The 51,268-nt window shown below is 64.9% G+C and carries 52 protein-coding genes, 2 tRNA genes and 2 pseudogenes (1 of these 56 only partly in view); 28 read left to right on the forward strand and 28 right to left on the reverse strand.

What is annotated here, in order from left to right; translation table 11 throughout:
* A protein-coding gene (locus K323_RS0114920; protein ID WP_022886079.1) for a response regulator transcription factor crosses the window boundary here: on the forward strand, positions 1-623 show its 3' portion. It extends 58 nt beyond the left edge of the window; only the last 623 of its 681 coding nucleotides appear in the window; its start codon lies beyond the left edge, outside the window; the stop codon is at positions 621-623.
* Positions 624-666: 43 nt separating this feature from the next.
* On the opposite strand, the gene K323_RS0114925 is transcribed toward K323_RS0114920, so the two are convergent.
* Entirely contained in the window at positions 667-1,158 is a 492-nt protein-coding gene (locus K323_RS0114925) for a hypothetical protein (RefSeq protein ID WP_022886080.1), read from the reverse strand.
* Positions 1,159-1,356: 198 nt separating this feature from the next.
* On the opposite strand from K323_RS0114925, the gene K323_RS0114930 reads away from it, so the two are divergent.
* From K323_RS0114930 to rlmB, 4 genes are all read left to right on the forward strand, one after another.
* Positions 1,357-1,839, forward strand: coding sequence for a CarD family transcriptional regulator (locus tag K323_RS0114930; RefSeq protein ID WP_022886081.1), 483 nt, complete (start codon positions 1,357-1,359; stop codon positions 1,837-1,839).
* A gap of 105 nt (positions 1,840-1,944) precedes the next feature.
* The gene (ispD, locus tag K323_RS26390) at positions 1,945-3,183 is read left to right on the forward strand and encodes a 2-C-methyl-D-erythritol 4-phosphate cytidylyltransferase (protein WP_022886082.1); all 1,239 of its coding nucleotides are present in this window, start codon (positions 1,945-1,947) and stop codon (positions 3,181-3,183) included.
* Entirely contained in the window at positions 3,180-4,613 is a 1,434-nt protein-coding gene (cysS, locus tag K323_RS0114940; RefSeq protein ID WP_022886083.1) for a cysteine--tRNA ligase, read from the forward strand. The genes ispD and cysS overlap by 4 nt, the downstream gene beginning before the upstream one ends.
* Positions 4,613-5,698, forward strand: a complete 1,086-nt coding sequence (gene rlmB, locus K323_RS0114945; protein ID WP_022886084.1) for a 23S rRNA (guanosine(2251)-2'-O)-methyltransferase RlmB — start codon at positions 4,613-4,615, stop codon at positions 5,696-5,698. The genes cysS and rlmB overlap by 1 nt, the downstream gene beginning before the upstream one ends.
* A 28-nt stretch (positions 5,699-5,726) precedes the next feature.
* On the opposite strand, the gene K323_RS0114950 is transcribed toward rlmB, so the two are convergent.
* Together K323_RS0114950 and K323_RS0114955 are read right to left on the reverse strand one after the other, a co-directional pair.
* Positions 5,727-7,052 carry a DUF4032 domain-containing protein gene (locus K323_RS0114950; protein ID WP_022886085.1) on the reverse strand — a complete coding sequence of 442 codons (1,326 nt, stop codon included), beginning with the start codon at positions 7,050-7,052 and terminating at the stop codon, positions 5,727-5,729.
* Between the two features lie 144 nt (positions 7,053-7,196).
* The gene (locus K323_RS0114955) at positions 7,197-8,294 is read right to left on the reverse strand and encodes an ABC transporter ATP-binding protein (protein WP_022886086.1); all 1,098 of its coding nucleotides are present in this window, start codon (positions 8,292-8,294) and stop codon (positions 7,197-7,199) included.
* A gap of 263 nt (positions 8,295-8,557) precedes the next feature.
* Between K323_RS0114955 and K323_RS0114960 the strand changes: the two genes are divergently transcribed.
* On the forward strand, positions 8,558-9,469 hold the full coding sequence (locus K323_RS0114960; protein ID WP_022886087.1) for a DsbA family protein: 912 nt from the start codon (positions 8,558-8,560) through the stop codon (positions 9,467-9,469).
* Between the two features lie 32 nt (positions 9,470-9,501).
* Here the strand turns inward: K323_RS0114960 and K323_RS0114965 are convergent.
* From K323_RS0114965 to msrB, 4 genes are all read right to left on the reverse strand, one after another.
* Positions 9,502-9,577, reverse strand: a tRNA-Thr gene (locus tag K323_RS0114965).
* A 198-nt stretch (positions 9,578-9,775) separates the two neighbouring features.
* On the reverse strand, positions 9,776-10,666 hold the full coding sequence (locus K323_RS0114970) for a DNA/RNA non-specific endonuclease (protein ID WP_022886088.1): 891 nt from the start codon (positions 10,664-10,666) through the stop codon (positions 9,776-9,778).
* Positions 10,667-10,717: 51 nt separating this feature from the next.
* Positions 10,718-11,266: a nitroreductase family protein gene (locus K323_RS0114975; protein ID WP_022886089.1), complete on the reverse strand. Its 549-nt coding sequence runs from the start codon at positions 11,264-11,266 to the stop codon at positions 10,718-10,720.
* Between the two features lie 4 nt (positions 11,267-11,270).
* Positions 11,271-11,672 carry a peptide-methionine (R)-S-oxide reductase MsrB gene (gene msrB, locus K323_RS0114980; RefSeq protein ID WP_022886090.1) on the reverse strand — a complete coding sequence of 134 codons (402 nt, stop codon included), beginning with the start codon at positions 11,670-11,672 and terminating at the stop codon, positions 11,271-11,273.
* A 159-nt stretch (positions 11,673-11,831) separates the two neighbouring features.
* On the opposite strand from msrB, the gene K323_RS26395 reads away from it, so the two are divergent.
* The 4 genes from K323_RS26395 (at position 11,832) to groL (ending at position 15,749) form a co-directional block, all read left to right on the forward strand.
* Positions 11,832-12,191, forward strand: a complete 360-nt coding sequence (locus K323_RS26395; protein WP_022886091.1) for a DUF3263 domain-containing protein — start codon at positions 11,832-11,834, stop codon at positions 12,189-12,191.
* Between the two features lie 2 nt (positions 12,192-12,193).
* On the forward strand, positions 12,194-12,757 hold the full coding sequence (locus K323_RS0114990) for a LytR C-terminal domain-containing protein (RefSeq protein WP_022886092.1): 564 nt from the start codon (positions 12,194-12,196) through the stop codon (positions 12,755-12,757).
* 118 nt (positions 12,758-12,875) lie between these two features.
* Entirely contained in the window at positions 12,876-13,955 is a 1,080-nt protein-coding gene (locus tag K323_RS0114995; RefSeq protein ID WP_157509453.1) for a DUF3048 domain-containing protein, read from the forward strand.
* 165 nt (positions 13,956-14,120) lie between these two features.
* Positions 14,121-15,749: a chaperonin GroEL gene (gene groL / locus K323_RS0115000; protein WP_022886094.1), complete on the forward strand. Its 1,629-nt coding sequence runs from the start codon at positions 14,121-14,123 to the stop codon at positions 15,747-15,749.
* Between the two features lie 252 nt (positions 15,750-16,001).
* On the opposite strand, the gene K323_RS0115005 is transcribed toward groL, so the two are convergent.
* On the reverse strand, positions 16,002-16,292 hold the full coding sequence (locus K323_RS0115005; protein ID WP_022886095.1) for a WXG100 family type VII secretion target: 291 nt from the start codon (positions 16,290-16,292) through the stop codon (positions 16,002-16,004).
* Between the two features lie 379 nt (positions 16,293-16,671).
* Between K323_RS0115005 and K323_RS0115010 the strand changes: the two genes are divergently transcribed.
* The 4 genes from K323_RS0115010 (at position 16,672) to K323_RS0115025 (ending at position 21,079) form a co-directional block, all read left to right on the forward strand.
* Positions 16,672-17,718, forward strand: coding sequence for a class I SAM-dependent methyltransferase (locus tag K323_RS0115010; RefSeq protein ID WP_022886096.1), 1,047 nt, complete (start codon positions 16,672-16,674; stop codon positions 17,716-17,718).
* A 2-nt stretch (positions 17,719-17,720) separates the two neighbouring features.
* The gene (locus tag K323_RS28975; RefSeq protein WP_051147377.1) at positions 17,721-18,371 is read left to right on the forward strand and encodes a TetR/AcrR family transcriptional regulator; all 651 of its coding nucleotides are present in this window, start codon (positions 17,721-17,723) and stop codon (positions 18,369-18,371) included.
* 34 nt (positions 18,372-18,405) lie between these two features.
* Complete coding sequence (locus K323_RS0115020) at positions 18,406-20,472, forward strand: alpha/beta fold hydrolase (RefSeq protein WP_245570998.1); 2,067 nt, start codon at positions 18,406-18,408, stop codon at positions 20,470-20,472.
* Positions 20,473-20,551: 79 nt separating this feature from the next.
* Positions 20,552-21,079 (forward strand): DUF488 domain-containing protein, encoded by a 528-nt coding sequence (locus K323_RS0115025; RefSeq protein ID WP_033373296.1) that lies wholly within the window; start codon positions 20,552-20,554, stop codon positions 21,077-21,079.
* A 9-nt stretch (positions 21,080-21,088) separates the two neighbouring features.
* On the opposite strand, the gene K323_RS0115030 is transcribed toward K323_RS0115025, so the two are convergent.
* The 4 genes from K323_RS0115030 to K323_RS26405 form a co-directional block, all read right to left on the reverse strand.
* Positions 21,089-22,894: a sensor histidine kinase gene (locus tag K323_RS0115030; RefSeq protein WP_022886099.1), complete on the reverse strand. Its 1,806-nt coding sequence runs from the start codon at positions 22,892-22,894 to the stop codon at positions 21,089-21,091.
* Between the two features lie 56 nt (positions 22,895-22,950).
* Entirely contained in the window at positions 22,951-23,730 is a 780-nt protein-coding gene (locus K323_RS0115035; protein WP_022886100.1) for a sulfite exporter TauE/SafE family protein, read from the reverse strand.
* A gap of 89 nt (positions 23,731-23,819) precedes the next feature.
* Positions 23,820-24,512 (reverse strand): response regulator transcription factor, encoded by a 693-nt coding sequence (locus tag K323_RS0115040; protein WP_022886101.1) that lies wholly within the window; start codon positions 24,510-24,512, stop codon positions 23,820-23,822.
* A 56-nt stretch (positions 24,513-24,568) separates the two neighbouring features.
* Entirely contained in the window at positions 24,569-25,318 is a 750-nt protein-coding gene (locus K323_RS26405; RefSeq protein WP_022886102.1) for a helix-turn-helix transcriptional regulator, read from the reverse strand.
* Between the two features lie 146 nt (positions 25,319-25,464).
* On the opposite strand from K323_RS26405, the gene folE reads away from it, so the two are divergent.
* The 4 genes from folE (at position 25,465) to K323_RS0115065 (ending at position 29,288) form a co-directional block, all read left to right on the forward strand.
* Positions 25,465-26,130, forward strand: a complete 666-nt coding sequence (gene folE, locus K323_RS0115050) for a GTP cyclohydrolase I FolE (RefSeq protein ID WP_022886103.1) — start codon at positions 25,465-25,467, stop codon at positions 26,128-26,130.
* A gap of 49 nt (positions 26,131-26,179) precedes the next feature.
* Entirely contained in the window at positions 26,180-27,526 is a 1,347-nt protein-coding gene (locus K323_RS0115055; RefSeq protein ID WP_022886104.1) for an NAD(P)/FAD-dependent oxidoreductase, read from the forward strand.
* Positions 27,527-27,552: 26 nt separating this feature from the next.
* A complete protein-coding gene (gene folP / locus K323_RS0115060) occupies positions 27,553-28,476 on the forward strand; it encodes a dihydropteroate synthase (protein WP_022886105.1) in 924 nt (307 codons plus the stop codon).
* Between the two features lie 74 nt (positions 28,477-28,550).
* A complete protein-coding gene (locus K323_RS0115065) occupies positions 28,551-29,288 on the forward strand; it encodes a pyrimidine reductase family protein (protein WP_022886106.1) in 738 nt (245 codons plus the stop codon).
* 12 nt (positions 29,289-29,300) lie between these two features.
* Here K323_RS0115065 and K323_RS0115070 read toward each other — a convergent pair whose 3' ends face one another.
* The 3 genes from K323_RS0115070 to K323_RS0115080 form a co-directional block, all read right to left on the reverse strand.
* Positions 29,301-30,944: a DNA repair helicase XPB gene (locus K323_RS0115070; RefSeq protein WP_022886107.1), complete on the reverse strand. Its 1,644-nt coding sequence runs from the start codon at positions 30,942-30,944 to the stop codon at positions 29,301-29,303.
* Positions 30,945-31,016: 72 nt separating this feature from the next.
* On the reverse strand, positions 31,017-32,837 hold the full coding sequence (locus K323_RS0115075; protein ID WP_245570999.1) for a helicase-associated domain-containing protein: 1,821 nt from the start codon (positions 32,835-32,837) through the stop codon (positions 31,017-31,019).
* A 35-nt stretch (positions 32,838-32,872) separates the two neighbouring features.
* Positions 32,873-33,148, reverse strand: a complete 276-nt coding sequence (locus K323_RS0115080) for a hypothetical protein (RefSeq protein ID WP_022886108.1) — start codon at positions 33,146-33,148, stop codon at positions 32,873-32,875.
* Positions 33,149-33,242: 94 nt separating this feature from the next.
* Here K323_RS0115080 and K323_RS0115085 point away from each other — a divergent pair, with 94 nt between their 5' ends.
* Together K323_RS0115085 and K323_RS30520 are read left to right on the forward strand one after the other, a co-directional pair.
* Positions 33,243-33,623, forward strand: coding sequence for a cold-shock protein (locus K323_RS0115085; RefSeq protein ID WP_026851701.1), 381 nt, complete (start codon positions 33,243-33,245; stop codon positions 33,621-33,623).
* A pseudogene (locus K323_RS30520) lies at positions 33,616-34,143 on the forward strand (DUF3027 domain-containing protein); the annotation flags it as partial. The gene K323_RS0115085 and the pseudogene K323_RS30520, both read left to right, overlap by 8 nt.
* Before the next feature lie 204 nt (positions 34,144-34,347).
* On the opposite strand, the gene K323_RS30525 reads toward K323_RS30520, so the two are convergent.
* Together K323_RS30525 and serC are read right to left on the reverse strand one after the other, a co-directional pair.
* The gene (locus K323_RS30525) at positions 34,348-34,581 is read right to left on the reverse strand and encodes a DUF2530 domain-containing protein (RefSeq protein WP_245571000.1); all 234 of its coding nucleotides are present in this window, start codon (positions 34,579-34,581) and stop codon (positions 34,348-34,350) included.
* A 9-nt stretch (positions 34,582-34,590) separates the two neighbouring features.
* Positions 34,591-35,706, reverse strand: coding sequence for a phosphoserine transaminase (gene serC / locus K323_RS0115095; protein WP_022886111.1), 1,116 nt, complete (start codon positions 35,704-35,706; stop codon positions 34,591-34,593).
* An 88-nt stretch (positions 35,707-35,794) separates the two neighbouring features.
* Between serC and K323_RS0115100 the strand changes: the two genes are divergently transcribed.
* The 7 genes from K323_RS0115100 to K323_RS30535 all read left to right on the forward strand — a co-directional run bounded on the left by K323_RS0115100 (position 35,795) and on the right by K323_RS30535 (position 40,592).
* Entirely contained in the window at positions 35,795-36,505 is a 711-nt protein-coding gene (locus K323_RS0115100) for an iron-dependent transcriptional repressor DtxR (RefSeq protein ID WP_022886112.1), read from the forward strand.
* Between the two features lie 252 nt (positions 36,506-36,757).
* A complete protein-coding gene (locus K323_RS26415) occupies positions 36,758-37,609 on the forward strand; it encodes a C40 family peptidase (RefSeq protein WP_245571001.1) in 852 nt (283 codons plus the stop codon).
* Positions 37,610-37,977: 368 nt separating this feature from the next.
* Positions 37,978-38,475: an HNH endonuclease gene (locus tag K323_RS0115110; protein WP_022886114.1), complete on the forward strand. Its 498-nt coding sequence runs from the start codon at positions 37,978-37,980 to the stop codon at positions 38,473-38,475.
* Between the two features lie 135 nt (positions 38,476-38,610).
* Positions 38,611-39,708, forward strand: coding sequence for a CHAP domain-containing protein (locus K323_RS28980; RefSeq protein ID WP_157509454.1), 1,098 nt, complete (start codon positions 38,611-38,613; stop codon positions 39,706-39,708).
* Positions 39,709-39,812: 104 nt separating this feature from the next.
* Positions 39,813-39,884 (forward strand) — tRNA-Arg (locus K323_RS0115120).
* Between the two features lie 90 nt (positions 39,885-39,974).
* Positions 39,975-40,130, forward strand: a complete 156-nt coding sequence (locus tag K323_RS30530; RefSeq protein ID WP_245571002.1) for a hypothetical protein — start codon at positions 39,975-39,977, stop codon at positions 40,128-40,130.
* A gap of 156 nt (positions 40,131-40,286) precedes the next feature.
* Positions 40,287-40,592: a hypothetical protein gene (locus tag K323_RS30535; protein WP_026851702.1), complete on the forward strand. Its 306-nt coding sequence runs from the start codon at positions 40,287-40,289 to the stop codon at positions 40,590-40,592.
* Here the strand turns inward: K323_RS30535 and K323_RS30540 are convergent.
* The 9 genes and pseudogenes from K323_RS30540 to K323_RS0115180 all read right to left on the reverse strand — a co-directional run.
* Positions 40,503-41,561 (reverse strand): annotated as a pseudogene (locus K323_RS30540) (recombinase family protein); the annotation flags it as partial. The gene K323_RS30535 and the pseudogene K323_RS30540 overlap by 90 nt on opposite strands.
* Before the next feature lie 219 nt (positions 41,562-41,780).
* A complete protein-coding gene (locus K323_RS0115145; protein WP_022886116.1) occupies positions 41,781-42,014 on the reverse strand; it encodes a hypothetical protein in 234 nt (77 codons plus the stop codon).
* Entirely contained in the window at positions 42,014-42,679 is a 666-nt protein-coding gene (locus K323_RS26425; RefSeq protein WP_022886117.1) for a hypothetical protein, read from the reverse strand. The genes K323_RS0115145 and K323_RS26425 overlap by 1 nt, the downstream gene beginning before the upstream one ends.
* Before the next feature lie 110 nt (positions 42,680-42,789).
* Entirely contained in the window at positions 42,790-43,302 is a 513-nt protein-coding gene (locus K323_RS26430) for a single-stranded DNA-binding protein (protein ID WP_022886118.1), read from the reverse strand.
* An 80-nt stretch (positions 43,303-43,382) separates the two neighbouring features.
* A complete protein-coding gene (locus K323_RS0115160) occupies positions 43,383-45,149 on the reverse strand; it encodes a type IV secretory system conjugative DNA transfer family protein (RefSeq protein ID WP_022886119.1) in 1,767 nt (588 codons plus the stop codon).
* Positions 45,150-45,219: 70 nt separating this feature from the next.
* Complete coding sequence (locus K323_RS28985; RefSeq protein ID WP_022886120.1) at positions 45,220-45,759, reverse strand: hypothetical protein; 540 nt, start codon at positions 45,757-45,759, stop codon at positions 45,220-45,222.
* A 70-nt stretch (positions 45,760-45,829) separates the two neighbouring features.
* A complete protein-coding gene (locus tag K323_RS0115170; RefSeq protein ID WP_211219865.1) occupies positions 45,830-46,312 on the reverse strand; it encodes a hypothetical protein in 483 nt (160 codons plus the stop codon).
* 15 nt (positions 46,313-46,327) lie between these two features.
* Positions 46,328-47,851 carry an ATP-binding protein gene (locus K323_RS0115175; RefSeq protein ID WP_022886122.1) on the reverse strand — a complete coding sequence of 508 codons (1,524 nt, stop codon included), beginning with the start codon at positions 47,849-47,851 and terminating at the stop codon, positions 46,328-46,330.
* A 304-nt stretch (positions 47,852-48,155) separates the two neighbouring features.
* Positions 48,156-49,544 carry an MFS transporter gene (locus tag K323_RS0115180; RefSeq protein WP_026851704.1) on the reverse strand — a complete coding sequence of 463 codons (1,389 nt, stop codon included), beginning with the start codon at positions 49,542-49,544 and terminating at the stop codon, positions 48,156-48,158.
* Between the two features lie 88 nt (positions 49,545-49,632).
* Between K323_RS0115180 and K323_RS0115185 the strand changes: the two genes are divergently transcribed.
* The gene (locus tag K323_RS0115185) at positions 49,633-50,250 is read left to right on the forward strand and encodes a TetR/AcrR family transcriptional regulator (RefSeq protein WP_033373318.1); all 618 of its coding nucleotides are present in this window, start codon (positions 49,633-49,635) and stop codon (positions 50,248-50,250) included.
* Positions 50,251-50,312: 62 nt separating this feature from the next.
* Here the strand turns inward: K323_RS0115185 and K323_RS0115190 are convergent, their stop codons facing one another.
* Both K323_RS0115190 and K323_RS30060 read right to left on the reverse strand, forming a co-directional pair.
* Positions 50,313-50,813, reverse strand: coding sequence for an ArsR/SmtB family transcription factor (locus K323_RS0115190; protein ID WP_342663008.1), 501 nt, complete (start codon positions 50,811-50,813; stop codon positions 50,313-50,315).
* Positions 50,732-51,268, reverse strand: a 537-nt coding sequence (locus tag K323_RS30060; RefSeq protein WP_022886126.1) for an alpha/beta fold hydrolase, incomplete at its 5' end; no start/stop codon positions are given. The genes K323_RS0115190 and K323_RS30060, both read right to left, overlap by 82 nt.

The following is a 51,268-nucleotide window of genomic DNA, read 5'->3' on the forward strand; positions in this document are numbered from 1 at the left end:
TGCTCGAACGGGAAGGCTACGAGGTGACAATCGCGGCCGATGGCCCGACGGCCCTCGCTGAATTCGACCGCCTCGGCGCCGATCTCATCCTGCTCGACCTGATGCTGCCTGGCATCCCTGGAACCGAGGTCTGTCGCGAGATCCGTACCCGATCGTCGGTGCCGATCATCATGCTGACGGCGAAGGACTCCGAAGTGGACATCGTCGTCGGGCTCGAGCTCGGTGCTGACGACTACGTCACCAAGCCGTACTCGTCCAGGGAACTGCTCGCGCGCATCCGTGCCGTCATGCGCAGGCAGATCGAACAGGACAACGAAGACGACGGTGTGCTCACGGCCGGCACCGTGCGGATGGACATCGAGCGACACACGGTGGCAGTGAACGGTACTGAGGTGCCAATGCCGCTCAAGGAATTCGAACTCCTCGAGTTGCTGATGCGCAATGCCGGGCGTGTTCTCACGCGCGGTCAGCTGATCGACAGGGTGTGGGGAACCGATTACTTCGGCGACACCAAGACCCTCGACGTGCACATCAAACGCATCAGGTCGCGCATCGAGGAGACCTCGTCAGAGCCGACGATGCTGGTGACCGTGCGAGGTCTCGGCTACCGCTTCGAGGCCTGACGCTGCGCGCTCCGAATAGCGCGCACTGCACGCGCCTGGTGCCTTAGCCGGCGGGTGTCGGCGGTGCCGTCGGCACCAGGGTCGAGTACTCGGCCAGGGTGCCGTCGAGCACCGGAACGAGCAGTTCGAGGCCGGTCTCGTTGCCGTACTGGAAATAGACCGGGAACAGCGACCCGGCAACGGCGGCCTCGGCTTCGACGATGACCGACGGTGCGTCGTCCGTTCCGAGCGTGATACTCGAGTTCGCCTTCACATTGAACGACTGGTCGATTTTCTCGCCTTCTGCCGTGTACTGCACGTTCAGATTGTGAGCGGAATCGCCGGTGTTGACGAAGGTCACGATGAGGTTTGCGTCACCGTCGTCGTTGGAGACCAAAACGGCGTTCCGAACGTCGACGTCGCCGACACTGCCGTTCACCCCGTCGCTGGCGTCGTAGTGAAGACTGGTGGCCTGGGGTGCCAGCAGATTGCACCCACTCGTTCCGAGCACAATGCCAGCCGCAACTACGACGATGGCCGCGATACGCGTCCTCACAAGACCTCCACAACGGTTCAGCGTCCTGCCTGTCGGCATGGGCCGTCCGGCGGAACCGGTCGGCGTGACCAGTCGGCTTGAGACGCTGCGAAATTCGCTTCGAGTTTAGCCTATCGTCGCCACCGCACGCGGGAGGCACGGCGCACTCTACCACTGGTCGCTGTGGTATCCTAGACGCTGCTGAAGGGATATTTCTACATGCTGTTCGAGGTTGGCGAAACGGTTGTCTATCCCCACCACGGAGCGGCGACGATCACCGAGGTGAAGAAGCGGATCATCAAGGGCGAAGAGAAGCTGTATCTCAAGCTGAATGTCACCCAGGGCGATCTCACCATCGAGGTTCCAGCCGAGAACGTCGACCTGGTCGGCGTACGCGACGTCATCGGCCAGGAAGGTCTCGACAAGGTTTTCGAGGTGCTGCGCGCACCGTTCACCGAAGAACCCACGAACTGGTCCCGCCGCTACAAGGCCAACCTCGAGAAGCTGGCGTCAGGCGATGTCATCAAAGTGTCTGAGGTCGTGCGTGACCTGTGGCGCCGCGACCAGGACCGCGGACTGTCGGCGGGCGAGAAGCGGATGCTGGCCAAGGCCAGGCAGATCCTGATCTCCGAACTCGCACTAGCGGAGAAGACCGATGAAGAGAAGGCGTCCAGCGTTCTCGACGAGGTTCTTGCCTCATAATCCCTCCCTTTCGTTGGAAGGCGGCGCCGAGAGGCGTCGCCTTTCGCATTCCGTTCCAGTGTTTTGCCCCGTTCCCAATCGCCTTCGGGCAGATAGCCTCCTGACATGACTGATTCACCCGCGCCGCTGGTCGCAGTCGTTGTTGTCGCCGCAGGCAGTGGAACTCGCCTGGGCAACGACGAACCGAAGGCATTTGTGCCGATCAGTGCGCGTCCGATGCTCGAGTGGGCGCTTCGCGGCGTCTTCGGCATGCGGGAGCCGGCGCAGGTCATCGTTGTCGCGCCGGAATCGAAGCTGGCCGATGCGCGTTCCATCTGCGAATCCGTTGTGGGCGTCGCGTCATCCGTCTCGGCCGCTCCCATGCAGGTTGTTGCGGGGGGAAGCAGCCGCTCAGAGTCGGTCAGGCGCGGGCTGGAAGCGCTCCTCCCCGGCATCCGTATCGTGCTGGTGCACGATGCAGCCAGGGCGCTGACTCCGGCCGCTCTCTTCGATTCGGTCGTTGACGCTGTGCGTGCAACCGGGCAGGGGATCATCCCAGGCCTGCCGGTCGTCGACACGATCAAGAGCGTCGATGCAGACGGCGGCATCCTGGGCACGGTTGATCGCTCCCAGCTCGCCGCGGTGCAGACACCACAGGGCTTTCCGCGTGACATGCTGGTCGGCGCCACGGCCCAGGCGCGCGACGACGCGACGGATGATGCGGCAATCGTCGCATCCGCCGGTCATCGGGTGAGCGTGGTCGCCGGTGACCAGCTCGCTTTCAAGATCACGACACCGTGGGACCTTCGAAGGGCCCAGCTGCTGCTGGGTGAACAGCCGGTGGCTCCCCAGGCGGCCGGGATCACTCCCCGCGTCGGCATGGGCGTCGACGTGCACGCCTTCGACGACTCCTCGCCGCTCTGGCTTGCCGGCCTGCACTGGCCCGGCGAGCGAGGGCTCTCAGGGCACAGTGACGGAGACGCGGTCAGCCACGCGATCTGCGACGCGCTGCTGGCGGCGGCGGGTCTCGGCGACATCGGCGGGGTGTTCGGAACGAGTGATGGCCGGTTCGCGGATGCACACGGCGAGGTCTTCCTGTCAGAGGCGCTGCGCCTGGTGACCGACGCCGGATTCCGGATCGGGAATGTGTCTGTACAACTGGTGGGCAACCGGCCGAAGCTGGCCCCACGGCGGGCCGAGGCCGAGGCGTTGCTCAGCAGCATCCTGAACGCCCCGGTCTCGCTGTCGGCGACGACGACGGATGCGCTCGGCTTTACCGGGCGCGGCGAGGGTGTTGCGGCACTGGCGACCGCACTGCTCGTTCCCGTAACCGGCGGCGGCGCCCGCCTAAACTGGGAGGCGTGACCGTGCGACTCTACGACTCCAAGGCCCAGACGCTTCGGGACTTCAGCCCCATCGAACCAGGGAAGGTCGGCATCTACGTGTGCGGCCCGACCGTGCAGTCTTCGCCGCACATCGGCCACCTGCGGAGCGCTTTGGTCTACGATCAGCTGCGCCGCTGGCTCGCTTACCGCGGAAACGTCGTCACCTTCATTCGCAATGTCACCGACATCGACGACAAGATCCTGGCCAACGCCTCGGAATCAGAGTCTGCCGAAGGCACCACCGAGGAATGGTGGGCGCTGGCCTACCGTTACGAACTCGAGTTCACTGCGGGCTACCAGCGACTCGGCATCCTCGCGCCGACCTATGAGCCTCGGGCGACGGCGAGCATCCAGCAGATGCAGGACATCATCGCCCGCTTGATCGCGAACGGCCACGCCTACCCTGCGGCAGACGGTTCTGGTGACGTGTACTTCGACACCGCGAGCTGGCCGGCCTACGGCGAGCTCACCAGGCAGAGCCCGGGCAACATGGAGGCAGCGGCAGATGCCGACCCTCGCGGAAAGCGTGACCCCCGCGACTTCGCCCTCTGGAAGGGGCACAAGGACCGAGAGCCGGCATCCGCTGCCTGGCCGTCGCCGTGGGGCGATGGCCGGCCGGGCTGGCATATCGAGTGCTCCGCCATGGCGACGCGATACCTGGGGTCGCAGTTCGACATCCACGGTGGAGGTCTCGACCTGCGCTTCCCGCACCATGAGAACGAGCTGGCCCAGTCGAACGGTGCCGGCGATCCGTTCGCCAATTACTGGGTGCACAACGGGCTGGTCAACGTCAACGGGCAGAAGATGTCGAAGTCGCTCGGCAACTCGATCTATGCAGCGGAACTGCTCGATGCGGCCAGGGCGATCGTGGTGCGTTATTACCTCGGTGCTGCGCACTACCGGTCGACACTCGATTTCCATGAGGGGTCGCTGACCGAAGCCGAAGCGGCTCTGGAGCGGATCGAGAGTTTTCTCGACCGCGCAGACCGGCGCCTGGCCGGAACCCGGTTCGCCGGCTCCGGTGTCGAAGTTGTTCCGGAGGAGTTCGCAGAGGCGATGGATGACGACCTCGCCGTTCCGCAGGCGCTGGGTGTTCTGCACGACACTGTGCGCGCCGGCAACGCGGCGCTCGACTCTGAAGACCTGCACGCTGCGGCATCCGCTCGGGGGCAGGTTCTCGCGATGAGCGAGGTGCTCGGCATCAACCCGTTGTCGCCGGAGTGGGCGGTGGCAACGGATGAGCCGGCCATGGTGGCACTCTCCGCACTCGTAGAGCGTCTGCTCGACGATCGCGAAACAGCCAGGCAGAATCGCGACTATGCGGCTGCTGACCGGATCCGGGACGAATTCGTCGCCGCCGGAATCACTATCGAAGACACCCCAACGGGTGCCCATTGGAGTTTTGACTGATGAAGAACACAGGCGGAAAGCCCCGCGCAGGGGCAGTGCGCAAGGGAAGAAAGGGTCCGCAGGTCGGTTCAGGCGGGCAGGGCAGGCAGGCGCTGGAAGGCAAGAAGCCGACCCCGAAGGCCGAGGACCGTCCGTACCATCCCGCCGGTAAGCGCAAGGCGGCACAGGAGCGTTACGCTGCTGCAGGCGGTGGCGGCAAGCGCGCTGCCGGCGCGTCACGGGACGACGGCCAGGGCGCGCCGCGCGGCGGTTCCCGTGCGGGCTCGCGTGGCACCGGCAATACCGGTGGCGGAGGGTCGTCCACGCGCAAGGCGAAGCAGATCGACGAACATGAAGTCGTCACCGGCCGCAATTCGGTCCTTGAGGCGCTTCGGGCCAAGATCCCGGCTTCGACGCTCTACATTGCCACCCGCATCGAGATGGACGAGCGGGTCAAAGAAGTGCTCACCCTGGCCAACAACCGCAACATCCCGATTCTCGAAGTGATGCGGCCTGAGCTCGATCGGCTGGCCGGCCGCGACGCCGTGCACCAGGGGCTGGCGCTCAAGGTGCCTGCATACGAGTATGCGCACCCGATCGAGCTTCTCGACCTGACCTTCAGTCGGGGGCACAAGCCGCTGTTCGTGGCGCTCGACGGCATCACCGATCCTCGCAACCTCGGTGCGATCATCCGTTCGACGGCGGCGTTCGGCGGGCACGGTGTCATCGTGCCGCAGCGTCGTTCTGTCGGTGTCACGGCGTCGGCGTGGAAGACTTCGGCCGGTGCTGCGGCCCGCACACCAGTGGCGATGGCGTCGAACCTGACTCAGACGCTCAAGGCGCTGAAGGAACGCGGTGTGTTCGTGTTGGGTCTCGATGGCGGCGGAGACGTGTCGCTGCCGGGTCTTGAGCTCGCAGACCGGCCGATCGTCATTGTGGTCGGCAGTGAGGGCAAGGGGCTCTCGAGGCTGGTCACGGAAACCTGCGACGCGATCGTCTCGATTCCAATCAGTTCTGCCACCGAGTCGCTGAACGCCGGCATCGCCGCGAGCGTGACCCTCTACGAGGTGTCGCGCCTGCGCACAGAGCACGCCGCCGCCAAGTAAGTCACGGCTCGGCGGGCGAGGGCCGGCGTCAGACCTTGAGACGCCAGTCCTCGTCGTCTGACGTTGGATCGGCAGCAGGGTCGGGTTCGCCGCTGGTGCCTGACACCACCGGGATCGGCATGGTGAGTGAACCGGTCGGCGGATCGATGACGGTGGCTTCATCGCGGCGGTGACGCAGGACATCCTGAACGTACGACGTGACGGCCTCGGCAAGGGGAACGTCGTGCCCCTGGTTCTGCGCCATGAACCACCGGTGGTCGAGCAACTGGTGGAACACCTCGGCCGGCTCCAGCTTGCCCTTCAGGTCACGCGGTATCGCGCGCACGACCGGCTCGAACACGCGCACCAGCCACTCGTGCGCCAACATCTCCTCATCGGCGTCTTCCCCGCCGTATGACGCCCGGTAGGAGTCGAGGTCGTTGAGCAGCCGCCTGGCCTGGTTCTCCTCTGCGTCGAGTCCGGTGAGGCGCAGGAGCCGCCGCTGGTGGTGCCCGGCGTCGACGACCTTCGGCTGGATGCGCACGGTCGTGCCGGTCTCATCCGTCTTGATCGTGAGTTCTTCGATGTCGAAACCGAGATCGTTCAGCCGCTCGACGCGTTCGGTGATGCGCCAGCGCTCGTTGCTCGAGAACGACTCCGAGCCGGTGAGTTCCTTCCAGAGCAGCCGGTAGGCGGCGACGATGCCGTTGCTGACGTTGATCGGGTCGAGTTCGTCCGCAACGCGTCCGCCGGCCTCAAGGTCCATGAGTTCGCCGGCGATGTTGACCCTGGCGATCTCGAGGTCGTTCTCGCGCTGGCCGTTGGAGAGCCCGCCCGTGTAGAGCTGGCCGGTCTCTGCGTCGACGAGGTAGGCGGCGAAAGCGCCTGCGTCACGCCGAAACAGGGTGTTGGAGAGTGAGACGTCGCCCCAGAACAGTCCCACCATGTGCACGCGCACGAGAAGCGCGGCCAGGGCGTCGACCAGGCGGGTGGCGGTGTCTGGACGCAGCGTCTGCGAGTACAGCGCGCGGTAGGGGAGTGAGAACTTGAGGTGCCGGGTGACCAGCACCGAGTTCAGGGGTTCGCCGTCGACATCCGACCGGTTGGTGATGACGGCCAGTGGCTCGACGCAGGGGATTTCAAGACCCTGCAGGGTGCGGAGCATCTCGTATTCGCGCTTGGCCATTTCGCTCGTGGTCTCCTTGATGGCGACCACGCGACCGCTCAGATGCGCAAAACGCACCAGGTGCCGGGAGATGCCCTTGGGGAGCGCGGCGATGTTCTCGTTGGGCCAGGCGTCGAGCGGCAGGTGCCAGGGCAGGTCGAGCAGGGCGGGGTCGGCCGTGGCCGATGTGATGTTGAGGGATCCGCTCATCCTTCGAGCCTAGTGCGGCCCGCGCCGGGCGGAACACGGTGAACGGGTGCCGCGGCATCCGCCCAGAGAACGACGAACGGCCGGAGGAGCAGAAGCTCCATCCGGCCGTTCGGTAGTTCGATCGTTGCGTGCCTGTGCGCTGCCTTAGTCGGTGACGGCGCCGCCGAGGCGCTCGCCGGACTCCGAGTTGAACACGTGCAGGTGGTTCGGGGTCGCCGTCAGGTAGACGGTTTCACCGGCGTTCGGGTGCGAACGACCGTCGACGCGAGCGACGATGTCGGTGCGCTTGCCCTCGATCTCTGAGTGACCGTACAGGTAGCCGTCTGCACCCAGTTCCTCGACGAGGTCGACGCTGACGGAAAGGCCATCGCCCTGCGTGCTCGACATGACGATGTCTTCCGGACGGATACCGATGGTGACCTGGCTGCCCGAAGCGGCGGCGAGGGTGTCGCGCTGCACGGGGATGGTCGACGTGCCGAACCTGATGCCGCCGTCGACGGTGTCTGCGGCGAGCAGGTTCATGGCGGGGCTGCCGATGAATCCGGCGACGAAGACGTTGTTCGGCTTGGCGTAGAGATCGCGCGGAGATCCGACCTGCTGCAGCACGCCGTCCTTCAGCACGGCGATGCGGTCGCCCATGGTGAGGGCCTCCGTCTGGTCGTGTGTGACGTAGACGGTGGTGACGCCGAGGCGGCGCTGGAGCGAGGCGATCTGGGTGCGGGTCTGCACGCGGAGCTTGGCGTCGAGGTTGGACAGCGGCTCGTCCATGAGGAACACCTGGGGCTGACGCACGATGGCGCGGCCCATGGCGACGCGCTGACGCTGGCCACCGGAGAGAGCCTTCGGCTTGCGGCTGAGGTACGGCTCCAGGTCGAGCAGCTTGGCAGCTTCGAGCACGCGGGCGGCACGCTCGTCTTTGTTGATGCCGGCGATCTTCAGGGCGAAGCCCATGTTCTCGGCAACGGTCATGTGCGGGTACAGAGCGTAGTTCTGGAAGACCATGGCGATGTCGCGGTCTTTCGGCGGGACATCCGTTACGTTGCGCTCACCGATGAAGATATTGCCGTCATTGACCTCTTCGAGGCCGGCGAGCATGCGGAGGGAAGTGGACTTTCCGCAACCGGATGGTCCGACGAGAACGAGAAACTCGCCATCGGAAACATCGAGTTCGAGCTGGTCGACAGCGGGCCTGGTGGAACCCGGGTAGAGACGGGTTGCCTTGTCAAAAGTGACCGTAGCCATGTTCTATTGTTCTCCTTCACCGGCAGGTACGTGCCGGACGATCCGAGTGATGGGATGTGTGATGGCGTGGCGTGAGCTACGCGCATCCGCTTTAGTATGCCACGTGCTGGGGTCTCTCACGACTCGGCACCTGTGTGCAGTGGCGGCTCGCACACCGGTCGCGTCCAGCCACCGGTTGGGTATTTCCCAGACTCGCGCCCTACTATCTTCACTGCATACGCAATTATCTGGCGTGCACAAAGACAAAGCTGAAAGCGACTTTCATGACCAGTGTAGGACCGGGCAATAGCCGTCCTTCCAAGAACGAGCGACGCGAACTCGCCCGGCAGAAGGCGAAAGCGCTCCGCGAGGAACAGAAGAAGAAAGATCGACGCAATCGGGTGTTCCTGCAGGGGGGCATCGCGGTGGCCGCGATCGCGATCGTGGCGCTGATCGTCCTCGTCATCGTCAACTCGGTGCGCCCGGCAGGGCCAGGGCCGGCGAACATGGCCAGCGACGGCATCCTCATCGGTGAAGGCATGCAGGCGGCGAAGACCGCCGGTTTGAAGCCGGAGGCCACACCGATTGCATCGGAGCCCGACGAATCGGGAACCGTCGCGGACATCCGTGTCTATGTCGATTACCTGTGCCCGTTCTGTGGCCAGTTCGAACAGACGAATAGTGAGCAGATCGCGCAGTGGGTCGAGTCGGGTGCCGCGACAGTTGAGATTCACCCGATCTCGATTCTGACCAGTAAGTCTGCCGGCACCCAGTACTCACTGCGGGCTGCGAATGCCGCGGCGTGTGTGGCGAACTACTCGCCAGACGATTTCTACGCCTTCAATGCCGCGATGTTCGAGGACATGCCTGAAGAAGGCTCGTCTGGGCGCACCACAGACGAGATCAAGACGATCGTGAAGAGCTCGGGCGTCACCGGCCTCTCCAGTGTGAACGAATGCATTGACGACACGAAGTTCAAGTCGTGGGTGCTGGCGTCGACGGACCGTGCACTCGCGGGCCCACTGCCCAACACCGAGCTTCCGGCTGTCGATGGCACGCCAACCGTGCTTGTCAACGGCAACCAGTACGTCGGTGCGCTTGACGACCCGAAGGAATTCGCTTCGTTCGTGCTGCAGTCCGCCGGTGAATCGTACTCCACGGCCACGCCGACGCCGAGTCCGGCGCCGGCTGGCTAGACGAGCCAGTGTTGCTAAACGAGTCGGTGTTGTGGGGCCGGCCACGGGACTTGAACCCGTAACCCCCGCTTTACAAGAGCGGTGCGCTACCAATTGCGCCAGGCCGGCATGAGGCGGTGAACGCCTCGACCACCCATTCTAAATCACTCCAGCGCGAAGTGCGGCCACCGGCATCCGTTTGCCGCTACGCGATGCCTGCGCGCCTGGCCGGAACCACCGCGACATTGATCACGACCTCCCTGGCGTCCTTGCCCGTGCAGCATCAGTGCTCACGTCGGCACGTGCCAGTGGTCGTGCGGACGACCTTCAGCGCACGATGTCCGAGTAGGTCCTCAGTGGGATCCAGGCGGCTTCCGCCCTCGCATCTGGTCGCGTCTCGGTATTGGCGACCAGTCGATCGGCGGCGACCAGCTGTTGCAGGTCGAGGCCTGTAGCGACAGCGATCTCGGAGATCGGAACTTGGAACGTGCGGTAGGGCCCGAGCGGGGGTGGGTCGCCGGCCCCGGCGGCGAGAGCGGTCTCGCGTTCCAGCTCGATGTCGTCGAGTTGCGGGGTCTGGTCAAGGAGGTAGCCGGTCGCGGCGAGCTCGGGCGTGCCGGCTGGCCGATTGGCGTTGACGTCACTGCCGCTCGTCGCGGTCGTGGTCCAGACCGCGACCTTCCAGAACATGCGCGGTATGGCGATGCCGCGGTAGACCACATCCGCTGGCGCGAGCACAGGTCCGGTGAAGACGCTGAGTCTCGTGTCATAGGTCTCTGCATGGCCGAGCAGGTAGTCCTCGAGTCCGAGCCAGAGTTCTTTCGACTGGTTGAAGTCGGCAGCCTGGGGAGCGGCGTTTGTGTACACGAAGGTGTCTTCGTTGGCCGCCGCGGCCGGCTCACCCCAGACCGGGTCGCGGCGACGCACGAGGTGGCCCCGGTCAAGGTCGTTGCGCGCGTACAGGTCGGGTCCGGCCTGCTCTTCCGACGGCACGCGTGTGTCCAGGTGCCAGCCGTCGGAGCGAGCGACGTCTACGAGTAGTTTCCCGTCGATGTTGACACCTGTCGCTGCCGCCAGTCGCCTGGTCGGGTCGAGAAGCACGGTGAAGTGCACATAGTCGAGACGGATGACGCCGCGTCCGTCGAGAGGGAAGGAGAGGGGTACGTCGCTGGTAAGGAAGGACGACTCGTAGCCGAGCGAAGCGGATGGGGAAGCCATGCAGGCAAGCTAAGCACCCCGAGGTGAACGGCCCAAGAAACAACGCCGTGGTCAGAGGGCGCTGAGGAATTCCGCCGGGTCGAGCGGGGCCTTCTGCGACGACTTCGACTCGGATGGAACGCCACCGACGTACAACCAGCCCAGGAGCTCCTCGTGGGGGGCGAGCTGGTGCATCCGTCGCACCGGTTCGGAACGGGTGAACGGCCCGGTGCGCCACATCACGCCCCAGCCCGCATCGAAGAGCAACAGGCTCAGCGCGTGTGCCACACCCGCCGCTGCGGCATCCTGCTCCCAGTCGTAGACCTTGTGACTCTCCTTGCGGCTGGCGACAATCGCAATCAGCAGCTCTGCCCGAAGCGCCTTCGCCGCCAGGCGCGCCGCGTCATCGCCCAGGCGCCCGGATGCCTCGGCAAGCGCATCGCCGAGACGACGGCGAGCATCACCCCGAAGTTCGATCAGGCGCCAGGGGCGCAACGAGCCATGATCGGCCACGCGGCCGGCAACCGAGACCAGGCGCAGGAGCTCTGCCCGGTCGGGCGTCTCCGCCGTTACTCGAGAGTACGAACGGCGTGCGTCGATCGCGTCGGAGACGGCGGACACCGTCTTACTCTGCCGGCTTGAACTCGAGCGAGATGGAGTTCATGCAGTAGCGGTCGCCGGTGGGCGTGCCGAACCCATCCGGAAAGACGTGACCGAGGTGCGAGCCGCAGTTGGCGCACCGCACCTCTGTGCGCACAACGCCGAGGGAGCGGTCTTCGAGAAGCTCGACCGCGTCGTCGCGCACCGACTCGTAGAAGCTCGGCCAACCGCAGTCTGACTCGAACTTGGTACCGCTCTTGAACAGCTCTGCGCCGCACGCGCCACAGGTATACACACCGGCGCGACTCTCGTCGAGGAGCTCACCGGTCCACGCGCGTTCCGTTCCCGCCTGCCGCAGCACCGCGTACTTCTCCGGGCCGAGCTCCTCACGCCACGCATCCTCAGATTTCGAGACCGTGTAATCCATGGTGCATTCCTTCCTGGAGGCGAACCGTCCGCGGTCCTCACTCCCTTCAACAGTAAACTCGTTCGGCGACCGGGGCATTCCATGCCATTCGCGGAGTGGGGTGCGGGTTCTCCCAGCCGACCGCAAATAGGATGGCCCGGTACACCGAGGAGGTGAACTGTGGAGAATGCCAGCCGCCGAACGGATGCGCCGGAGCCAGACGAGAGTGGGCTGACCGAGCGCGACCTCGCAGTTCTCGCCTTCGAACACCAATGGTGGAAACACGCCGGGGCGAAGGAAGAAGCGATCCGCGCCCAGTTCGGCCTCTCAGCCGCCCGCTACTATCAATTGCTGGGTGCCCTCATCGATTCGCCTCATGCCCTCGTGCACGATCCGATGCTGGTGAAACGCCTGCAACGGATGCGCGATGCCCGAACCAGGGTCAGGGCGCGTCGTTCGCTTCACGGTGACGTCACTCGCACCCCCGCAAACGACACCTCCGTCCCGATTGATCCGCCGAACGAGGACCGTAACCACTAACGATGCCGAGCACGTATCCGAAAGACCGCTTCGACGACCTTCCGCGCCACCTCGATCGGGTGGGCGCCCATCGCGCTCCGGGAAAACGCGGGCGCGGCTGGGTTTCATTCTGGTGGGCGCTCGCCGCAACGATCGTTCTGATCGCCCTCGGCGTCGGCGGACTATTCCTCCTGAACGATCGCCTCAACTTCGACCTGCCTGGAACCGGTTCCCCGTCCGCAGCCCCGACGCCGACCGAGTCCGCAGCGCCGCCAGCCGTAGAACCGACTGTCGACCCAAGCCTGAGCGTGACCGTGCTGAACGGAACACCCGGTGCGGGAGTTGCCGCCGGCGTCGACGAGTTGCTCACCGCAGCAGGCTGGACTGTCGGAGCAACCTCCAATGCCAGCACCGAAGATGTCGCGGAGACCATCGTCTACTACGCCGACCCCGCGTTGGAGGGTGCCGCGCGCGGCGTTGCCGACTCCATCCCGGGTGCAGATATCCTCCTCGCCCCAGACTTCGCCGAGTCTGGAGCGGCCCTCACGGTCGTCGTCGGCAACGACTACGTTCAGCCGGCAGCCTGACCTCACCCGGCCGGCGTCAGTCACGCCAAGCCAGACAATTCGGAGCCGCTCGGTCCAATTCGGACAAAACACCCGACTAACGCCTCCCGCAGCGCCGGGCGGCGTTAGTGTGTGGGGCGTGACTTCGCACACCAGTCGACGGATGCCGCGCGCGGCACGCTCCGCAGCATCCGTCATCGTCGGCGCTGTCGTCGCCGGCTCGGCGCTCGCCGCAGGACTGGCCGGCTGCAGCAGCCCCCCTTCTCCGACTCCGACACCGACACCGACGGAGGCGGCCTGGGTCTCTGACTACGTGGCGCCGGAGCCGCAGGTGCTCTCGCCGCTGCGGGGCACCAGTGTCGCACCGGGCAGCGTGGTCGGCCCGGCGCTCTCAGCGAAGGTCGACAACCACGACGGTGCCAGGCCGCAGATCGGCCTGGGCCGCGCCGACATCGTCTTCGAGGAGCTTGTCGAAGGCGGCATCACCCGCTACGTGGCGATCTGGCAGAGTGACGTGCCTGAACTGCTTGGCCCGGTGCGTTCGATCCGGCCGATGGATCCCGACATCATCACCCCGTTCGGTGGCATCGTCGCCTATTCCGGCGGTCAGGAGCAGTTTGTCGAGATGATGATGGCGACACCGGTGGTCAATGCGGTATTCGACTACGACGACACGGACATCTTCTATCGCGTGGACGGTTATGAGTCCCCTCATGACGTCGTCGTGAAGGCGATAGAGCTCGTGGCCCGAAATGCCGACCTGGCGCCGCCCGCACAGCAGTTCGCCTACGCGGCGACCCCGGCCGCGGCATCCGCCGTCGTGGACGGCACTGGCGTGTCAGCCATCAACACCCGATTCTCCGACGAACGCTGGCCGAGCTGGTCGTGGGATGCCGCAGGCCAGCTCTACCTGCGATCGCAGGAGGGCTCGCCGGACCAGGACAGCGACGGCGTGCAATTGGCTGCGACGAACGTCGTGGTGATGCGCGTCGGCATCGACTGGAGCTACGGCGAGGTGCCGAAGACCGTCATGCTCGGCTCCGGGGAGGCCTGGGTCTCCAGTGGCGGCAAGACCATCCACGGCACCTGGGCGAAGGATGCCGCCACCTCACCGATCAGGTTGGTGGATGACAGCGGGGTCGTCATACGCCTCGCAGAGGGCAACACCTGGGTCGAGCTGGTTCCGTCAGACCAAGGCTCTGTCGAGCTGGTGCCGTAGCGCACGTCACGCCTTCGCTGGTCCCTTGTCGTGGCCCCGCATTGCGACCACCTGACGTTCACTTGCACTCTCGACCCCAGAGTGCCAGAATCGACCTAGCACTCTCCTGATTTGAGTGCTAACCCATCACAGTTTTGGAACGTCCGGGAGGGACGAGAAACACACATGGCAAAGATCATTGCTTTTAACGAAGAGGCCCGTCGCGGCCTTGAGCGCGGCCTGAACATCCTCGCCGACACCGTCAAGGTCACCCTTGGCCCGCGTGGGCGCAACGTCGTACTTGAGAAGAAGTGGGGCGCCCCCACGATCACCAACGACGGCGTGTCCATCGCCAAGGAGATCGAACTCGACGACCCGTACGAGAAGATCGGTGCGGAGCTCGTCAAGGAGGTCGCCAAGAAGACAGATGACGTCGCTGGCGACGGAACCACCACCGCCACCGTTCTCGCCCAGGCGCTCGTTCGCGAAGGCCTGCGCAACGTCGCGGCCGGCGCAGACCCGATCAGCCTGAAGCGTGGAATCGAGAAGGCCACCTCTGCGGTCATCGCGGAGCTCGTCGCCAACGCGAAGGAGATCGAGACCAAGGAAGAGATTGCGGCCACGGCATCCATCTCTGCCGGTGACAGCGAAATCGGCGCGATCATCGCCGAGGCTATCGACAAGGTCGGCAAGGAAGGCGTCGTCACCGTCGAGGAGTCGAACACGTTCGGCACCGAACTTGAGCTCACCGAGGGAATGCGCTTCGACAAGGGATTCCTGTCGGCATACTTCGTGACCGACCCCGAGCGCCAGGAAGCGGTCTTCGAAGACCCGTACGTCCTGATCGTCAACTCCAAGGTCTCGAACATCAAGGACCTGCTGCCGATCGTCGACAAGGTCATCCAGACCGGCAAGCAGCTCTTGATCATCGCCGAGGACGTTGACGGTGAGGCCCTGGCCACACTGGTCGTCAACAAGATCCGCGGCATCTTCAAGTCGGTTGCCGTCAAGGCTCCTGGCTTCGGCGACCGTCGCAAGGCGCAGCTGCAGGACATCGCCATCCTCACCGGTGGCCAGGTCATCTCTGAGGAGGTCGGTCTCAAGCTCGAGAACGTCACCCTTGACCTGCTCGGAAGCGCACGCAAGGTTGTCATCACCAAGGACGAGACCACGATCGTCGAGGGTGCAGGCGACACCGAGGCCATCGCCGGTCGCGTCGCGCAGATCCGCGCCGAGATCGAGAACACCGACAGCGACTACGACCGTGAGAAGCTCCAGGAGCGTCTCGCCAAGCTCGCCGGTGGCGTTGCTGTCATCAAGGCCGGCGCCGCAACGGAGGTTGAGCTCAAGGAGCGCAAGCACCGCATCGAAGACGCCGTCCGCAACGCGAAGGCTGCCGTCGAAGAGGGCATCGTCGCCGGTGGTGGCGTTGCGCTCATCCAGGCCGGTAAGACTGCTTTCGAAGGCGCGGCCATCACCAGCCTCGTCGGCGACGAGGCAACGGGTGCGAACATCGTGCGCGTCGCTATCGACTCGCCGCTGAAGCAGATCGCGCTGAACGCCGGACTCGAGCCGGGCGTTGTCGCCGACAAGGTGCGCAACCTGCCCGTCGGACACGGCCTGAACGCCGCGACCGGTGAGTACGTCGACATGATCGCTGCCGGCATCAACGACCCGGTGAAGGTCACCCGCTCCGCGCTGCTGAACGCATCGTCGATCGCCGGGCTGTTCCTCACCACCGAGGCTGTTGTCGCCGACAAGCCGGAGAAGAACCTGGCTCCGGCCGGCGACCCGACCGGTGGCATGGACTTCTAAGACTTCAGGTCTGAATCCAACCCGTTTCACACGCTGGGCGTCTCCCCTCGGGGAGGCGCCCAGCGTCGTTAACTCGCCGACTCGGCCGACTCGCGCGGCCAAGTTCTTCGGCCGCGCGCCATTTACGCGCGCATGCGCCACGCGCGCATAGAGCGTCCGCGCGTAAATGGCGCGCGACGGCCGCGACCACGGGCCGGGGCCAGGGCGAGGCAGGGGCGAAAGCCAGGGCCGGAGCCAGGCGCCGATCGTCCGTCAGCGGGAGAACAGCCTCGCGTTGGCCTGCTCGATGTCTGAGTACTGTTGGCCGGCCATGGTCAGGCCCTGGTTCAGCGCTTCGAGGTTCTGCGAGACCTGCACCTCGGTCGCGCGCCAGTCTGAGACGGCAGACTGGAACGCCGCGGCGGCCTGACCTGACCACGAAGATTGCAGGTTCGTCAATTGGTTCGTCAGCGCAGACACCTCCGAACGGATGCGCTCCATCGACGCACGCACTGTGGCCGTTGTGCTGAGTACCGCTTCGCTGTCGACCTGATACCTGGTCATGCCACCATCTCCTCTATTCTTCTGGACATTCTGTTGTTCTGGCCATTCCCGGTGGAGTGCCTGACTTCGACAGTAGGGAGGCCTGCCAGAGGAATGGCCCCCAGAGGGACGAACGGTGGAGAAGTCGCAGGTATCGCCCCTGTGGAGGGAGCAGGCGGCGGTGCGAACGCCGGTGACCCAAAGAACCGTTCAATCGTGCCATCTCCCTGCGGCGAAGGCTGGTTCGGTGACCAGCTGCGAAGTGCAGGTCCGCGGCCCCTTCCGCGCGTCGGTTTCTGGAGGTCGGGGCAGAATCAAACTTGCCCTTGACACCATTGCTTCCTTAGATGTACAACTAACTTAGTCATTCGACTAAGACAGTTGACTAGCGAGGTGTGACATGGACGAGCAACGATTGATGAACTTCGTCGGCAAGGCCGTCGGAGACATCGGCACACTACTGAACGGAGCGCTGGTGGTGATCGGCGACCGGCTTGGTTTGTATCGAGCGATGGCTGACGGGCAATCGATAACACCGGCGCAACTTGCCGAAAAGACGGGCACGACGACGCGGTACCTTCACGAGTGGCTGAATGCGCAGGTCGGCGGCGGCTATGTGACGTACGAGGGCAACGGCCACTACTCGTTGCCCGCCGAATACGCGGTGGCGCTCACCGACGAGTCCAGCCCGGCGTGCGTGATCGGCGGCTACGAGCTCGCGCTCGCCGCTGTCCATTCGACGGACCGGCTTACCGAGGCCTTTCGCACCGGTGCCGGAATCGGATGGGGCGAGCATCACGAGGACCTCTACCCCGGATGCGAACGATTCTTCGGCCCGTCCTACCGGAATTTCATCGGTTCTGAGTGGATCCCGTCACTGAACGGTGTTGACGCCGCTCTCAACGCCGGTGCCAGCGTCGCGGACATCGGGTGCGGTCTCGGCGTCTCTACCGTCGCGATGGCGAAGTCCTACCCAGCGGCGACGTTTGTCGGGTTCGACCAGCACGACGCTTCCGTGGAGCTGGCACGGGTGAGGGCATCAGAGGCCGGACTGGCCGATCGCGTGAGCTTCGAAGTCGGCACGGCGCGGGACTTCCCCGGTGGATATGATCTCATCACTGTGTGCGACGCGCTGCATGACATGGGCGACCCGGCCGGCGCCGCGGCTCACGCCCGTCAGGCCCTGCGACCTGGGGGCACTCTGATGGTCGTCGAACCTCTCGCTGGCGACAGCATTGAGCAGAACCAGAACCCGGTCAGTACCGCCTACTATGCGTTCTCCAACTTCCTGTGCACGCCGAGTTCGCTGTCGCAGGAGGGGGCGATGGCGCTCGGAGCCCAGGCGGGGGAGGCCCGTCTCACCGCGATCCTCCACGGTGCGGGTTTCAGCTCGGTGCGCCGCGCCGCAGAAACGTCGCTCAACATGGTCCTCGAAGCGAAGGTGTGAATGTGGCGAGCACAGCAGGAACCACCCGGCGGAATCCCGCGAGGGCCACCAGTGCGGCGCGGCAGCAGGCGACGACTGCGCTCCTGGACGCCGCCGAGTCACTTCTGGTCGACGTCGGCCAGGCGGGAGTGACCGTTCGCGTCGTTGCGGAGCGCGCCAGCGTAAACCCGGGGTTGGTGCACTACTACTTCGGCTCGATGGAGGAACTGCTCATGCAGACGCTCGAAAGGTTCACCTCGCAATTGCTTGCGCGGCAGAAGGCGCTCTACGACGGGCCGGAGCCGTTCGCAGACAAGTGGCGCAACGCGATGCACTACCTCACCGCGGACTTCGACTCCGGTTATCAGAAGGTGTGGTTCGAGTTGCAGGCGATGGCATGGAACCATCCCGAGATGCGCGCGCGCGTTGCGACCGTGCGGACCGAATGGATCGACGTTCTGAAACCGGCATTCGAGAAGGGCCTTGCGGAACTCGGCGTCGACACGGCGATGGTCCCGGCCGACGTGGTGGTCGCGCTCGTGGCGACCTTCAATCAGGGCATCATGCTCGAGCGGCTTTCGGGCTCCGACTCTGGCCACCAGGTCCTCCTCAGCTGGATTGACGCGTGGCTGACCGAGCAAGAGAGACGCGGGCAGAGTGATGCGCGCGCGTGAGCCTGATCGGGAAGGCACGGTCGAGAACAATGGTGTGACCCTGCACTTCGAGGTCTTCGGTGATGACAAGAGCAGCGGATGCCCTACTGTGTTGCTGCTGCCCACCTGGTCGATCATCCGATCGCGATTCTGGAAGTTGCAGGTGCCGTTCCTAGCCCGCCATTTTCGCGTCGTCACCTTCGATGGCCGAGGCACCGGCGGCTCGGACTCGCCCGGAAATTCGGAGGGCTACGCCGTGACTGAGTTCGCCGCGGATACTCTCGCGGTCATGGATGCCACCGGCACAGACCGTGCCGCGCTTGTCGGGTTGTCTCTTGGGGCGCTGTGGGGCATCCGTCTCGCGGCGGAAAGTCCGGAGAGGGTGCTCGGCGTTGTGTGCATCGGTCCGGCGGTTCCACTCGCGCCGGTGCTGCCCGAACGCCTCGGACACCCATTCACCGGGCCAGCCCCGGCAGAGGGTTGGGGCAAGTACAACCGGGATTACTGGCTTGGCGGCGGTTACGCGGACTTCCTCTCGTTCTTCTTCGGGCGGATGTTTACCGAGGCACACTCCACGAAGCAGATTGAGGACACAGTCGGCTGGGGAACAGAAGTCGCACCGAAGGACCTGGTAAACGCGACCGAAGGACTGGAATGGCCCAGAAGCAACGATTTCCGGGCGATGTGCGAACGCGTGACCGTGCCGGTGCTGGTCATCCACGGAGACGAGGACGCGATCCGCAACCCGACGGCCGCGCTCGCGCTCGCGGAACTGACACACGCGCGCCTCGTCACGATCGAAGGTGGAGGGCACGGGCCGCAGGGGCGAGATCCCGTCCTGGTCAACCTGCTGATCAAGCAGTTCGTCGACACCGTCGTGCCCCGGCCGACACGCACAAAGTATTCCCGCCCCCTTCGTCGGCCACGACGCGTCCTTTACCTGTCATCGCCGATCGGACTCGGCCACGCCAGGCGAGACATCGCCGTTGCGTCGCGGTTGCGCGACCTCCACCCCGACGTTCAGATCGATTGGCTGGCTCAACATCCGGTGACAACGCTCCTCGCGGAGAGCGGTGAACGCGTCCATCCTGGATCATCTTGGCTCGCCAGCGAATCAGCCCACATCGAAGCGGAGGCCGGCGAGCACGATCTCCATGCGTTCCAGGCGATTCGACGGATGGACGAGATCCTGATGAATAACTTCATGGTGTTCCACGATGTTGTCAGCCAGACCCCATACGACCTGGTCATCGGAGACGAAGCATGGGACGTGGACTATTACCTCCATGAGAACCCGGAGCTGAAACGGTTCTCGTTCGCATGGATGACCGACTTCGTCGGTTGGTTGCCCATGGCCAGCGGCGGCGCGGCCGAGCAAGCACTCACTGCGGACTACAACGCCGAGATGATCGAGCAACGAGCGCGATTGGGTCGGATTCGGGATAGGTCGATTTTTGTGGGCGATCCAGACGACATCGTGCCGGACGGATTCGGGCCAGGACTGCCCGGCATCCGTTCGTGGACCGAGGACAACTTCGACTTCGCCGGCTACATCACCGGTTTCGACGCCGGAGCGATCGGAGACAAGACGGAGCTGCGCGCCAAGCTCGGCTATCGGCAGGGCGAACGCGTGTGCGTCGTCACGGTCGGCGGGTCGGGTGTCGGAGGATCCCTGCTGCGCCGCGTGATGGAAGCCGCACCTCTCGCGCAGCGCCTCGTGCCGGAGCTCAGGTTTCTGGTCGTCGCCGGGCCCCGGATCGACCCAGGTTCGCTTCCCCGATCGCCGGCCACCGACATCCGGGGCTATGTGTCAGACCTCTACCTGCACCTCGCCGCGTGCGACCTCGCGGTTGTTCAAGGCGGGCTCACCACGTGCATGGAACTGACCGCCTCCAGCACCCCGTTCATCTACTTCCCACTCGCAAACCATTTCGAGCAGACCTTCCACGTGGCATATCGGCTGGATCGGCACAATGCGGGGCGGCGGATGGACTACGGGACCTCAACGCCTGACGACATCGCCCAGGCGATAGTGGACGGGTTGGACAGCACCGCCCGATACCGGGCAGTCCCGTCAGACGGGGCGACGAGGGCCGCCGCGATGCTCGCGGACCTGCTCTGACGTGGGGTGCCTACGGGAGTGGCGTGAGAGTGCGACAACCAGGAGTCCGCGCCGGCGAACGGCCTAGTGTGGAATGACGATGGCACGCGAGACGATATTCACGATCGGACACTCCACTCACCCGGTGGACGAGTTCATCGGCATGCTCGAGGCACATGGCGTGAAGAGGCTCATCGACGTGCGCACCATCCCGAAGTCGCGGCACAACCCACAGTTCAACGAAGACGCGCTCGCAGCCAGCGTACGGAAGCACCGCATCACCTACCGGCGAATGCAGGCGCTCGGCGGGCTACGGCACGTTCGGAAAGACAGCATCAACGGTGCATGGCGGAACGCTTCGTTCCAGGGCTACGCCGATTACATGCAGACCGACGAGTTCGAAACTGCCATCGATCTCCTCGTCGACCGTGGCACGCACTCAGACGCAGCAATCATGTGCGCTGAAGCCGTGCCATGGCGCTGCCATCGGTCGATGATCGGCGATGCTCTCGTGGCGAGGGGAGTCGACGTTCTCGACATCATGACCCGCGCGTCGGCCAAACCGCACACGCTCACGTCGTTCGCTCGCGTTGACGGCACGCGCGTCAGCTACCCGCCGGCTGACTGAGCTGTCAGGTTAGGCGCTGTCCACCCGGGGCTCGACGCGGCCGGTGAGCTGCTGGGGAGCGCTCGACGAGGTGGCGAGCGGGAACCAGACGCGGAAGGTCGCGCCGCCTCCCGGTGTTTCGACGACGTCGACGGTGCCGTTGTGACTGGCGACGATGGAGGCGACAATGGCGAGCCCGAGGCCGCTCCCGCCGGTCTCCCTGGCACGCGAGGAATCCGCGCGCCAGAAGCGCTGAAAGATCTTCTCCCTGATCTGCGGCGGGATGCCCTCGCCGTGGTCGATGATGGCGACGGATGCGCGCTGGTTGCGCCGGTCGACGGTCACCTCTAGCTCGATGGGTATCTCTGGGCCGGTGAAGCGCATTGCATTGCCCATCAGGTTGGTGATGACCTGACGAATCTTGTTCTCCTCGGCCATCACCACCGCAGGAATGGCAGCCGGCTGTTGACTGGCCACCAGGGCTGCCGGGCCAGCGGTCGGAGTACCGGGTATCGCCGAGGCATCCGTTCGCCGTGGTCGGCGTGTGCGTAAACGCGCCAGGGTCGCGCCGGCGAATGAGATTGGCCCGGTGGGCGCGGCGGAGGGGTGGGTGCGGTCGTTTGCTTTCGGGCCGCGCCTGTCGGCGGCGCCGGATGCTGCTGGCGCGTCGTCGTCGGCGTCTGTTGCCACGGCCGCAGCCGCGGCACGGGTGAGGTCACCGGTCGAATGTCCGAGGTCGACCGGGTCCATGGGAGCGGTATCGATATCTTCGATCGGAACGGGAGTGAGCACCGTGACGGTGCGCCCTGGCGAGGATGCCATCGCGTCGAGTGCGGCATCGCGAGCGAGCGGTACCAGATCGACGGGCGCGACGGCGAGGGGCTTGGTCTCGTCGAGCCTGGCCAATTCGAGGAGGTCTTCCACCAGGCCGCCCATGCGGATGGCCTCCTTCTCGATGCGCTCCATCGCCTGGCCGATCTCCTCTGGAGTCTGCAAGGCGCCCATGCGATAGAGCTCGGCGTAACCGCGCACCGAGACGAGGGGGGTGCGCAGCTCGTGGCTGGCATCGCCGACGAACCGGCGCATCTGGTCGATCGTTCGCGCCCGGTCTTTGAACGCCCGGTCGATCCGGTTGAGCATGGTGTTGAGCGAGCGATTGAGCCGCCCGACCTCGGTATTCGGCGTGGCACCGCCGAGCCGCTGGCTGAAGTCGCCGTCGGCGATGGCCGCCGCGGTGCGTTCGACCTCACGCAGCGGCAGGAAGGTAGTTGCGACCAGGAGCCGGGTCAGGCCGGCGCCGACGAGCACCACTCCGATTCCGAAGCCGAAGAAGATAGTGAGGTAGGTCGCCATCTGGTTCTCGGTCGGCTTCAGCGAATAGGCGACAACGAGTGTTCCGTTGGTTCCCTGCGAGTTGATGGTCACCGTGACCGGAACGGCGCGATACGACCCGCCATTCCTGTCGTGGAGGGTCGAGGCCGCGCCGGCGTTCGCGTTGACGGCGAGTGTTGTGAGGGGAAGGTCTGCGACCGGTATTTCGTCTCGGGGCCGGTCGACCCAATTGCTGCACTGAAACTCGCCATTGCCGTCGAAGAGCGCCATGTAGTAGTCACCGCCGTCCATGCGAACATCCTCGTCGGTGCACGGGTTCTTGGTGGTGTCTGCAATCGCCTTCACCTTGGCGTCAACCTGCCGGATCGCATACTCCTTGACCATCACCATGGTGCCGATACCCGAGACGAGCAGGCCGAGGGTCAGCAGGAGCACCGTCACGCCGGTGATCTTGGTGCGCAGGGTGACGCGGCCCAGTCGCTCCGTCAGTGAATCGTGCATCATCCGCAATTCTACGATTGCTGCCTGTGACTCTGCCTTGGCACCGGGCGGCTGGGTGGCTAGCGCGGTCGACGGATCGCTTCCACGGTCATGCGCACGGCGATGAAGGCGAGGAAGGCGGCAAAGAGCACGTTGCCGACGAAGGGCGGTACCGCGGCAGCGGCGATGGCGCCAAAAGCAGTGGTCGCACAGGCCGAGATGCCGATCACCGCGGCGGCGGACAGGTCGACGTTGTGCCTGCGCATGTTCGCGAAGGTTCCGGAGAGCGCCGTCGGTATCATCATCGCGAGCGAGGTGCCCTTGGCCACCAGGTCACTCGCTCCGAACAGCAGGATGAGCATGGGCACAACGACGGCGCCGCCGCCGATTCCGAGAAGACCGGACAGGATGCCGGTGAGCAGCCCCAGCGCGACGATGCCGACGACCACACCGATCGTGAGGTCGATCGTGGCGTCGCGGCTCGGAATCACGAGGAAGAGCGACACGATCACCACGACGATGAACACGATGAAACCCCACCTCAGGGCGGCCCTCGGCAGTCGGCTCAGCAGATGACTGCCGAGCTGGGCCCCGACGATCGAGCCGGCTGCGAGCAGCGCTGCGGCAACCCAGTCGACCGCATCGTTCAGCACGTACGCGATCACTCCGACGACGGTGGTGGGAACGATCGCCGCCAACGACGTTCCGGCGGCCTTTCGAATGTCGAACCGCAGGAGGCCGATGAGCGCCGGAACGAGGAGAACTCCGCCGCCCACCCCGAACAGGCCGGAGAGGAAGCCGGCAACGAGGCCGATGAGTACCAGCCACAGCCAGTCGCCTCGTGTGCGTGGCTGTGGCATCCGTTCCCCGTTTTCCCGCGCGGATGCGTGGATTGAGCCCGAGCGACCTCACGACGCTATCACTGTCGTGAGGTCGGTGAAAACGGCTGCTACGCCTTGTTGGCCTTCAGCATGTAGCCGAACCCGCGCTTGGTCTGGATCAGCGGTTCGCTCGAGTGCGCATCAACCTTGCGGCGAAGATAAGAGATGTAGGACTCGACGATTCCAGCATCGCCGTTGAAGTCGTACTCCCAGACGTGGTCGAGGATCTGTGCCTTAGAAAGCACCCGGTTCGGGTTCAGCATCAGGTAACGCAGGAGCTTGAACTCGGTCGGGCTGAGCTCGATCGGCTCGTCGCCGACGAGTACTTCGTGCGTGTCCTGGTCCATGGTCAGTTCGCCGGCGCGGATCACGGCGTCTTCGTCAGCGTGCATGGTGCGGCGAAGGATCGCCTTGATACGCGCGACGATCTCATCGAGGCTGAAGGGCTTGGTCACGTAATCGTCGCCACCGACGGTGAGGCCGGTGATCTTGTCTTCTGTGTCGTCTTTTGCGGTGAGGAACAGGATGGGGGCCGTGTAACCGGCCGAACGGAGGCGCTTGGTGACGCCGAATCCGTTCATGTCGGGCAACATGACGTCGAGGATGATCAGGTCGGGCTCTTCCTCCAGCACGGCGGAAATCGCCTGTGCGCCGTTTCCGACCGCGCGCACGGCAAAGCCGGCGAAACGGAGGCTGGTGGTGAGGAGATCCCTGATGTTGGGCTCGTCGTCGACTATAAGAATGCGGGGGCCATCGGTCATCCCGCAATTATCTGCGCGTTAGCTGGGGCTTTCCTGAGAGTGGACGGTGTGTCGCCTCATGCGGTGACGTGTGTGGGGGAGACGCGGATGCAGCAGTTGCCTGCGCCAGGGTCGCTGTGCACGGTGTGTGCGTCGTCGCCGGACCCCTCGGCGAGGCCCGTGACCAGTTCGAAGTTCAGTTCGCAGACTATGTCGGTGTGCTTCTGGGCGAGACGGTGGAAGGGACAGTTGCCGAGAACCAGGTCGTTGCCGTCCGCACGGGGCTCAAAACCGTGGTCTTCCAGGGCGCCTGGAAGTGACCGCGCCGCAGCGCCGGCTTCGCGCCCGGCCGAAGCGGAGACCTGCCTGAGCGCCGAACGCACAGGCTCGCCGGTCTCGATGGAACGCTCGATCGCGCCGGCGAGGAGGTCGCCGGCGAGGTCATAGTGGCGCTCAGGCACACTGACGTTCACTTCGCCCGCCGTGCGTCGGTAGAGCTTGGCCGGGCGTCCGGCCCCTGGTCCTGAGCGACCGCTCAGTCGTCGATACTCGACGTCGACGAGCCCTTCGGCAGCAAGCCTGTCGAGATGGAAGGCCGCCGTTCCCCTGGAGAGCCCGACGGCTGCAGCCGCGGCGTCCCTGCCCACCGGCTCAGCGCTTCGAGACACGAAGGTATAAAGGGCCTGGCGGTTCGGGTCGGCGAGTGCGGTCAGCGTCGCGAGGCTCGCGTCTTTCGTCGTTCGGGGTGTCGCTGCCTCTGGTCGGAGTTCGTCGGCGCCCCGCGACGGTGTGCTGTGTGGCGGGATGCCGATGGCCGGGTCGATCATGACATCAGTCTAACTCTAAAACCAATCGATCTTGACAAAAGATTTCCCGGGCCATAGCGTCAGAGTATCCAGTCGGTGTATCCAGACGGTGTGGGTTCTCCGCCCTGGGAATGCTCGGCCGGTGCGGCAGTTGCGGAAAGGAAGCCATGTCGATCGCGGAACGAACCGAGGAGCCGCCGGACCATGCCCTGCGAGCGAGCCCTTTGCGCGTCGTCGAAGGCGAGGGTCCCAGTACGGGCAGTCCCAGTACGGGCAGCGGCTTCGACAGGCAGGCGGCGACCGTGGCCGTGGCCGATCTCCTGACGGCGCTCGGCCGTGACGTCCGAAACCCGCACCTGGCAGACACTCCGCGACGGGTCGCCGATGCGTTCATCGAGATGCTGACGCCGCACGACTTCGCGCTCACCACTTTTCCGAATGACGAGGGGTACGACGAGTTGGTGCTCGTGCAGGGCATCCCATTCCATTCCCTCTGCGAACATCACATGCTGCCGTTCACGGGCGTAGCCCACATCGCCTATCTCCCGGGCGAACGCATCCTGGGGCTCTCGAAACTCGCTCGTGTTCTGGAGTTCTTCGCGCGCGATCTTCAGGTGCAAGAACGCCTGACCAAGCAGGTCGCCGACTGGCTCGACGAGAAGCTCTCGCCGCGCGGAGTCGGCGTCGTCATCGAGGCCGAGCACGCCTGCATGTCCCTTCGCGGGGTGCAGGCGGAGGGCGCTCGCACCACGACGAGCGCGCTACACGGCCTGATCCGCGATGACGCTCGCACCAGGGAAGAGTTTTTCGCTCTCTGCGGTCTGCGCGGCTGAACCGCGTGCGAGCAGAGCGCCCACCCGTTCACACCGATAGGAGCTTGACATGGACAACACCGCGACGTCAGACAACACCGCGACTTCAGATAACACCGCGACGTCAGACAACACCGCGACCTTCGTGATCGTGGGGGGCGGGCTCGCCGGGGCACGCGCGGCCGAAGGCATCAGGGAAGAGGGTTTCTCGGGGCGCGTGGTGCTGGTCGCCGGCGAGGATGAATTCCCATACATCCGCCCTCCGCTGTCGAAGGAATACCTCGGCGGCACGGCAGAACGAGACTCGATCTTCGTGCATCCGGCCGAGTGGTACTCAGAACAGAATGTCGATGTTCTTCGCGGGCGCACGGCATCCGCTCTCTCCACGGAAACCCATGAAGTGACACTCGACAATGGTGAGGTGCTTCACTACGACAAGCTGCTCCTGGCGACCGGTGCCGGCTCGCGGCGGTTCCCCGGACCGGGAGTCGACCTGCCCGGTGTCTACCACCTGCGCACCGTTGGCGAGTCCGAGAGCCTGCACGAGGCGCTGAAGGCCGGCGGCAAGAAGGTGGTGATTGTCGGAGCAGGCTGGATCGGCCTCGAGGTCGCCTCCGCTGCCCGGCAGTATGGCAACGAGGTCACCGTACTGGGGCGTGAGACGGTGCCGCTGAACGTCGCGGTCGGTGACGAAGTCGGTTCGGTGTTCGGCGAACTGCACCGCCAGAACGGCGTCACTCTGCGAATGGAGACCGGCGTGAAGGAGATCGTCGGTGTCGCGAGCGGGGTGACCGGGGTGCTGCTCGACGGTGATCATGACGACAGCCCTTCCGACACGGGACCTGACGCCGGTGAGATTGTGCCTGCGGATGTCGTCGTCGTCGGTATCGGCGCCATTCCGAACGTTGGCCTGGCGAAGGACGCCGGACTCAACGTCGACAACGGCATCGTGGTCGACGCCTCATTCCGCACCTCCAACCCCGATGTCTACGCGGTCGGCGACGTCGCGAGCGTCTTCCACCCGGTTCTCGGCCACCACCTGCGCATCGAGCACTGGGGCAACGCGGAGAAGGCCGGCGTTGCAGCCGGCAGGTCCATGGCCGGCTCAGACGTGGAGTACGACGAGATTCCGTACTTCTACACCGACCAGTTCGACCTGGGAATGGAGTACTCCGGTTACGGCGAACTGGCGAAGGATGCCGACGTCGTGTTCAGGGGAGACCGCGACAAGCGGGAGTTCATTGCGTTCTGGGTGGCCGACCGCCGTGTGGTCGCAGGCATGAACGTGAACGTCTGGGACGTGAACGAGACCGTGCAGAACCTCATCCGTTCACGCGTCTCTGTCGACCCGGCGGCGCTGGCAGACGAAAGCAATAGTCTGGAAGCACTGATCACCACCCAGCCGGAACCCGCCTGACCGATAGACCCAACTGAGGACCCGTTATGGATGCTGCGCCGGCCGCCACGGTGAGCACGCCTCGTGGAGCGATCGTGCCGATGCTGCTCCATCCGGTACGCCGTATCGGCGGGCGCGATTTCGACTTCTCCCGGCAGGTCGCCGTGATGGCGATCGTCAACCGCACGCCGGATTCGTTCTATGACAGGGGCGCGAACTTCGCGCTTGACGCAGCGGTCGCCGCCGCGCGCCAGGCGATGGCCGATGGCGCGGACTGGGTCGACATCGGAGGTGCCAAATTCGCGCCGGGGCCGGCGGTTCCGGTCGAAGAGGAGATCGATCGGGTCGTTCCGGTGATCGAAGCGCTGAGGGGGTCTGGGGCGATCATCTCGGTCGACACCTTCCAGCCAGACGTTGCGCTGGCATCCCTCGCCGCCGGCGCGCACGTGATCAACGACACCACAGGGGTGCACGACCCGGCCATGGCAGAGGTCGTCGCCGACAGCGATGCGACGCTCGTCATCACGCACAGCCTCGCCGCCCCCAGAACGCCGTACCCGTCGCCCCAGTACGACGATGTGGTCGGCGAGGTGGCCGCGTTCCTGCGCGAGCGGGTCGACCTGGCCGTGTCGCGCGGTGTGCCGCTCGAACGGATCGTCGTTGATCCCGGCCACGACCTGAACAAGAACACGCGTCATTCGCTTGAATTGACCCGCCGGCTGGGGGAGCTCACCGAACTCGGGCCCCCGGTTCTCGCTGCCGTGTCGAACAAGGACTTCATCGGCGAGACGCTCGATCGCGAACGTGGCGAGCGGGTGTCAGGTTCGCTGGCGGCCGCGGTCTACTGCATCCTGCAGGGCGCTCGGATCGTGCGGATGCACAACGTGAGTGAAGCCGTCGACGCGGCGCGGATGACGGAGGCGATCCTCGGCTTTCGGGAGCCGGTGCACCTCCGGCACAATGTCGACTGAACGCATGTCGGCTGAACGCATGTCGGCTGAACGCATGTCGGCTGAACGCGTATCGACGAAAGGACTCTGGTGAGATGCTGAACCGCGACGAGGTCATCGAACAGTACCGTCTTGTCGACCGTGTGTCACCGTGGCTGCGCGTGAACTTCGTCTCGAGTCTCGACGGTGCAGCAACCCACGACGGGCTAAGCGGCGGCCTCGGCAACGACGACGACCGGCTGGTCTTCGACACCCTCCGCATGCTCTCCGACGTCATCGTCGTCGGTGCCGGAACCGTGCGGGCAGAAGGGTACGGCGGTGTGCGTCTCAGCGACTCGGATGCCGCGTGGCGCGTTGATGCCGGATTGCCGCCGCAGCCCAGGGTCGCGATCGTCTCGTCACGGCTGGACATCTCACCGGAGCATCCGTTCTTCACTGAGGCTGCCGTCACTGACGCGGACGGGCGACCGATTGTGATCACCCACGCGGCATCGCCGGCTGACCGGCGTGCGGCGCTCGGCGAAGTCGCCGAAGTGCTGGTGTGCGGGGAGGCGGCAGTCGATTGCGGGGTGATGTCTGAAGCGCTCGCCGAACGTGGGCTCACCCAGGTGCTCTGCGAGGGCGGCCCTCACCTGTTCGGCACGCTGATCGATGCCGACAGGGTCGACGAGCTCTGCCTGACCCTCAGCCCAGTGCTGGAGAACGGTTCTGCTGGGCGTATTGCGCGCGGAGGGGCAGCGGCCTCGCGCTCCATGAAGTTGATGCACGCGCTGCCCGCCGGCGACATGCTCTTTCTCCGCTACCACCGCCTTCGGAGCCACCCCGCTGGTTGATGACGTCGCTTGCTACGCGGCAGCGAGTGTCTGCAGGTCGAGAATCGTGTAGCTGTACCCCTGCTCCGCGAGGAACCGCTGCCGGTTCTGGGCGAAGTCCTGGTCGACGGTGTCGCGGGCGACCAGCGTGTAGAAGTTCGCCGACAAGCCAGACTCCTTCGGGCGCAACAGGCGACCGAGGCGCTGTGCCTCTTCCTGCCGTGATCCGTACGATCCTGACACCTGGATCGCCACCGTCGCCTCTGGCAGGTCGACCGAGAAGTTCGCCACCTTCGATACCACGAGCACGTTCTCCTCGCCGACCCGGAACGCCTGGTACAGCCGCTCCCGCTCATCGACCGGTGTCGCACCGGTGAGCTTCGGAGCACCGAGCTCCTCTGCGAGTTCATCGATCTGGTCGAGATACTGGCCGATCACCAGGATCCGCTCGCCCCTGTGCTTCTCGACCAGCTGCTTGACGACATCGAGCTTGGCTGGTGCGGTCGCCGCCATCCGGTAGCGCTCATCGTCGGCCGCTGCCGCGTAGCTGAGGCGCTCTGACTGCGGCAGGTCGATCCGCACCTCGTAGCACGCGGCGGGTGAGATGAACCCCTGCGCCTCGATCTCTTTCCACGGAGCGTCGAAGCGCTTGGGGCCGATCAGGCTGAATACGTCGCCCTCCCGGCCGTCTTCGCGCACCAGCGTCGCGGTGAGACCGAGGCGCCGCCTGGCCTGAAGCTCGGCGGTCAGCTTGAACACTGGAGCCGGCAGCAGGTGCACCTCGTCGTAGATCACGAGACCCCAGTCCATGGCGTCGAGCAGCGCGAGGTGGGCGTACTCGCCTTTCCGCTTCGCCGTGAGGATCTGGTAGGTCGCGATCGTGACCGGCTTGACTTCCTTGACCTGCCCAGAGTACTCGCCGATCTCCTCTGCGGTCAGGCTGGTGCGTTTGATCAACTCTGCGCGCCACTGGCGCGCAGAAACCGTGTTGGTGACAAGGATGAGGGTGTTCGTTTTCGCGGTCGCCATCGCTCCGGCGCCGACCAGCGTCTTGCCAGCGCCACAGGGAAGTACAACGACCCCTGAGCCCCCCTCGAAGAAGTTGGAGATCGCCTTGTTCTGATAGTCGCGCAGTGCCCAGTCAGACTCGTTGAGTGCGATCGGATGTGGGGTGCCTGGCGTGTAGCCGGCCAGGTCTTCTGCAGGCCAGCCCAGCTTGACCAGTTCCTGCTTGAGCTGCCCGCGGGCCCAGGGCTCGACGAGGAACGAGTCGGGTGACGGATGCCCGATGAGCAACGGGGAGATCCGCTTGGCGTTCGCGACTTCGGTCAGTACGGCCTGGTCACGGCTCACCAGGATCAGCTGGCCTTCGTCATCGCGCTCGATCACCAGTCGCCCGTAGCGTCCGACGGTCTCGGTGATGTCGACAGAGACCGTCTGTGGAATCGCGAACTTCGAGTACGTCTCCAGGGTGTGCAGCATGTCGGCGGCGTCGTGGCCGGCCGCACGTGCATTCCACAATCCCAGGCGGGTGATGCGATAGGTGTGGATGTGTTCTGGAGCGCGCTCCAACTCGGCGAACACCGCCAGATCGTGGCGCGCGTCTTCTGCCAGGGGGTGGGCGACTTCGAGCAGAACCGTGCGGTCGCTTTGGACGATCAGGGGGCCATCAGACATAGCCCTTAATCCTACGCCCGGATCGGGACTCCCTGTGCACCGCCCTCACGATGGCGTCGTCTGCCGCTTCGGTCAGGCCTCTGGTGTGATGCTGATGATGCTGGAGAGCGGCAGGGTGCGTTCGATGTCGGCTCGTCGGTCCCTGGCCCTGAACCGGCCGCCGCCGACGCTCGCGGGTTCGAGGAGGTAGTCGACGACCACACCACCCGGCATGGCGATGCTCACGGTGACGGTCTGTCGTGCACGGATCGCCACGTCGAGCTGCCTGGCCAGCCAGGCGCCGGCCGCCGCGCTTTCGCCGCCGTCGCCCGCACGCAGCGTCTCGATCAGTACTTTGAGTGGGTCCGCTATCGGCGGAGTTCTCACGCGGGCGAGCTGGTGCCGGCGGAGGTGCACGATCTCGCTGTCGCTGTTCTCGGCCGCTACCGGGTAGCGAGCGTCGCTCAGTGCCCAGAAAACGACATCCGCTGTGAACCTGCTCGTGAGTCTGCCCTCGCCGGCATCGCTGAGCGCGAGGGCCGACAGGGTCTGGTCGACAGATATCGCGCCGAGCAGGGCGGCATCGTCTGAGCGCACGTAACTGCGCTGCAGCGCGTCGCCGGGCAGGGCAGCGCCGACCCGCACCCGACCATACCGGGCGGCCGAGTCGGTGATCAGGTATTCGAGGGGCTGAGGGATGCCGGTCAGTGAGATTCCGCGGAGAAACTCGAGCAGAGACTCGGCGCTCTCACCGGCCGCCAGGGCGCGGTTCACCGATGAGTGGGTGATGCGATAGCTGGAAGCCAGCTCCCGGCTCTCCACGTCTGCCATGCTGCGGAGTCGTGCGTCGATCGACGGTGCGAGCGGACCGGGGGAGACGATCGACAAGTCGTGCTGCAGATAGACCTGGCCGACCTCATCGGGCAGCGCCTCAGCGATGCCGGCTACGGCTGCGTCGAGGTCGCCAGACAGCACAGCCGCTCCCACCGTCGACGTGGTGTGGTGGGAGGTGATTCCGATCAGTTCAGCGTCGCGGGCGAACTCCGCGATGCGGCCGTCCATCACCTCTCCGCCCGCCGGATACAGCCAGCCGACGAAACCACGCAGTCCCTCTCCCCACGACAACCCAGGTCTGCTCGAGAGGATGCCACGCACATCACTGGGCAGGGCAGCGTGCCACGACGCCGCAAGCGTGATCCAGCGCGCAGCGGTTCCGTCGAGAAGCCAGGATTCACCGCGGTCCGTTTCCAGCCAGTGTCCGTCGTCCAGGCCGATGAGCTTCGCCCGCGTCGCGATCGCCACCAACGGAACGACGGACTCGAGCTCGACCGACATCGCTGCGGCCAGGCGCTTGCTGTCTGGGAGCCCGATGCCGCCGCGGCTGAGTTCCCTGGCCGGTTCGCGTGAGAGCTCGTTGATCAATTCCGCAATCGACGACACCACAGAGAATGCACTCTCTGCGGCGAGGCGGTCGGTGAACCGGGTGTCGGTGTCGGAGACGGGGGCAAGGGCCGAGGGTGCGGGCTCGTTCGCGAGCTCTTCGGCAGATGGCAATCCTTCGGCGGGCCAGGCGCGCAGTCGCGCAGTGACGGCGTCGTAGGGAGTGAGCCGGTCGTCGCCGAGCGAGAGGAGCAAACGGGAGTCCAGAATTGCGACGCGCTCTGCGACATCCGTTGCCGTCACCGTGCGGCCGGCCGACACCGTGAGCCGTGCGGCAAGCTCGGAGATCGTCGGCGGGTTCGGGCTCTCACCCGTGACGGCAAGTACGGCGAGTGTGCCGCGGTCGAGACGGGTGAGCGCGTTCTGAACGGAGTCGGGTTCGAGCAGCGAATCAGCGAGATCGAAGAAGTCGCGGATGCCGCCGGTCGCGACATCACGAAGGGTGAGGGCACGATGCAAGGCGGCATCGTCCATGGCTCTGAGTCTGGTCGCGAGCATCAGCATGGCGGCTACGGGCGCTTCGCTTTGGCCTCGCGACCGCGGCGGATGCCGTTGACGACCAGCAGCCCGATCAGGAGGATGAAGCCGATTGGCAACCCGAAGAGCGGAAGAGTGATGACAAACGGCCACACACCCTGGCTGAAGCCGTCGTTGTCGCCGACCCCGGTGGCGGTTCCGATGAGCATGGCAATGAAGGCGAGGATCGAGAGTCCGACCACGCCCGCAACCATGTAGGCGAGGATTCGTTCGGTCCTGCTGGTGCTGTCGGCGATTGGTGTGGTCACCATTCAAGGATACGCAGGCCCGACGGCGCCGTTTGCGAATATGCTGGTGGTAATGACGCGCAGTTCAGCGCGCCCGAAACACATCGAGGTTCAGATGCCCACCGGCAAGGTCAAATTCTACGACGAAGAGAAGGGCTTCGGCTTCATCAGTTCTGATGAAGGCCAGGAGGTCTTCCTACACGCTTCGGCCCTGCCAGCCGGTACTACGGTGAAGGCGGGCACGAAGCTCGAATTCGGCATCGCAGACGGCAAGCGGGGCGCGCAGGCGCTTTCTGTGCGCGTGCTCGAATCGCCCCCCAGCCTGGTGAAGATCACCCGCAAGCCCGCAGACGACATGGCGATCATCGTTGAAGACCTGGTCAAGCTGCTTGACGGTATCGGCGCGAACCTGCGCCGGGGTCGCTACCCGGAGAGTTCGCACAGCCGCAAGATCGCCGCCATGCTCCGCAAGGTGGCAGAGGAACTGGATGCCTGAGTCCGAGCTCGATTTTCCCTTCGACGTGCCGGCGCGCAAGCCGGCACGAACAGACGATGCGAAGACGGATGCCACGGTCGCTACTGAAGTGACGGACGCTCCTGAAGTGACGGACGCTCCTGAAGTGACGGCCGCGTCGGAGACGGATGCTGCGGCGGACGCTCCTGAAGCGGTCGCCGCCGAAGCGGTCGCCGACGAGCCCGCCGCCGAAGAGATCTCAGTCGAGGTGCCGGCCGAGCCGATCGACGCCGACGATGTGCTGCTGGCTTCGGTCGAACTGGCGCGAGCCGCCTTGCTCGAAGACACGCCGGCCGACACCGTCGGCGAACCGGTCGGACACATCGTGGAGGGCGAGCACGTTCTATCGCTTCTCTTCGAGTGCACCATGACCGGCTATCCGGGCTGGAACTGGACGGTGACGTTATCGCGCATCGATGCGAACTCCGCGCCAACGGTTCTGGAAACCGAACTGATGCCGGGGGAGGCGGCCCTCCTTGCCCCTGACTGGGTTCCGTGGTCGGACCGCCTGTCCGATTATCGGGCTGCGCAGGAGCTCGCCTCTGCACAGGCTGCGTCCGAAGCGCAGGGTGCCGGAGATGACGACGGCGACGGCGACGGCGAACATGACGATTCAGACGATGACGACGACACTGACGACGATATCGATGGTGACATCGACGAGTTCGGCGACGATTCGCTCGATGGAATCGACTTCGGTGAGGCCCTAGCGGCGTCGGAACTGCACCCAGGCGAGGCCGACGAGGCCGAGGCCGAGGCCGAGGATGGCACACCAGAGCCACCAGCCGAGTCCGGCGACGGCGAGGGGTTCAGCGAAGACGACGACAAGAATGAGGGCGACAAGCCACGCCGCTGATCCCGCGAAGTATGCCTTGCGCGCATCTGTGCGCGCGGGCAGCGGGTCAGGGCGTCGCTCGCTGTCTTTCAGCCAGAAGCGCACGGGTCTTCGCTATCGTCCGAGGTGTTCGACGACATAGTCGACGGAGGAAATGAGCTGGTGCACATCGCTCGGATCGATGGCGGCGAAGGTGGCAACGCGTAACTGGTTGCGCCCCAGTTTGCGGTATGGATCGGTGTCGACGATGCCGTTGGAGCGGAGCACCTTCGCGACGGCCGCGGCATCCACTGCCTCGTCGAAGTCAACCGTGACCACGACCTGCGAACGATGGGCGGGGTTCGTCACGAACGGGGTCGCATAGTCGGCCTGTTCAGCCCAGTCGTAGAGGGCAGTAGACGACTCGGCGGTGCGGGCAGATGCCCAGGCCAGGCCACCGTTGCCGTTAATCCAGTCGAGCTGGTTCTCCAGCAGCAGCAGGGTGGTCACGGCCGGCGTGTTCAACGTCTGGTTGAGGCGTGAGTTACTGATCGCGTTCTTCAGGCTGAGGAACTCGGGAATGTACCGTCCGCTGGCGGCGATGCGCTCTACGCGTTCGATCGCAGCGGGGGAGAAGAGGGCAAGCCAGAGACCGCCGTCTGAAGCGAGGTTCTTCTGCGGTGCGAAGTAGTAGACATCCGCTTCGCTCGCCTCGAAGTCGATTCCGGCGGCGGCGCTCGTTGCGTCGATGACGGTGAGTGCGCCGTCGTCGCCGTTAACGCGGGTGACGGGGGCCATGACGCCCGTTGAGGTCTCATTCTGAGGCCAGGCATAGACGTCGATGCCTTCGGTGACGACGAACTCGGCACGTGAACCGGCCGGTGCATTGATCACGTCTGGGGCTTCGAGGAACGGTGTTTTCGCCGCAGCCGCGAACTTCTGTCCGAATTCGCCGAACACCAGGTTCTGGCTGCGGCGTTCGATGAGCGAGAAGGCTGCGGCGTCCCAGAATGCCGTTGAACCGCCGTTGCCGAGAACGACCTCGTAGCCGTCGGGGATGCGGAACAACTGGCCGAGTCCCTTTCTCACCCGGCCGACCAGATCTTTGACCGGAGCCTGGCGATGGGAAGTTCCGATGATGCCGACCGATCGCATCAGGTGCTCCAGCTGCTCAGGCCGCACTTTGGACGGGCCGCAGCCGAATCGACCGTCGACGGGCAGCAACTTGGAGGGAATTTTCAGATCCGGCATGAGGCGATTCTAACTGGCGTTGGTACCACGGGTAGGGTTGTGCCAGTGCGTGACAAACGCGGTTGACGGGCCGAGCGGGAGGCTGGGGATGACTGATCTGATCGATACCACTGAGATGTACCTCCGCACCATCCTCGACCTGGAGGAAGAGGACATCGTTCCTCTTCGTGCACGCATCTCCGAGCGTCTTGGCCATTCGGGGCCCACGGTCTCCCAGACCGTTGCCCGGATGGAGCGCGACGGGCTCGTTGTGGTCTCAGGCGACCGTCACCTCGAGCTCACGGAGCAGGGCCGTTCAAAGGCCGTGCACGTGATGCGTAAGCACCGCCTCGCTGAACGCCTGCTCAGCGACGTGATCGGGCTCGAATGGGAGTACGTACACGACGAAGCATGCCGCTGGGAGCATGTGATGAGTGAGCAGGTCGAGCGCAAGATCCTGGAGATGCTCGGCCACCCAACGGAGTCGCCGTATGGAAATCCGATCCCAGGTCTCGCCGAACTCGGCCACACGCCGGCCGCGGCGTTCATGACCGGCGTCACCAACATCGTTGCCGTCGTAGCAGCCGCGACCGAACCGGTGACGGCCGTCATTCGGCGCCTAGGCGAGCCGGTGCAGTTCGACCCTGATCTGCTCTTGCAGCTCAAGCAATCCGGTGTCATGCCGGGGGCGACCGGTGTGTTCTCGGCGGCGGGTTCGTATGTGCTCGTTCAAGTAGACGGCTTCGGCGACGGGCTCGAACTTCCCAACGAGGTGGCGAGTCACATCTTTGTGGAAACACCTGGCCTTGCCGCATCCTGACGGGCTCGCATCGTTCCAAATCGGTGGGACAGCGGTGGATTTTCGTTACCATTCTGTTAGAAAAGTCCCTTTTGAAGGTGACAAACAGGTGAACGTCCCGTAGCCTCGAACCTGTCCCACAGACCAGAAGCCGGTCGAAGGGCCCGAATCAAGACGTCTCCCGAGCCTGTCTCTTGATATCGGTACACATACGCGATCTGCGCATGGACAGGGCAACAACCTAGTGTTGCCGGGGCGCCGGAGGTTGACACTTTGGCTGCATTTGGTATGAAGCGATTCCGTTCAGAAACCCATCAGGCCACGACGGCCGCTGAGAAGGCCCACGCGGAAATCGCGTCAACGACGCACGATCGCTCGGCTTCGAACCAGCTGGCACCGCGCCGCCCGGTGCTCAAGCGTTCAGTGCGACGCGGGCCGATCGGCAACGTGGTCGTCATGGCCCTCGCCGGCGCACTCGTGGCCACGATCGCCCTCCCCGCCTATGCGTTCGCGCCCGGCTCGAACGACGCCCAGTTCGCCGCGACAGAGTCAACCCAGCTGTCCAAGACCGGCGCGCAGAAGGTCGACGTCGCCGACGAGGCGTCCACCGTGACCGTTGCTCGTGACGGATTCAAGGCCACAACGCCGGAAGAGCTCGCGGCGGCGGCCGAAGCCGCGGCCGCGGAGGCCAGGCGTGTTGAGGTCGCGGCACAGATGGAGACGTACGCGGCCGGTTATGACGGTCCATCCGTCGCCGACTACCTGGCGAACCCGCCATACCCGAACTTCGACCTCGCATCCGTGTACAACGTCGCCTCCCAGTACCTGGGCGTTCCGTACGTGTACGGCGGGGCGACTCCGGCCGGCTTCGACTGCTCCGGGCTCATCATGTATGTATATGCGCAGTTCGGCATCAGCCTGCCGCACTCCTCAACCGGTCAGGGAGCAGCGGGCACCCGTATCTCCGAGGCGGACGCTCAGCCGGGTGACCTCGTCATTATGGACGGGCACGATGGTTTCTATGCAGGGAACGGCAACATCCTGCACGCGCCGTATGAAGGCGCATCCGTTCGTGTGCAGCCGATCTGGACCAGCGACTACTACATCGTCCGCCTCGGCATCTGAGTCGAACGGGTCACCTGAGACACCGAGTCCCGAGCGCGCTGAACCTGGTGTGAATTCTCCGTGACCGGCGCGGTAAACCGGCGCGCCAGTGGTTCGACGTGGCTGAAAAGTGGGTTAACCTGAATTTCTGATGTTCTGCGGACCTTCGGGAGAGCCCATGCGCGAGAAAGGCACGATCCACACCATGGATCAGCGCCACTCCTGTGCGCATTGGCACAGCAGTCAGATATGCGGGAGCCACACTGTGGCCCCTGGGGCGTTGTCGTGATGACAGCGCCCTTTTTGTTTGCCTGTTCTCTCCGTTTCGTTGCATCAGACCGGTAGTTCGAATGGCTGGAAGCCGTCCAGTCGCTTTCGAAAGGAATCGCATGCGCACCCTGGTCCTCAACGCGGGCTACGAACCTCTTGCCGTTGTCTCGTTCAAGCGGGCACTCGTGCTGGTCATGAACCGGAAGGCGACGGTCGTTCAGATCGACCGTGAGCACCCGGTCTGGTCTGCGTCGGGCGTCTGGGAGCGGCCCAGCGTCATCCTGCTCACCAGGTATGTGCGGATTCCCCGAGCACGGGCGGTGCCGGTCAGTCGGCGCGGCGTGCTGCGTCGGGATGATCACCGGTGTGCCTATTGCGGCAAGTCGGCGAGCACCATCGACCACGTACTGCCGCGTTCGCGTGGCGGGCGCGACACCTGGGACAACCTGGTGGCGTGCTGCCTGCGGTGCAACAACGTCAAGGGTGATCACACGCCGTCGGAGATGGGCTGGAACATGCTGGTCGACCCTCGGATGCCGCAGGGAACGGGCTGGGTGATGCGCGGGGTTGAGCGGCCGCTGCCGCAGTGGGACGCGTACCTGGCTCCTGCCGCATGACCTGTTGCACGGCTCACCGAGATCATTCCGTGATCAGATCACGGAAAGATAACGTTTGAGCGTGACATCTCCGAGCCGGTCGAATAGGGTAGGGGAGTCCCACCGCCCGATTCCGGTATTCCAGAGGATTGTCTTTTGACCCAGCCCGGCATGTCCGGTTCTCCCGAGAACGCAGATTCCTCTGAGATCGGTGGCACTTTTCCCACGCGCCGCCAGTTGCGCGAACAGCGTGCCGCTGCAGAAGCTGCTGAAACGTCGTCCGGCTCGGTCGACGGTGGAGTGAAGACGACTGGCCAGCTGGCGTCCGATGACACTGCGCCAGGCATCCCTGAGGCCATTTCGATTGCGCCGTCCGGGTCCGGCCCGAGCGTTCCGCTCAAGCCGTCAGATGTCATGATTCCGGATGTCGCGGCGCGGGTTCGCGGGTTCGCGGGTTCGCGCCCCGCCCCGGCTCCCACGTTTGCAGCACAGTCCCGCAAGCCCGCCTCCAAACGACGGAGCCCGCTGAGAGTTGCGGCGACGTTGGTAGCCATTCCGGGATTGTTCATGACCATGGCGCTGCCGGCCTACGCTCTCGCGCCGAACGGCGAAATCGCTGGTGGAGCATCCGCTGCTCATATTCTGACCACGGACGGCGCCCAGGATCTCGACGTCGCGTCGTCAGCGGCGCGGGTCACTGTCGCTCGTGATGGGTTCTCGGCGACGACCGAAGAAGAGTTGACCACGCGTGCGCTGGAAGCCGAGCGCGCCGCCGCAGCAGAGCGTGCGGCCGAGGCGGCCGCGGCATCTCCAGGCTCGTGGGCAGTGCGCGGGCCGCGGGCCGAAGGTGACGACTATCCGTGGCCGTATGAGGCGACGGATAACCAGGGCGGCGGGCTTTCACCGCTCGGGTACTACTACCGCGAATGTGTTGACTTTGTGGCGTGGCGCTTGAACCGCGATGCCGGAGCCTCTGCCGGCAACTGGATTTGGACCTGGAAGACCATGACGCCGAACGGCGGCAACGCCTCCGCGTGGGCGAGCGCCTGGGAGAGCCACGGGTGGGCCACGAGCAATGAGCCGGTGGTCGGCGCGGTGGCCTGGTTCAACGGCAACCACGTGGCGTATGTGCAGTCTGTCCCCGGCGACGGCACAGTTGTGCTTGAGGAGTACAACTGGGGCAACGATCACGCGTACCACACGCGCACGATCCCGAGCGGCGAGGTCGCGCTGTTCCTCTACCCGCCGGCGTAGGTGTATCGAGGGCGCGCGCCATTTGCGCGCCCATGCACCAGGCGCGCATGGCGCGTTCGCGCGGAATTGGCGCGTCGCGCTGAGCCGCTAAACTTGTCGGGTCAGCCTCTGTAGCTCAATGGAAGAGCAGTTCCGTCCTAAGGAAATGGTTGGGGGTTCGAGTCCCTCCAGGGGCACTTAATGTTCGACGTTCCAACCTGCAACCAAATGCTTGGTGCAGGGACGTCGGACTCGTTGGGAGCAGCAGCTCGCTTGGCGGACCAGTCGTGGGCTTCGCGGGCCTTCTCTGGGTCGAGGATGATGTTGAACGGTTCGGCGAGGACGGGCCGCATGATATTGTCCTCGTCGATGTAGATCTTGGTGAAGAAGGCCTGGTTGCAGAGCCGGCGGGTCTGGTCGTCGCATCCGGCGTAGATCCGTGAGACGTCCGCGGCGAGCTCGAGGCAGTCGTTGATGTGCAGCCGTGCTTCGGCGTAGTCGTTGTGGTGCTCGGCGAGGCGTGAGTCGATGTCGTCGAATTCGGCGCGGAGCTTGTCCTGTCTGGCTTTGAACTGCTCGAGGCTGAGCGCGTCGGCGAGGTGTGCATCCAGGAGCCGGTCTTGTTCGGCGAGGTTTCTCGTGCGCCTGGCGGTGAGTTCGGCAGCTTCGGTTCCTGCGGACGCGGTGAGGCGGTCCAGCTCGGCGTTCAGCGTTTCGCGGAGCACGTCGATGGTCGCTGGTGGGATGCGGATGTTGCGGTAGTAGTCGGCGATGAGTTCCTCGACGTCGGTGGTGTGGATGGCCTTCTGGGTGCAGTCCGTGACGCGTTGGTGTCTGCCGGAGCAGACGAAGTAGGGGTAGATCGTGCCCTGCCTGGAGCGGGCATGGTTGATCAGGAACCGTGAATCGCACGCTCCGCAGAACACGGTGCCTTTCAGGTAATGGTCGTGGCGTTGGGTGCGGTCCCCCGAGAGATTGTGCGCGGACAGGACACCTTGCACGGCGAGCCAGACTTCGGGTTCGATCAGGCGCGGGTGTTCCCCGTCGTAGCGGACGCCCTTATAGACGACGTCGCCCTTGTAGTAGGGGTTTCGGAGCATCCGGTGCACGGACGATAACGCGATCGGATGGGCCGACCTGCTCGGGGTGGGCAGGGTCGTGAGGCCGCGTCCGACGAGTTCGTTCTGGAGCTCGGCGAGGCTGTAGTTGCCGGAGGCGTAGGCCTGGAAGGCCCAGGTCACCAGGTGGGAGCGTTCGGGATCGATCGCGATGGAGCGGATCTCGCGGCCGAGGGCGTCGCGCTCAAGGGTGTTGCGGTAACCAACAGGCGCTTTCGTGGGAGTGCCACCGCCCATCGCTTTCTGGGTCATGCCTTTTACGACCTCGGTGGCGAGGTTGCGGGAGTAGAACTCTGCGATGGTCGACATGATGCCGTGCAGCAGCATCCCCGACGGGGTCTCGTCGATGTTCTCAGTCGCCGAGACGAGGGTGACGCCCGCTTCTTGCAGGGCGTAGTGGATGGCGACATCATCGGCACGATTCCGAGCGAGCCGATCCACCTTGTGCACGATGCAGTACTTGACCCGGTGCGCCTTCACGTACCGGAGGAGGCGTTGCAGATCTGGGCGGTTCACGCTGCGAGCAGACTCACCTGCGTCAACGAACTCCTCGACGATGACCGCACCGAGCGTGTCGGCCTTCTTCTGGTTCGCCGCCCGTTGCGCGGGGATGGAGAAGCCCTCGTCCTTCCCTCCCTTCTCGGCTTGTTCCTTGGTGGAGACACGCAGGTAGGAGATTGCTTCGGCCATGTCGCGTGCGGGTAGCGGGAGACCCGGCACCTCTCGGGTGGGGGTGAGCGTGGCTTGGGCAGCCATCAGGATTCCTCCGAATCAGTCGTCAACGAAAACAGACGACCCGGATCCGGGCGAGGTACTGGCGTCAAGGAGCGCGTGCGAGACTTCGAGATTCGCAAACCCTGTGAGGGGTGCGGCTGCATTCCCCGGAAGCTGGAAGAAGAGCTCCGAGCGGGGTCCGCCCTTGTTTTGATAGCGCGCCCGACGCAACCTGCCGGTCACGGGGCGTGGCTTGTGATGTTAGCTCTGCCTACCCGTGTTCGGGCGGTGGGTGCCGGGTTTGAGAGAAGACGGCAGAGCGGCTTCTTCCCTTGATGTGCGGGCGTCGGCGACGCGCTGCAGAGCGAGGCGGATGATCATCTCGGTGAGCTTGCCGACATCGGGCTCCTCCCGATGTACTGCCCGCACAGTGAGGGCGCGCTCGTCGCGAGGAACGTAGTCGGTCTTGCGGCGGTAGACACGCGTGCGTCCCATCAGACGGCACCCCCGTCGGCGACGACAGCGCGGATCACGGTGTCCTGTTCGTCGCGCCGTGTTGCGACCTGCTCGTCAACGAACGCGAGGAAATCCTTGATGCGTTCGGTGACCGGACGTTCCGTGTTGTCGGGCTCGGTCCAGCCTTCAGCTTCCCCGCCAGGCCAGACGGTGATGCGGGTAGGGCGGTCCCGGTCAAGGCGGGTGCCCGAAATTGTGACCCAATCCCGGAGTCGCTCGCGAGCCTGGGCGAAGTCGTGATGCCAGGCCAGGGCTTGATTGCCTTTGGCTTGCGCGTCGAAGCAGAACAGCCAGTGCTGGCGGAGTGCCGAAAGCTCCCACAACAGTTCGGGGTGACGGTGCCACATGGGCGGGACGATCTGCGGGGGCAGTCCGTACTCGTGCCGCAGCCAGTCGACCCAGGCGTTCAACTCCAGGAGTTCGTGCTCGAGATCATCCGGCGGAAGACGTCGCCAGTTGATCGGACGCGGTATCTCTCCCAGGTGGGAGGCGATGTTGTTGACGTAGGCCTCCTCGGCGAACTGCTTCGTCTTCGCCGCAACCTCCGGCGGCAGATCCGATAGGTCGATCTCGCTGAAATCGGGACCCTGCTCGAGGCCCGGGTCTTCGGGCAGGTCAGGTGGTGCGATGTCGTCAGCGTTCATGGTGGATGCCTCCAAGGCAGAAATGAGCAAAGAAGAAGGTGGCTCCACGCCTGTGGAGCGGGAGGGTGCGGCGACCAGTCAGGGCGAGAAGGCTGGTCGCCGCACCCGGCCTATCGGGCGAGGGTTCCGGGACCCGCGGCCGCCGCGACGGAGGCGACAGCCGGTTCGGGTTCGAGCTGCGCTTCACGTTCTGCAGTCGCTGCAGCGACCGGGTCCTGACCGGCGCTTTCCCGCTCGGTGGTATCGCGTCCTGCATTGCGGTCGGGTCGGCTGCGGTCGACGTCGTAGGTAGTGATGTTGTTGTCGTGCCCGACACGGGAGGCGACGAACTGGTCGCGCTGGACTTCCTCGCCGTTCACCGTCTGCGCGTAGGTGCGGGTCTCGCCTTCGGCGATGAACGCGTCGTCCTTCTGGAACTGGGCGTAGGCGCGCTCCGCGGACTTGCGGAACATCACGAGATCGGTGAACGTCGACTCCAACTTGGTGAACGACCCACTGTCCTCGCGCTGGAAATGTTCTTGCCGCACCCGCGCGTAGAAGCGGGCGTCGCCGTTGACGGTGAACGTCAGATCAGGGTCGGATGCGATGAACCCGGATAGGGATTCCTTCGTGGTGATTGCCATGGCGTTGTACCTCCAGAGGTCTCGTGGTCGCCGCCGGCTGTGCTGCCGGGGCACAAGACAGGTACGACCCGCGAGTCCGGTTACTGGATGCCAGCCTGCAGCGCCTGCTCGACAGCGGTGCGGTCTGTTTGGAGGGTTTTCGCGTCGGCGCGTTTCGGCCAGCGACGCAGGTCCGTGATGATCGGGCGGGCTGTGCGGAGCATTACCACCCCGGTGCCGAACGGCAGGGTCCGCAAAACGTCGGGCGGGAGGATCGGGACACGGCGGATGGAGCGCTGGTTGGAGTGGGCACCGTAGGCGTCGGTGGTGACGCTGTCGGTGGTCTCATCACGGTCACCGATCAGGGTGGAGAGGTCTTGCAGGTCGCGGGAGTTGGACGCGCCGCCGAGGATGATCTTCACGATCGAGGCGTCCCAGATCGCGTTCGCCTGGTTCTCTCCCCACTTCTCCCGCGCCTGCGCCAAGGACTGCAGCACCGGCAACGGAGTGATCCCGGTACCACCACCTTCTGCCATCAGCATTGGCAGGCTGGGTAATGGGGCGAGGTTGCCGATCTCATCCAGCGCGAGCAGCAACGGTGGATCCATCCGGGCACCGGGTGAGCGGGCGGCGATCTTCCTGGCCGTCTCGACGAGATCTTCGATGAACGCTGCGACCAGCGCTGAGGAGGCTCCGGCTCCGGCACCGGTTGCCAGAAGGTACAGGGTCCCGTTGCCACGTAGGAACGTTTCCGGGTCGAACTCCATATCGGGAGCAGGCGAAACGGCGTCGAGGACGCGGGGGTCTGCGAGGGCGGAGAACGCGAGTGAGACGCCTTGCCAGATGGAGTCGCGGGTGCGGGGGTCTGCCTGCACCATCGCGTCCAGGGAGTCCGCCCATCCTTCGGCCGCGTTCGGGTGGGAGGAGAGGATCCGTACCGCGTCGGCGGCGAGGGTCGGGTTCAGTGCCCACTGGTACAGGGTTTTCGCGTCCCGCCCGTCGAGCGCTGCAGCGTGCAGCAGGGTCTGGATCGCGGCGGTCGTTTTCCCTTCCCAGAAGCCGGCATCTTGGACGCCTCCGAAACCGGTCGCGGTGGCGAGTCCTTTGGCGCGGATCATCGCCGTCAGCGGGTCTTGGCAGCCACGAACCGGCGACCAGCGCATCCCGGCCGGGAGCCCTGGGGCGAGTTGCTGCGGGTCGAACACCGCGACCGGGCCGACACGCTCCCTGGCCTTCAACGTCGCGGTGAGATTGTCCGGCCGCGTTGACGTGGTGATTACCGCGCCCGGTGCGTCGAGGATCGCGTTGATGACGATGTGGAGGCCTTTGCCTGAGCGGGGTGGTCCGATCAGCAGGATGCTGTCTTCCACCGTCGCCCACACTTGCCCGCCCTTCCCTGTTCCGAGGAGATATCCGACATCGGCAGGACTGACCTTCCCGGTCAGTGAGGGGCGCAGCGTGGCCGCCTTCTTCACCAGCGCTTTCGCCGATGCGACCTGGATGACCTCGCTGGCTGTGGCGGTGCCTGCGAGGCGGTGCGGATCGACCTTCGCCCGGTCCCGTTGGAAGGCCCGCCACACGTAGAACCCTGCCGTTCCGAGGATCCCGAGGAACACAGTGACGAGGGCCCAGTACAGGACCGGGTTCAACCCGGCAGCGCCCAACGGGGTCCCTGGGTCAGCAGCGTTGGTGAGGACTGCGATCCCGGTGGCGATCCCACCGGTGGGTTCGGGGAGGCCGGCGAGGAACGCGGCTACGCTCCCGGCGAGCCGCAGTAACCCTGCGAAGCCCGCGCCAGCGACGAGGGCTCCGAGGACGAGATTGATGACGACATCGTTGGCGGGTTTCGCCTGCACCGGACCGGACATAAGAGGCCACCTTCCTGACCCCGCGGGTGTTGGCGGTGGGGTCAGGAGAACAGGTGCGGCCGACGAGGGTTCAGTCGATGCGTTGCACCGACGTGGTCCCCGAGATCCGCCCTAACAAGATCACCTCACCGGTGATACCGGGCTTCTCACTGAGGTCCAGGAGCGTGCGGGCCGTACCGTCGGGTCCGGCAGAGGAGTGGCGCAGGACCAGGGCAAGGGCAACATCCTCACCGGGAACGAACCCGCCGCCGGTGAACTCCAGCAGCGACGGCGGAGCGATGGGCACCGGCAGATCAGTGGGTGGTGCGAAGGGTGATGGTGGTGGGGGCGGGGTGAGGATGTCGGCGTGGATGCTGCCATCCATCTCTCGCACCTCCACCCGTGTCGGCGTCCCCAACTGGGTCACGAGCTCGGTCACGGCCTGAGCGATCTCATCCCGCCGGATCGGGGTCGCAGGAAGCCGGACGCCGTTCACGCTGACCACGAGCGAGTCCGCGTTCATGGCCTCCAACACGATCTGCGGCAACACCGCCGGCACGGCCGCAGGGGTCGACGTCGGTGCGGAGGTCGCTGGATTCTGGTGCTCACGGCGAGTGCGGCGCAGGCTCATGACCGTACCTCCAGCCCTAGCGTTCCTCCGCGGGGACTCATGGGTGTTCGGAGGCGTGTTCTCTGAGGGTTCATGTGCGGTAGGTGCGCAGCCCCACCGTCGTACTCGGGGCCTCCCCAACAGTTGGGGCCTCGGTACTCAGATTGGCTTCCCGTGCAGCGAGGCCGTGGGTAGTGTTCGCCCAGGTCTCGGCGACAGCGATCAGCTGCTCGACATTGCCCGAGGCCACCTCGCCTTGCCCAAGGGTGACCCACTCGTAGGTACCGTCGCCTTGTCGGCGGAGGGTTTCGGCCTGCCAGGTCCAGGAGGTGGGGACCCGGTCAGGGTCAGACCAATCGGTACCGGTGTACTGCTCCTCGATCGCCAACCGTGAACGAGAACCCGCGGCCGGGTAGAGCACGAAATGGCCAGCCCCGAAAGTCTCCGGATCTTCCTCGCTGAGCACGACATGCTCACCGTAGGTCTGGGAGACCCGGCTCAAGGCCACGCTCAGGGCGTCCATGTTTCGGACGAGCTGCTCCTCGTTCTCAGCACTCATCGTGGCGCTCCGCACGGCTGGAATGTAGGCTCATGACAGATGTCCGGGCTGGCCCAGATCCCCGTGATTTCGCGGATTTCCGGTCATTCTTTGAGTCGTATCGAAGGCCCGGAGCTCGTCCGGATGTAGCTGGTGTTGCACGACGAAGCTAGATTCCTTGATCCGCCACAGTCCTTGCCCTGTGCCAAGGCTGGGGAGGAGTCTCTGCTCGGTGCCGGTGAGGCCGAGGGCTTTGCCGGTGGCTCCGACCTGGTCGGATTCTTGCCGGTAGATGATCCTCGACTCCGCATTCGCGAGGAGCGAGTTGGCGAGGGCTCTCATCGCGGATCCTTGGTCGCCGACATTGTCGAGGTCGGTGAGCTTGTGGAAAATTAAGAGATTCGCGATCCCGTAATGGCGGGACATCCGCCACTGAGCGTCCATGCGTTTCAGTAACGCCGGGTGTGACATCAGCCGCCAGGCTTCGTCATAGACGACCCATCGTTGTCCGCCGTTGGGGTCCAGGAGTGCGGATTCCATCCAGGCGCTCGAGCAGGTCATCAACACCGAGATCAGGGTCGAATTCTCGACCACCCGTGACAGGTCCAAGGTGATCATCGGCAGCGTCGGGTCGAACTCTACGGTGGAGGGGCCGTCGAAGAGGCCGGCGAGGTCTCCGGAGACCAGGCGTCGTAGGGCGTGGCCGACGAGCCGGCCGTCCTCCGCGAGCCGGTCGTCGCTACCGGTGTCGGGGGTGAGGATGCGGTCGACGATCATCGGCAGAATGGGCACCGACGCCGTCTCCACCACCGCCTGCAACGCGACATCGATCGCTGTGTGCTCGAGCGGTGACAGGGGACGGTCGAGGACGGTCTCGGCGAGGGCTCCGATGAGGTCGCGGCGGCGGGACGCGACGGTGGTGGTCCACTCGATGTCGGAGAGTCCGCTCGGCCGGTATCCCGCATCGAGCGGGTTGAGGCGGTTGCGGAGTCCGTGGCCGAGGATGATTGCCTTCCCGCCGACGGCCTCCGCGATCGCGGTGTGCTCACCTTTCGGGTCGCCGGGAATGTAGACGCGACGCCCGAACGGGATGCTGCGCGTGTACAAGGATTTGGCGAGGGATGATTTCCCGGATCCGACGATGCCCGCCAAGACCAGGTTCGGAGCGGTGATGATCCCGCGCTGGTACAGCACCCACGGGTCATACACGAACGACCCGCCTGAGTAGAGGTCTTGGCCGACGAACACGCCTTGGGAGCCGAGGCCACCCTCAGCAAGGAACGGGTAAGCGCCCTGCAACGTTGCGCTCGTGTCCTGATGCGGCGGCACCCGAAACCGCCGATACGACCGCAACGCCGCCGCCCCCGCCTCGCCATCTCGCGGGAGGTAGAGGGTACTGCGGGCGACCGCCTGCTCCACGCTGAGCTTCGCCCTCTGAACCTCTTTCTGTGCGGCCTGGTTGCGAGCGATGATGTCGTGGGCTGCGCGTTCGCGTACTTTGCGTGCACGGCGTTTGCCCTTGCCGTCCTCGACGAGGACCGTCGAATAGAGCTTCTTGGATCCGTGTTTTCCCATGCGTGTGCCTTCCCTGACCAGCGGCTGATGTGAATCAGGTACGCGAAGGGAATCCGCCGGGGACGACGTTGCATCGGCAGACTGCGCGGGTGACTTGTGGATATCTGCGTGCGCGAGGGGGGACTTGAACTGACCTCGACCCCCTCGCACCACAAATCATTACTGACCGTTTTGCTGCATAAGATCAACGATCTATGACAAGTGATCTGTGGATAACTCCGCCGGGATGCCCCGACTTACACGTTGCTTAGCGCTTCTATTAGCACTTTTCGCGACTCGGGCGAAGTCGCGCCAGTGGTACATGTCAGTTCCTGGGCCGGCCCGGGATCGCGATGGCTGCAATGACGGTAGCTCCGAGGGCTGCGATCGCGATTGCGAGGAACGCCTGCTTGAACCCGGCATCCCCACCTGTGGTCAAGCTGGCTGCAGCGATACTGGACACGGTGGCGACGCCGATGGATGCGCCGAACTCGTGGAACGTGCTCAGCAGGCCTGACGCGATCCCGGCCTCTTCTGGTGCGACCTGCCCGAGTGCGGTGATGGAGGCCACGACGAAGAGCATTCCGATGCCCAATGCACCGAAGCTGATTCCGATCGTCGTGGTCAGTGTCGTTGGGATCAGCGCGGGAACCATCAGGCCTGCTGCGCCGACGATCATGCCGGTCGCGCCCAGTTTGCGCGCTCCGAGCTTGCCAACGAGCCGCCCCGCGAGCTGCGCACCAACCATTGTTGCCACTGCGATCGGCAGGAACAGCAGACCGGTCACGAGCGGGCTGTGTCCGGCGAACTGTTGGAAGTAGAACGTGCCGAGGAAGAACACCGCGACCATCAGCGCCGTCGCGATCCCGAGCACGAACACACCGGCCCATACCGGGCGTCTGCCGAGCAGGCTGAGGTTCATCAGCGGTGAAACTGTGGTGCGCTGCCACCAGCCGAACAGCACGTAGAGCACGACGGCGATCCCAGCCGTCAGCAGCGTCATGGGTGCCGTCCATCCCGCCTCGCCTGCGGTGGTCAGCGAGTAGATCGCCAGGCCGGTAGCGGCGGTCACCAGCGTCGTACCGAGTACGTCGAGGCGTGGCCTCGTGCCGGGCTGTGGAGGCAGGGGCGGCAGCACGCGGAGCAGACCGATCAAAACGATTGCGCCGATGGGCACGTTGATGAAGAACACCCAGGGCCAGCCCGGGCCAACAGTTATGAGGCCACCCAACAGCACTCCAACTGCTGCGCCGCCCCCGCCCAGGGCCGACCAGATCCCGAGTGCACGGTTGCGCTCATCACCCTCGAATAGCCTCACCACGACCGACAAGGCAGCGGGCGACAGCATGGCAGCCCCGACCCCCTGGGTGATCCGTCCAGCGAGCAGGAACGTTGCACTATCGGCGAGGCCTGCCGCAAGCGACCCCAAGACGAAGACGGTGAGCCCTGTATAAACGATGGGCTTGGCGCCGAACAGATCGGCGCTGCGACCGCCGAGCAACATCAGGCCACCAAACGCGACCGTGTACGCGGCGACGACCCAGGTCAGCGCCTCTCGCGACAGTGATAGGTCCGCCTCCATCTGTGGCAGGGCAATTGCGACGACGGTCACATCAAGGATCAGCATGAACTGGGCCGCGCCCAGCAACGCCAATGCGAGCCATCGTCGTGGGTATGCACCAGTGGCAGTGCCGGTTGATGTTGGCGTGGTCATCATTCCTCCTAAATCAATCAAGCATGTACGAGTTATAGCACTTAGACTATCTCGTATATTCCTGTATGACTTATGAAGGGTGTCGAACGTGACCGAACCCAGGGGCGGACGACACGCGGTCACGCCGGAGCGTGCGGCCAACCAGCGGGCAGACGCGCAGCGCAACCGGGCAGCGATCCTCGCGGCCACCCCTGTCGCACTGCAGAACAACCCGGAAGCCTCGATCGCCGACATCGCAGCTGAAGCTGGCGTGGGGCGCATGACTCTGTACGGGCATTTCAAGAGCCGCGTGGAGCTGATCGAAGCCGCGTTGATCGAAAGCCTCGGCCACGGCGAGGAAGTCCTCTCCCAGGTTCCGCTGGACGGCAACGCTTCTGAAGCGTTCAGCCGCCTGATCACGTCAAGCTGGACGCTCCTCGATCAAGCCCGCGCGCTCCTCACCGCTGCTCAGAAGGAACTTCCTCCTGAGCGCATCCGCGAACTGCACGAGAAGGCCGAAGCCCGGATGCGAGGCGTTCTTGAACGCGGCCAGCGCGAGGGCGAGTTCCGTACTGACCTACCAGTGAGCTGGCTACTGGCCACCACACACGTCGTGATGAACGCCGCCGCAGCAGAGATCACGGCCGGTCGACTCCACCCCGGTGACGCTGCCCACTTCATCGACGCCACCCTGCGCCCGGCATTAGGCAGGGCAGCACGTTCCTGAGAGCCGACGCATCTGCCAGCTCGCGAGCTCACCCGTTTCTCGCCGTCTCCAGCCTCCTGCCCCTATGAATGCACGTATGCGTCCAGCCGGTCGAAGCTCTCGTTCCAGAACTGCTCGAACCCGCCGGTGCACTCGTGAACCGCTTGCAGCACACGGGCGTCAAGGTTGTACGGGCGTTGCTTGCCTGCCTTGCGGTCCCGCAACAGCCCGATCTCTCGGAGCACCCGCAGGTGCTTGGACGCCCCCGGTTGGGACATCCCCAGCTCCTGGGACAACTCGGTCACCGGTCTCTCACCGGTCCGCAGCAGCGCCAGGATCTCCCGACGCCGGGGCTCGGCGACCGCGTTGAAGACGTCCGATGACGCTTGGATGGAATTGGGCCTAAGTAGGTGCTTCTCAAACCGCTCAGATCGTTGATTTCCCGTGTTCTCAAGGGATCGAGCCAGCGTGGCCCGCGGATTCGTGGCGGGCGGGAGGTGACTCATCGAGACAGGAAATCTCGGAGAATCTGAACTATGCCCAAAGCGGTGTACTGGTGGCTTTCGCCTTGTACCGTCTGCCATTGAGCGGTCGGGAGCACTTCCGCGAGACGACGGGCGGCCTTGTGCTGGTAGGCGGGGCTCTCGCTACCGACCATCACCAGAGTGGGGATTGTGATCGGTTGGAAACGATCCAGGGATGCCGGATCGCCCTTCTGCGTATCCCCCATGATCAGCCCGTCGTACGAGATGGTGTGGGTCACGCTCTCCAGGGCGCGCCAAAGAGGAATCTCGGTGATCCCCGCAGCCGCCTCAGCCGGCACCCCCACCGCCTCAATCATGAACAGCTCGAACGCGTCGCCGCGTCGTCCGTCTGCGACCAGCGCATCGAACCGCTCGGTGAAATCAGCACTTCTCTGCGGGTATCCCGCGTACACGTAGAACGGCGGCTCATAGCAAGCAAGTCGCGAGATCGGGAGGCCGTGAAGCACCGCCTCGAGCGCCAGGACTGCACCGGAAGACTCGCCGAACAGAGCGGC

This window comes from Glaciibacter superstes DSM 21135 (assembly GCF_000421145.1).
GTDB lineage: Bacteria > Actinomycetota > Actinomycetes > Actinomycetales > Microbacteriaceae > Cryobacterium > Cryobacterium superstes.

What these genes read in the sequence shown, in the direction of transcription:
- K323_RS0115030 (WP_022886099.1), bottom strand. Translation starts at nt 22,894, where the DNA reads ATGATGCACGATTCACTGACGGAGCGACTGGGCCGCGTCACCCTGCGC.
- folP (WP_022886105.1), top strand. Translation starts at nt 27,553, where the DNA reads ATGGATGCTGCGCCGGCCGCCACGGTGAGCACGCCTCGTGGAGCGATC.
- K323_RS0114990 (WP_022886092.1), top strand. Translation starts at nt 12,194, where the DNA reads ATGCCGAGCACGTATCCGAAAGACCGCTTCGACGACCTTCCGCGCCAC.
- serC (WP_022886111.1), bottom strand. Translation starts at nt 35,706, where the DNA reads ATGCCGGATCTGAAAATTCCCTCCAAGTTGCTGCCCGTCGACGGTCGA.
- folE (WP_022886103.1), top strand. Translation starts at nt 25,465, where the DNA reads ATGTCGATCGCGGAACGAACCGAGGAGCCGCCGGACCATGCCCTGCGA.
- K323_RS0115040 (WP_022886101.1), bottom strand. Translation starts at nt 24,512, where the DNA reads ATGACCGATGGCCCCCGCATTCTTATAGTCGACGACGAGCCCAACATC.
- K323_RS0115025 (WP_033373296.1), top strand. Translation starts at nt 20,552, where the DNA reads ATGGCACGCGAGACGATATTCACGATCGGACACTCCACTCACCCGGTG.
- K323_RS0115100 (WP_022886112.1), top strand. Translation starts at nt 35,795, where the DNA reads ATGACTGATCTGATCGATACCACTGAGATGTACCTCCGCACCATCCTC.
- K323_RS0115175 (WP_022886122.1), bottom strand. Translation starts at nt 47,851, where the DNA reads ATGGGAAAACACGGATCCAAGAAGCTCTATTCGACGGTCCTCGTCGAG.
- K323_RS26405 (WP_022886102.1), bottom strand. Translation starts at nt 25,318, where the DNA reads ATGATCGACCCGGCCATCGGCATCCCGCCACACAGCACACCGTCGCGG.
- K323_RS0114930 (WP_022886081.1), top strand. Translation starts at nt 1,357, where the DNA reads ATGCTGTTCGAGGTTGGCGAAACGGTTGTCTATCCCCACCACGGAGCG.
- K323_RS0115190 (WP_342663008.1), bottom strand. Translation starts at nt 50,813, where the DNA reads ATGGCAGACGGTACAAGGCGAAAGCCACCAGTACACCGCTTTGGGCAT.
- K323_RS0115065 (WP_022886106.1), top strand. Translation starts at nt 28,551, where the DNA reads ATGCTGAACCGCGACGAGGTCATCGAACAGTACCGTCTTGTCGACCGT.
- K323_RS0114955 (WP_022886086.1), bottom strand. Translation starts at nt 8,294, where the DNA reads ATGGCTACGGTCACTTTTGACAAGGCAACCCGTCTCTACCCGGGTTCC.
- K323_RS0115160 (WP_022886119.1), bottom strand. Translation starts at nt 45,149, where the DNA reads ATGTCCGGTCCGGTGCAGGCGAAACCCGCCAACGATGTCGTCATCAAT.
- K323_RS0115010 (WP_022886096.1), top strand. Translation starts at nt 16,672, where the DNA reads ATGGACGAGCAACGATTGATGAACTTCGTCGGCAAGGCCGTCGGAGAC.
- K323_RS28985 (WP_022886120.1), bottom strand. Translation starts at nt 45,759, where the DNA reads ATGAGCCTGCGCCGCACTCGCCGTGAGCACCAGAATCCAGCGACCTCC.
- K323_RS0115110 (WP_022886114.1), top strand. Translation starts at nt 37,978, where the DNA reads ATGCGCACCCTGGTCCTCAACGCGGGCTACGAACCTCTTGCCGTTGTC.
- K323_RS0115075 (WP_245570999.1), bottom strand. Translation starts at nt 32,837, where the DNA reads ATGGACGATGCCGCCTTGCATCGTGCCCTCACCCTTCGTGATGTCGCG.
- K323_RS0115070 (WP_022886107.1), bottom strand. Translation starts at nt 30,944, where the DNA reads ATGTCTGATGGCCCCCTGATCGTCCAAAGCGACCGCACGGTTCTGCTC.
- K323_RS0115055 (WP_022886104.1), top strand. Translation starts at nt 26,180, where the DNA reads ATGGACAACACCGCGACGTCAGACAACACCGCGACTTCAGATAACACC.
- groL (WP_022886094.1), top strand. Translation starts at nt 14,121, where the DNA reads ATGGCAAAGATCATTGCTTTTAACGAAGAGGCCCGTCGCGGCCTTGAG.
- K323_RS0114950 (WP_022886085.1), bottom strand. Translation starts at nt 7,052, where the DNA reads ATGAGCGGATCCCTCAACATCACATCGGCCACGGCCGACCCCGCCCTG.
- msrB (WP_022886090.1), bottom strand. Translation starts at nt 11,672, where the DNA reads ATGGATTACACGGTCTCGAAATCTGAGGATGCGTGGCGTGAGGAGCTC.
- K323_RS0115180 (WP_026851704.1), bottom strand. Translation starts at nt 49,544, where the DNA reads ATGACCACGCCAACATCAACCGGCACTGCCACTGGTGCATACCCACGA.
- K323_RS0115145 (WP_022886116.1), bottom strand. Translation starts at nt 42,014, where the DNA reads ATGGGACGCACGCGTGTCTACCGCCGCAAGACCGACTACGTTCCTCGC.
- ispD (WP_022886082.1), top strand. Translation starts at nt 1,945, where the DNA reads ATGACTGATTCACCCGCGCCGCTGGTCGCAGTCGTTGTTGTCGCCGCA.
- K323_RS0115035 (WP_022886100.1), bottom strand. Translation starts at nt 23,730, where the DNA reads ATGCCACAGCCACGCACACGAGGCGACTGGCTGTGGCTGGTACTCATC.
- rlmB (WP_022886084.1), top strand. Translation starts at nt 4,613, where the DNA reads ATGAAGAACACAGGCGGAAAGCCCCGCGCAGGGGCAGTGCGCAAGGGA.
- K323_RS0115085 (WP_026851701.1), top strand. Translation starts at nt 33,243, where the DNA reads ATGCCCACCGGCAAGGTCAAATTCTACGACGAAGAGAAGGGCTTCGGC.
- K323_RS26430 (WP_022886118.1), bottom strand. Translation starts at nt 43,302, where the DNA reads ATGGCAATCACCACGAAGGAATCCCTATCCGGGTTCATCGCATCCGAC.
- K323_RS26425 (WP_022886117.1), bottom strand. Translation starts at nt 42,679, where the DNA reads ATGAACGCTGACGACATCGCACCACCTGACCTGCCCGAAGACCCGGGC.
- K323_RS0115005 (WP_022886095.1), bottom strand. Translation starts at nt 16,292, where the DNA reads ATGACCAGGTATCAGGTCGACAGCGAAGCGGTACTCAGCACAACGGCC.
- K323_RS0114960 (WP_022886087.1), top strand. Translation starts at nt 8,558, where the DNA reads ATGACCAGTGTAGGACCGGGCAATAGCCGTCCTTCCAAGAACGAGCGA.
- K323_RS0114970 (WP_022886088.1), bottom strand. Translation starts at nt 10,666, where the DNA reads ATGGCTTCCCCATCCGCTTCGCTCGGCTACGAGTCGTCCTTCCTTACC.